This window comes from Sulfuricystis multivorans, assembly GCF_003966565.1.
GTDB classification, from domain to species: Bacteria; Pseudomonadota; Gammaproteobacteria; order Burkholderiales; family Rhodocyclaceae; genus Sulfuricystis; species Sulfuricystis multivorans.
The window spans coordinates 507718-562567 of record NZ_AP018718.1; the positions used below are offsets into that span (position 1 = coordinate 507718).

64 protein-coding genes and 4 tRNA genes (1 of these 68 cut by a window edge) are annotated in these 54850 nt (G+C 58.1%); 60 read left to right on the top strand and 8 right to left on the bottom strand.

All coding sequences use genetic code 11. The features are described from left to right. Positions 1-479: 479 nt before the first annotated feature. A complete protein-coding gene (locus EL335_RS02420; protein WP_284155413.1) occupies positions 480-1184 on the bottom strand; it encodes a Crp/Fnr family transcriptional regulator in 705 nt (234 codons plus the stop codon). A gap of 143 nt (positions 1185-1327) precedes the next feature. Here EL335_RS02420 and EL335_RS02425 point away from each other — a divergent pair, with 143 nt between their 5' ends. The 10 genes from EL335_RS02425 to EL335_RS02470 are packed head-to-tail and all read left to right on the top strand — an operon-like array spanning position 1328 to position 11602. Continuing rightward, positions 1328-3298 (top strand): AMP-dependent synthetase/ligase, encoded by a 1971-nt coding sequence (locus EL335_RS02425; RefSeq protein ID WP_126444079.1) that lies wholly within the window; start codon positions 1328-1330, stop codon positions 3296-3298. Beyond that, positions 3298-4080: an ABC transporter ATP-binding protein gene (locus EL335_RS02430; RefSeq protein ID WP_126444080.1), complete on the top strand. Its 783-nt coding sequence runs from the start codon at positions 3298-3300 to the stop codon at positions 4078-4080. The genes EL335_RS02425 and EL335_RS02430 overlap by 1 nt, the downstream gene beginning before the upstream one ends. 13 nt (positions 4081-4093) lie before the next feature. Beyond that, on the top strand, positions 4094-5008 hold the full coding sequence (locus EL335_RS02435; RefSeq protein WP_126444081.1) for a branched-chain amino acid ABC transporter permease: 915 nt from the start codon (positions 4094-4096) through the stop codon (positions 5006-5008). 3 nt (positions 5009-5011) lie between these two features. After that, positions 5012-6088, top strand: coding sequence for a branched-chain amino acid ABC transporter permease (locus EL335_RS02440; RefSeq protein WP_126444082.1), 1077 nt, complete (start codon positions 5012-5014; stop codon positions 6086-6088). A gap of 29 nt (positions 6089-6117) precedes the next feature. Beyond that, positions 6118-7446 (top strand): ABC transporter substrate-binding protein, encoded by a 1329-nt coding sequence (locus tag EL335_RS02445; RefSeq protein ID WP_126444083.1) that lies wholly within the window; start codon positions 6118-6120, stop codon positions 7444-7446. A gap of 60 nt (positions 7447-7506) precedes the next feature. Continuing rightward, positions 7507-8310 carry an ABC transporter ATP-binding protein gene (locus EL335_RS02450; protein WP_126444084.1) on the top strand — a complete coding sequence of 268 codons (804 nt, stop codon included), beginning with the start codon at positions 7507-7509 and terminating at the stop codon, positions 8308-8310. Then, complete coding sequence (locus tag EL335_RS02455) at positions 8310-9551, top strand: phenylacetate--CoA ligase family protein (RefSeq protein WP_284155414.1); 1242 nt, start codon at positions 8310-8312, stop codon at positions 9549-9551. Before EL335_RS02450 ends, EL335_RS02455 begins: the two co-directional genes overlap by 1 nt. A gap of 40 nt (positions 9552-9591) precedes the next feature. Next, on the top strand, positions 9592-10170 hold the full coding sequence (locus EL335_RS02460) for a Tll0287-like domain-containing protein (protein WP_126444085.1): 579 nt from the start codon (positions 9592-9594) through the stop codon (positions 10168-10170). A 45-nt stretch (positions 10171-10215) separates the two neighbouring features. Next, positions 10216-10692: a CoA transferase gene (locus EL335_RS02465; protein ID WP_126444086.1), complete on the top strand. Its 477-nt coding sequence runs from the start codon at positions 10216-10218 to the stop codon at positions 10690-10692. A gap of 4 nt (positions 10693-10696) precedes the next feature. Then, the gene (locus EL335_RS02470; protein ID WP_126444087.1) at positions 10697-11602 is read left to right on the top strand and encodes an AEC family transporter; all 906 of its coding nucleotides are present in this window, start codon (positions 10697-10699) and stop codon (positions 11600-11602) included. Here EL335_RS02470 and EL335_RS02475 read toward each other — a convergent pair. After that, positions 11564-12019, bottom strand: coding sequence for a PhaM family polyhydroxyalkanoate granule multifunctional regulatory protein (locus EL335_RS02475; RefSeq protein ID WP_126444088.1), 456 nt, complete (start codon positions 12017-12019; stop codon positions 11564-11566). The two genes, EL335_RS02470 and EL335_RS02475, sit on opposite strands and share 39 nt — an antisense overlap. A 62-nt stretch (positions 12020-12081) precedes the next feature. Between EL335_RS02475 and EL335_RS02480 the strand changes: the two genes are divergently transcribed. After that, positions 12082-12717, top strand: a complete 636-nt coding sequence (locus EL335_RS02480; protein WP_284155415.1) for a response regulator transcription factor — start codon at positions 12082-12084, stop codon at positions 12715-12717. A gap of 153 nt (positions 12718-12870) precedes the next feature. Here EL335_RS02480 and EL335_RS02485 read toward each other — a convergent pair whose 3' ends face one another. The 4 genes from EL335_RS02485 to EL335_RS02495 all read right to left on the bottom strand — a co-directional run bounded on the left by EL335_RS02485 (position 12871) and on the right by EL335_RS02495 (position 16530). Beyond that, a complete protein-coding gene (locus EL335_RS02485) occupies positions 12871-13551 on the bottom strand; it encodes a hypothetical protein (protein WP_126444089.1) in 681 nt (226 codons plus the stop codon). 89 nt (positions 13552-13640) lie between these two features. Beyond that, a complete protein-coding gene (locus EL335_RS02490; protein WP_172600004.1) occupies positions 13641-14423 on the bottom strand; it encodes a class I SAM-dependent methyltransferase in 783 nt (260 codons plus the stop codon). Continuing rightward, a complete protein-coding gene (locus tag EL335_RS14275; RefSeq protein WP_172600005.1) occupies positions 14404-14910 on the bottom strand; it encodes a DUF6537 domain-containing protein in 507 nt (168 codons plus the stop codon). Before EL335_RS14275 ends, EL335_RS02490 begins: the two co-directional genes overlap by 20 nt. A gap of 228 nt (positions 14911-15138) precedes the next feature. Beyond that, the gene (locus tag EL335_RS02495) at positions 15139-16530 is read right to left on the bottom strand and encodes an FAD-binding oxidoreductase (protein ID WP_126444091.1); all 1392 of its coding nucleotides are present in this window, start codon (positions 16528-16530) and stop codon (positions 15139-15141) included. Positions 16531-16640: 110 nt separating this feature from the next. Between EL335_RS02495 and EL335_RS02500 the strand changes: the two genes are divergently transcribed. The 46 genes from EL335_RS02500 (at position 16641) to rplQ (ending at position 48882) form a co-directional block, all read left to right on the top strand. After that, positions 16641-16726: transfer RNA gene (locus EL335_RS02500), tRNA-Tyr, on the top strand. Between the two features lie 55 nt (positions 16727-16781). After that, a tRNA-Gly gene (locus EL335_RS02505) sits at positions 16782-16855 on the top strand. An 18-nt stretch (positions 16856-16873) separates the two neighbouring features. Continuing rightward, positions 16874-16948: transfer RNA gene (locus EL335_RS02510), tRNA-Thr, on the top strand. 45 nt (positions 16949-16993) lie between these two features. After that, positions 16994-18184, top strand: coding sequence for an elongation factor Tu (gene tuf / locus EL335_RS02515; protein WP_126444092.1), 1191 nt, complete (start codon positions 16994-16996; stop codon positions 18182-18184). A 60-nt stretch (positions 18185-18244) separates the two neighbouring features. Then, a tRNA-Trp gene (locus EL335_RS02520) sits at positions 18245-18320 on the top strand. Between the two features lie 30 nt (positions 18321-18350). Further along, the gene (gene secE, locus EL335_RS02525) at positions 18351-18704 is read left to right on the top strand and encodes a preprotein translocase subunit SecE (RefSeq protein ID WP_126444093.1); all 354 of its coding nucleotides are present in this window, start codon (positions 18351-18353) and stop codon (positions 18702-18704) included. Further along, positions 18701-19234: a transcription termination/antitermination protein NusG gene (gene nusG, locus EL335_RS02530; RefSeq protein ID WP_126444094.1), complete on the top strand. Its 534-nt coding sequence runs from the start codon at positions 18701-18703 to the stop codon at positions 19232-19234. Before secE ends, nusG begins: the two co-directional genes overlap by 4 nt. Positions 19235-19325: 91 nt before the next feature. Beyond that, a complete protein-coding gene (gene rplK / locus EL335_RS02535; protein ID WP_126444095.1) occupies positions 19326-19757 on the top strand; it encodes a 50S ribosomal protein L11 in 432 nt (143 codons plus the stop codon). Between the two features lies 1 nt (position 19758). Beyond that, positions 19759-20463 (top strand): 50S ribosomal protein L1, encoded by a 705-nt coding sequence (gene rplA, locus EL335_RS02540; RefSeq protein ID WP_126444096.1) that lies wholly within the window; start codon positions 19759-19761, stop codon positions 20461-20463. 201 nt (positions 20464-20664) lie between these two features. Further along, positions 20665-21189, top strand: a complete 525-nt coding sequence (rplJ, locus tag EL335_RS02545) for a 50S ribosomal protein L10 (RefSeq protein ID WP_126444097.1) — start codon at positions 20665-20667, stop codon at positions 21187-21189. A gap of 39 nt (positions 21190-21228) precedes the next feature. Next, on the top strand, positions 21229-21612 hold the full coding sequence (gene rplL / locus EL335_RS02550; RefSeq protein ID WP_126444098.1) for a 50S ribosomal protein L7/L12: 384 nt from the start codon (positions 21229-21231) through the stop codon (positions 21610-21612). 150 nt (positions 21613-21762) lie between these two features. After that, positions 21763-25866 (top strand): DNA-directed RNA polymerase subunit beta, encoded by a 4104-nt coding sequence (gene rpoB, locus EL335_RS02555; RefSeq protein WP_126444099.1) that lies wholly within the window; start codon positions 21763-21765, stop codon positions 25864-25866. 30 nt (positions 25867-25896) lie between these two features. Further along, positions 25897-30117 carry a DNA-directed RNA polymerase subunit beta' gene (rpoC, locus tag EL335_RS02560; protein ID WP_126444100.1) on the top strand — a complete coding sequence of 1407 codons (4221 nt, stop codon included), beginning with the start codon at positions 25897-25899 and terminating at the stop codon, positions 30115-30117. A 93-nt stretch (positions 30118-30210) separates the two neighbouring features. Then, positions 30211-30588 carry a 30S ribosomal protein S12 gene (gene rpsL, locus EL335_RS02565; protein ID WP_126444101.1) on the top strand — a complete coding sequence of 126 codons (378 nt, stop codon included), beginning with the start codon at positions 30211-30213 and terminating at the stop codon, positions 30586-30588. Between the two features lie 32 nt (positions 30589-30620). Then, entirely contained in the window at positions 30621-31091 is a 471-nt protein-coding gene (rpsG, locus tag EL335_RS02570; protein WP_126444102.1) for a 30S ribosomal protein S7, read from the top strand. A 120-nt stretch (positions 31092-31211) separates the two neighbouring features. Then, complete coding sequence (gene fusA / locus EL335_RS02575) at positions 31212-33305, top strand: elongation factor G (protein WP_126444103.1); 2094 nt, start codon at positions 31212-31214, stop codon at positions 33303-33305. Positions 33306-33329: 24 nt separating this feature from the next. Further along, positions 33330-34520 (top strand): elongation factor Tu, encoded by a 1191-nt coding sequence (tuf, locus tag EL335_RS02580; RefSeq protein ID WP_126444092.1) that lies wholly within the window; start codon positions 33330-33332, stop codon positions 34518-34520. A gap of 85 nt (positions 34521-34605) precedes the next feature. Further along, the gene (gene rpsJ, locus EL335_RS02585) at positions 34606-34917 is read left to right on the top strand and encodes a 30S ribosomal protein S10 (RefSeq protein ID WP_126444104.1); all 312 of its coding nucleotides are present in this window, start codon (positions 34606-34608) and stop codon (positions 34915-34917) included. Positions 34918-34996: 79 nt separating this feature from the next. Next, complete coding sequence (gene rplC, locus EL335_RS02590) at positions 34997-35650, top strand: 50S ribosomal protein L3 (protein WP_126444105.1); 654 nt, start codon at positions 34997-34999, stop codon at positions 35648-35650. A gap of 9 nt (positions 35651-35659) precedes the next feature. Next, positions 35660-36280, top strand: a complete 621-nt coding sequence (rplD, locus tag EL335_RS02595) for a 50S ribosomal protein L4 (protein ID WP_126444106.1) — start codon at positions 35660-35662, stop codon at positions 36278-36280. Next, positions 36277-36591: a 50S ribosomal protein L23 gene (rplW, locus tag EL335_RS02600; protein WP_126444107.1), complete on the top strand. Its 315-nt coding sequence runs from the start codon at positions 36277-36279 to the stop codon at positions 36589-36591. The genes rplD and rplW overlap by 4 nt, the downstream gene beginning before the upstream one ends. After that, positions 36591-37418, top strand: coding sequence for a 50S ribosomal protein L2 (rplB, locus tag EL335_RS02605; RefSeq protein ID WP_126444108.1), 828 nt, complete (start codon positions 36591-36593; stop codon positions 37416-37418). Before rplW ends, rplB begins: the two co-directional genes overlap by 1 nt. Before the next feature lie 13 nt (positions 37419-37431). After that, the gene (rpsS, locus tag EL335_RS02610) at positions 37432-37710 is read left to right on the top strand and encodes a 30S ribosomal protein S19 (RefSeq protein ID WP_126444109.1); all 279 of its coding nucleotides are present in this window, start codon (positions 37432-37434) and stop codon (positions 37708-37710) included. Between the two features lie 12 nt (positions 37711-37722). Next, positions 37723-38052, top strand: coding sequence for a 50S ribosomal protein L22 (rplV, locus tag EL335_RS02615; RefSeq protein ID WP_126444110.1), 330 nt, complete (start codon positions 37723-37725; stop codon positions 38050-38052). Between the two features lie 9 nt (positions 38053-38061). Next, on the top strand, positions 38062-38943 hold the full coding sequence (gene rpsC, locus EL335_RS02620; protein WP_126444111.1) for a 30S ribosomal protein S3: 882 nt from the start codon (positions 38062-38064) through the stop codon (positions 38941-38943). Between the two features lie 5 nt (positions 38944-38948). Continuing rightward, the gene (gene rplP / locus EL335_RS02625; RefSeq protein WP_126444112.1) at positions 38949-39362 is read left to right on the top strand and encodes a 50S ribosomal protein L16; all 414 of its coding nucleotides are present in this window, start codon (positions 38949-38951) and stop codon (positions 39360-39362) included. 3 nt (positions 39363-39365) lie between these two features. Continuing rightward, positions 39366-39560, top strand: a complete 195-nt coding sequence (rpmC, locus tag EL335_RS02630) for a 50S ribosomal protein L29 (RefSeq protein ID WP_126444113.1) — start codon at positions 39366-39368, stop codon at positions 39558-39560. Next, positions 39557-39826, top strand: coding sequence for a 30S ribosomal protein S17 (gene rpsQ, locus EL335_RS02635; protein WP_126444114.1), 270 nt, complete (start codon positions 39557-39559; stop codon positions 39824-39826). Before rpmC ends, rpsQ begins: the two co-directional genes overlap by 4 nt. A gap of 149 nt (positions 39827-39975) precedes the next feature. Next, positions 39976-40344: a 50S ribosomal protein L14 gene (rplN, locus tag EL335_RS02640; RefSeq protein WP_126444115.1), complete on the top strand. Its 369-nt coding sequence runs from the start codon at positions 39976-39978 to the stop codon at positions 40342-40344. A gap of 29 nt (positions 40345-40373) precedes the next feature. Next, a complete protein-coding gene (gene rplX, locus EL335_RS02645) occupies positions 40374-40691 on the top strand; it encodes a 50S ribosomal protein L24 (RefSeq protein WP_126444116.1) in 318 nt (105 codons plus the stop codon). A 10-nt stretch (positions 40692-40701) separates the two neighbouring features. After that, entirely contained in the window at positions 40702-41244 is a 543-nt protein-coding gene (gene rplE, locus EL335_RS02650; protein WP_126444117.1) for a 50S ribosomal protein L5, read from the top strand. A gap of 7 nt (positions 41245-41251) precedes the next feature. Next, complete coding sequence (gene rpsN / locus EL335_RS02655; protein WP_126444118.1) at positions 41252-41557, top strand: 30S ribosomal protein S14; 306 nt, start codon at positions 41252-41254, stop codon at positions 41555-41557. A 10-nt stretch (positions 41558-41567) separates the two neighbouring features. After that, positions 41568-41963: a 30S ribosomal protein S8 gene (gene rpsH, locus EL335_RS02660; protein ID WP_126444119.1), complete on the top strand. Its 396-nt coding sequence runs from the start codon at positions 41568-41570 to the stop codon at positions 41961-41963. A 10-nt stretch (positions 41964-41973) separates the two neighbouring features. Next, entirely contained in the window at positions 41974-42507 is a 534-nt protein-coding gene (gene rplF, locus EL335_RS02665) for a 50S ribosomal protein L6 (RefSeq protein ID WP_126444120.1), read from the top strand. A gap of 31 nt (positions 42508-42538) precedes the next feature. Continuing rightward, positions 42539-42892, top strand: a complete 354-nt coding sequence (rplR, locus tag EL335_RS02670) for a 50S ribosomal protein L18 (RefSeq protein WP_126444121.1) — start codon at positions 42539-42541, stop codon at positions 42890-42892. 21 nt (positions 42893-42913) lie between these two features. Next, on the top strand, positions 42914-43444 hold the full coding sequence (rpsE, locus tag EL335_RS02675) for a 30S ribosomal protein S5 (protein ID WP_126444122.1): 531 nt from the start codon (positions 42914-42916) through the stop codon (positions 43442-43444). Between the two features lie 2 nt (positions 43445-43446). Next, positions 43447-43629 (top strand): 50S ribosomal protein L30, encoded by a 183-nt coding sequence (gene rpmD / locus EL335_RS02680; protein ID WP_126444123.1) that lies wholly within the window; start codon positions 43447-43449, stop codon positions 43627-43629. 4 nt (positions 43630-43633) lie between these two features. After that, positions 43634-44080, top strand: a complete 447-nt coding sequence (gene rplO, locus EL335_RS02685; RefSeq protein WP_126444124.1) for a 50S ribosomal protein L15 — start codon at positions 43634-43636, stop codon at positions 44078-44080. A 31-nt stretch (positions 44081-44111) separates the two neighbouring features. Continuing rightward, entirely contained in the window at positions 44112-45449 is a 1338-nt protein-coding gene (secY, locus tag EL335_RS02690) for a preprotein translocase subunit SecY (protein WP_172600006.1), read from the top strand. Between the two features lie 22 nt (positions 45450-45471). Then, positions 45472-45690 carry a translation initiation factor IF-1 gene (infA, locus tag EL335_RS02695; RefSeq protein ID WP_126444125.1) on the top strand — a complete coding sequence of 73 codons (219 nt, stop codon included), beginning with the start codon at positions 45472-45474 and terminating at the stop codon, positions 45688-45690. Between the two features lie 25 nt (positions 45691-45715). Beyond that, positions 45716-45829 (top strand): 50S ribosomal protein L36, encoded by a 114-nt coding sequence (gene rpmJ / locus EL335_RS02700; RefSeq protein WP_126444126.1) that lies wholly within the window; start codon positions 45716-45718, stop codon positions 45827-45829. Positions 45830-45915: 86 nt separating this feature from the next. Then, on the top strand, positions 45916-46281 hold the full coding sequence (gene rpsM, locus EL335_RS02705) for a 30S ribosomal protein S13 (RefSeq protein WP_126444127.1): 366 nt from the start codon (positions 45916-45918) through the stop codon (positions 46279-46281). A gap of 19 nt (positions 46282-46300) precedes the next feature. After that, entirely contained in the window at positions 46301-46690 is a 390-nt protein-coding gene (gene rpsK, locus EL335_RS02710; RefSeq protein WP_126444128.1) for a 30S ribosomal protein S11, read from the top strand. Between the two features lie 33 nt (positions 46691-46723). Further along, on the top strand, positions 46724-47353 hold the full coding sequence (gene rpsD / locus EL335_RS02715) for a 30S ribosomal protein S4 (protein ID WP_126444129.1): 630 nt from the start codon (positions 46724-46726) through the stop codon (positions 47351-47353). 63 nt (positions 47354-47416) lie between these two features. Continuing rightward, the gene (locus EL335_RS02720; RefSeq protein WP_126444130.1) at positions 47417-48406 is read left to right on the top strand and encodes a DNA-directed RNA polymerase subunit alpha; all 990 of its coding nucleotides are present in this window, start codon (positions 47417-47419) and stop codon (positions 48404-48406) included. 80 nt (positions 48407-48486) lie between these two features. Further along, entirely contained in the window at positions 48487-48882 is a 396-nt protein-coding gene (rplQ, locus tag EL335_RS02725; RefSeq protein WP_126444131.1) for a 50S ribosomal protein L17, read from the top strand. A 105-nt stretch (positions 48883-48987) separates the two neighbouring features. Here rplQ and EL335_RS02730 read toward each other — a convergent pair whose 3' ends face one another. After that, positions 48988-49581: a Smr/MutS family protein gene (locus tag EL335_RS02730; RefSeq protein ID WP_126444132.1), complete on the bottom strand. Its 594-nt coding sequence runs from the start codon at positions 49579-49581 to the stop codon at positions 48988-48990. Then, positions 49550-50500, bottom strand: coding sequence for a thioredoxin-disulfide reductase (gene trxB / locus EL335_RS02735; protein WP_126444133.1), 951 nt, complete (start codon positions 50498-50500; stop codon positions 49550-49552). Before trxB ends, EL335_RS02730 begins: the two co-directional genes overlap by 32 nt. A 215-nt stretch (positions 50501-50715) precedes the next feature. Between trxB and EL335_RS02740 the strand changes: the two genes are divergently transcribed. The 3 genes from EL335_RS02740 to EL335_RS02750 all read left to right on the top strand — a co-directional run. Continuing rightward, a complete protein-coding gene (locus tag EL335_RS02740) occupies positions 50716-52965 on the top strand; it encodes a DNA translocase FtsK (RefSeq protein ID WP_284155482.1) in 2250 nt (749 codons plus the stop codon). Between the two features lie 172 nt (positions 52966-53137). Then, complete coding sequence (gene lolA, locus EL335_RS02745; RefSeq protein ID WP_284155416.1) at positions 53138-53743, top strand: outer membrane lipoprotein periplasmic chaperone LolA; 606 nt, start codon at positions 53138-53140, stop codon at positions 53741-53743. Continuing rightward, positions 53740-54850: the 5' portion of a replication-associated recombination protein A gene (locus EL335_RS02750; protein WP_126444136.1), read on the top strand. 212 nt of this gene lie beyond the right edge of the window; only the first 1111 of its 1323 coding nucleotides appear in the window; the start codon lies at positions 53740-53742; its stop codon lies beyond the right edge, outside the window. Before lolA ends, EL335_RS02750 begins: the two co-directional genes overlap by 4 nt.

Sequence of the window (54850 nt, forward strand, 5' to 3'; positions counted from 1 at the left end):
GACGTGCATTTCGCAGGCGCGGCAGTCAAAGGTGAGCGTCAGGCGCTCGCTGTCATGGATCAGGGTCATTGGGTCGGCGTGCACCTGCCCTTGTACCCCAGTCACTCCCTTGGCCTGCTACGGGCAAAGGCTGAAGGCATGGCGCAGGCAGTGCTTGGTGATCATCAACGCAACCTCGCCGGTTTCCTCGATGGCTTCGTAAGTGGGCTTGATCGGTTTGTGACGTCATGCTTTTCGTAGAAGCACCGCGCTGCGCCGTGCGAATTCGACCGACGCGGCGATGTCGGCGATCGGGTTGCCAGCCTTCTCGCGCGCAGCGAAAGCCGGCCAGCCGATAAACGGCATCGGCGCCGTGCAGGATCGCCTGGCGACCGAACTCGGCGGTGCGGGCGGCGGGGAGCGGTTCGATGCGGCGGGCGGTCATGAAAGTCGGCTCTGGCGGGACGGCACGGAGGGGGAATGCGGCGGGATGGTGCCGCTCAGCCGCCGAATCTTCTCAGCCCGTCGAGGTCGAGGATCGTGATGCCGCCGTATTCGACACGCAGGAAACCGGCATCCTCGAGCAGTTTGAGTGAGCGATTGACGCGCTGGCGGGAGACGCCGGCGAGATGGCCGAGTTCCTCCTGCGAGATGGTCAGCGTCGCGTTCTGACCGGGATAGAGCACCGGGTTGAACATGATCGAGATGCTACGTGCGACGCGCGTGTCGGTGTCGTGCAGACGCTCGGATTCGAGGAGACCGATGAACTGGCCGAGGCGCTCGTTGATCTGCTCGATGATCGCGTGGTTGAAGGCGATGCTGTGATCGAGCAGCCAGTGGAAGGTGTCGCGCTTCATGCACGCGATGCGTGTGTCGCGCAGCGCGATCACATCATAGCGGCGCGGCTCGGGTTTCAGGAGCGAGCCTTCGCCGAACCAGCCGCCGGTCGGAATGCCGGCGTAGGAGGCGGTCTTGCCGGTCACCCAGTCGGAGGACATCTTCGCCAGCCCGTCGATGATGCCGATCCAGCAGTTCGGCATCTCACCCTGACGGCAGATGAAACCGCCGGCGGGAATGCGCTTCTCGACCATGCCCTGGCGGGCACGCGTAAGCTCATCGGGCGACAGATTGCGCGCCCAGCGGGAGAGTGCGATTGCATCGTCGAGGGTCGGCGAGGCGTTGAATTTGCTGGAATTGTCAGGCACGCGACAATTATAGGCGGCCAGCCAAGTTAAGGTTCGAGCAGATTCGGAACGATCGACCTTGCCAGAGGAATGCTTGGCGGGATAAAACGAGCATAGCCGCCCCCTGGCGGCACGAAGATGCGTGATCGGATGGAGGAGTTGGCATGACCGTTGGCGTATCGGGAGGCGAACCCGATCGGCTCGATACCTTCCCGCGCCTCATGTTGGCGCATGCGCGCGAGCGTGGCGACCGGCCGGCGATCCGCGAGAAGGATCTCGGCATCTGGCAGACCTGGACCTGGGCGCAGGTCGCGCGTGAGGTGCGCGGCATGGCTTGCGGACTGGCCGAGCTGGGTTTCAGGCGTGGCGACCGGCTGGCCATCATCGGCGACAATCGGCCGCGACTGTACTGGGCGATGTGCGCCGCGCAGATGCTCGGCGGCATTCCGGTGCCGCTCTACCAGGATGCCGTCGCGCAGGAAATGACTTTCGTGCTGCAGGATGCCGGCGTGCACATCGCGATCGTCGAAGATCAGGAGCAGGTCGATAAGCTGCTGGAAATCAAGGAGCAATGTCCGGCACTCGAGCACATCGTCTATGACGATCCGCGCGGCATGCGCCATTACACGCAAGCCTTCCTGCACGGCCTCGACGAGATCGTCGCGGCCGGCAAGATCCATGACGGGAATCAGCCCGACTTCATCGAACGGGAAATCGTCTTGGGGCGCCCCGAGGATGTGTCGATCATCCTCTATACCTCCGGCACGACCGGCAAGCCCAAAGGGGTCTGCCAAACCCATGCCTCATTCATCGCCGCCGCACGCGGCGGATGCGGCTTCGATGGCCTCACCGAAACCGACGAGGTGCTCTCCTACCTGCCAATGGCCTGGGTCGGCGACCACCTGTTTTCCTACGCCCAGGCGTTGGTCGCGGGCTTCACGGTGAATTGCCCGGAATCGGGGGATACGGTGATGAACGACATGCGCGAGATCGGTCCGACCTTCTATTTCGCGCCGCCGCGTGTGTTCGAGAACCTGCTCACTCAGGTGATGATCCGCATGGAGGATGCCGGTCGCATCAAGCGCGCGATGTTCGATTATTTCATGGCCGTGGCCAAGCGCTGCGGCGCCGACATCCTCGATGGCAAGCCCGTCGCGCTGGCGGATCGCATCTGGTATGCGCTCGGTGAAGTGCTCGTCTATGGGCCGCTCAGGAATGTGTTGGGCATGAGCCGGATTCGCGTCGCCTATACCGCTGGTGCGGCGATCGGGCCGGATCTGTTCCGCTTCTACCGTTCGATTGGCATCAATCTGAAGCAGCTCTATGGGCAAACCGAGACCTGCGCCTATGTCTGCTTGCAGCCGGATCGCCAGATCAAGCTCGATTCGGTCGGCCCGCCGGCGCCTGGCGTCGAGATCAAGATCGCCGCCAACGGCGAGATCCTCGTCAAAGGACCGATGCTGCTCAAGGAGTATTACCAGCGGCCGGATGCCACCGCCGAATCGATCAATGCCGAGGGCTATTTCATGACTGGCGATGCCGGTTTCCTCGACGAAGATGGGCACTTGAAGATCATCGACCGCGCCAAGGATGTCGGCAAGCTCAACAATGGCGCGGTGTTCGCGCCCAACTACATCGAGAACAAGCTCAAGTTCTTCTCCTACATCAAGGAGGCCGTCGCCTTTGGTAATGGCCGCGAGATGGTGTGCGCCTTCATCAACATCGACATGGGCGCGGTCGGCAACTGGGCGGAACGACGCGGCATTCCCTACGCCGGTTATACCGATCTGGCCGGCAAGCCCGAGGTCTATCAGCTGATTCAGGACTGCGTCGAACAGGTGAATGCGGAGCTCGCGCGCGACGCGATGGTCGCCGATACGCAGATCCACCGCTTCCTGATCCTGCACAAGGAACTCGATCCGGATGACGACGAGCTGACCCGCACGCGCAAGGTGCGGCGCGGCTTCATTGCCGAAAAATATGCGATCCTGATCGACGCGCTCTATGGCGGCAAGTCCAACCAGTACATCGAGACCGAGGTGAAATTCGAGGATGGCCGCCGCGGCAAGGTCGCCGCCGATCTCGCCATCCGCGACGTCAAGGTGTTTCCCGCCATTCACGGGAGGGCGGCCTGATGGCGAGGCAGATCGGCGACGTCATCCTCGATTTGCGCAATATCTCGCTGTCGTTCGGCGGGGTCAAGGCGCTGACCGACATTTCCTTCGACGTGCGCGAGCACGAAATCCGCGCCATCATCGGCCCGAACGGCGCCGGCAAGAGCTCGATGCTCAATGTCATCAACGGCGTCTATCATCCGCAGCAGGGTGAAATCATCTTCCACGGCGAGCATCGCAAGGACATGGATACCCACGCCGCGGCCGCCGCCGGCATCGCGCGTACCTTCCAGAACATCGCGCTGTTCAAGGGCATGAGCGTGCTCGACAATCTGATGGCGGGGCGCAGCCTGAAGATGAAATGCAATTTCCTGCAGCATGCGCTGTGGTGGGGGGCGGCCAGGCGCGAGGAATTGGAGCACCGTCGCAAAGTCGAGGAGATCATCGACTTCCTCGAAATCGAACACATCCGCAAGGTGCCGGTCGGCCGGCTGCCCTACGGTCTGCAAAAGCGCGTCGAACTTGGCCGGGCGCTCGCCGCCGAGCCGAAGATGCTGCTGTTGGATGAGCCGATGGCCGGCATGAACGTCGAGGAAAAGCAGGACATGTGCCGCTTCATCCTTGATGTGAATGACCAGATGGGCACCACCATCGTGCTGATCGAGCACGACATGGGCGTGGTGATGGACATCTCGGACCGCGTCGTCGTGCTCGACTATGGCAAGAAGATCGCCGACGGCATGCCCGACGAAGTGAAGAACGATCCCGAGGTGATCGCAGCCTACCTCGGCACGCAGCATTGAGGAGACGCAAAAGATGCAATTCTTCCTCGAAGTCCTGATCGGCGGCCTGCTCTCCGGCATCATGTATTCGCTGGTGGCGTTGGGCTTCGTGCTGATCTTCAAGGCCTCGGGCGTGCTCAATTTCGCTCAGGGGGCGATGGTGTTCTTCGCCGCGCTGTCATTGGTCGGCTGCATGGAAAAAGGAGCGCCGTTCTGGCTGGCCTTCATTCTCGCCTTCCTGATCATGACGCTGCTCGGCATCGCCACCGAAAAGTTCGTGTTGCGCAAGATGGTCAATCAGCCGCCGATCGCGCTGTTCATGGCGACCATCGGCCTGTCCTTCTTCATCGAGGGCCTGGCGCCCATGCTATGGGGCAACGCGGTGCGGCCGCTCGACATCGGTATCGTCGATGAGCCGATTCCCTGGATCCTCGACCACTGGAACATGGTGATCAGCAAGTTCGATCTGTTCGCTTCCGGCCTCGCGCTGGCCTTGGTGACCCTGCTGGCGCTGTTCTTCCAATACACCCGCGTCGGTCGGGCGCTGCGGGCAGTGGCCGACGATCATCAGGCCGCCCTGTCGATCGGCATCCCGCTGCAACACATCTGGGCGCTGGTCTGGGCGGTGGCCGGCTTCGTCGCGCTGGTGGCGGGCATGCTGTGGGGGGCGAGGAATGGCGTGCAGTTCGCACTCACCTTCACGGCACTGAAAGCTCTGCCGGTGCTGATCCTCGGCGGCTTCACCTCGGTGCCCGGCGCGATCGTAGGTGGGCTGATCATCGGCGCGACCGAGAAGCTCGCCGAGATCTACATTCCGCCGCTGATGGCCGACATCTTCGGCGGCAACTTCGGCGGCATCGAAGGTTGGTTCCCGTATGTGATGGCGCTGCTATTCCTCCTCGTACGTCCCGAAGGCCTCTTCGGCGAGAAACACATCGACCGGGTATGAGCGATGATTTACCGAGAAACCGGACAGTTCAAGACCGATTATGCCGCCGACCAGCAGATCTTTCCGATCCGCCAGGATCGCGTCGGCATCGGCATCCTGCTCCTCTTGGCTTTCATCGTGGTGCCGCTCGCTGCCGGCAACTACTGGTTCAACGCGATTCTGATTCCGTTTTTGATCTTCGCGCTGGCGGCGCTGGGGCTCAACATTTTGACCGGTTACGCCGGCCAACTCTCCCTCGGCTCGGCAGCCTTCATGGCGGTGGGGGCCTATGCGGCCTACAACTTCCAGGTGCGCATCGAGGGCATGCCGGTGCTCGTCTCCTTCATCCTCGCCGGCCTCACCGCGGCAGGGGTGGGCATCCTGTTCGGCCTGCCCTCCTTGCGCATCAAGGGTTTCTACCTTGCGGTGGCGACGCTGGCGGCACAGTTCTTCATCGTCTGGTGTCTGACCAAGTTTCCCTATCTGTCGAACAACTCGGCCTCGGGGGTAATCTCGGTGCCGAACGTCGAGATTCTCGGTTTCACCTTCGACACGCCGCAAAGCCGCTATCTGTTGGTGCTGACGATCGTCTCACTGCTGGCGCTGGCCGCGAAGAATATGGTGCGCTCGACCACCGGCCGCGCCTGGATGGCGGTGCGCGACATGGATGTGGCCGCCGAGGTGATCGGCATCCGGCTGATGCACACGAAGCTCTTGGCGTTCGCGGTGAGCTCCTTCTATTGCGGGGTGGCCGGCGCGCTCTACGCGTTCTGTTACCTCGGTTCGGTGGAACCCGACGGCTTCTCGCTCGATCTGTCGTTCAAGATCCTGTTCATGATCATCGTCGGTGGGGTGGGCAGCATCCTCGGCAGCTTCCTCGGCGCGGCCTTCATCCTGCTCGTGCCGATCTTCCTCGATATCGCGCTGCCTTGGTTATCAGCCCTTTTCCACCTGCCCTTCGACAATGCCACGGTTTCGCACATCCAGCTGATGGTGTTTGGCGCGCTGATCATGTTCTTCCTGATCGTCGAGCCGCATGGCCTGGCGCGGCTGTGGCAGATCGGCAAGGAGAAACTGCGGCTGTGGCCGTTCCCGCATTGATTCATGACAACCACGAAGAGGAGACCCAAATGATTAAACGTTGCAAGCAACTCACCCTCGCCACTTCCGTTGCCCTCGCTTGCTTTACGGCGACACTGCCTGCCGCGCAAGCGGCTGAAGAGCAGTTTTTCCCCATTCTGTCCTATCGCGTCGGCCCCTATGGCGCCAACGGTGCTTCGTTGTTCGGTGGTTTCATCGATTACCTGAACTACGTCAACATGAAAGGGGGCGTCAATGGTGTGATGATGACCTGGGAAGAATGTGAAACCGAATACAACAACGCCAAGGGCGTGGAGTGCTACGAACGCCTGAAATCGAAAGCACAAAAGGCGCCCGGCCCGCTCCATCCGCTGTCGACTGGCATCTCCTATGCACTCGTCGACAAGACGGCCGCCGACAAGCTGCCGCTGGTGATGATGGGCTATGGGCTGACCGCCGCGGTCGATGGCTCGGTGTTTCCCTGGGCCTTTCCGCTGGTGACCACCTACCAGATGCAGGCCTCGGCGATCATCAAGTTCCTGAAGGACAAGAATGGGGGGAGCCTCGCCGGCAAGAAAATCGTCTATCTCTATCACGACTCCGCCTATGGCAAGGAGCCGATCGTCGCGCTGGAGGCCGAATCGAAGCTCGGCAAGTTCGAGCTGATCGAGATCCCGGTGCCACATCCCGGCAACGAGCAGGGCGCGCAATGGCAGCGCATCCGCCAGGAAAAACCTGACTACGTGATCATGTGGGGCTGGGGCGTGATGAACATGACTGCCATCAAGACCGCGCAGAAGATGGGTTTCCCGCGCGAGCGGATGATCGGTTCCTGGTGGGCCGGCTCAGAGGAGGACGTGATCCCCGCGGGTGATGCCGCCAAGGGTTACATGTCGGCGACGATGAACGTTGCCGGCAAGAACGTGCCGCTGATCGCCGACATCGAGAAGACCGTCTATGGCGCTGGCAAGGGCAACCTGAAGGACACCGCGAAGCTTGGCTCCGTGCTCTACAACCGTGGTGTCGCCACCGCGATCGTTTCGGTCGAGGCGATCCGTACTGCTCAGGCGAAATTCGGCAAGGGTAAGGCGATGACCGGCGAGCAGGTACGCTGGGGGCTGGAAAACCTCAATCTCACCGAGGCGCGCCTGAAAGAGTTGGGGGCCACGGGCCTGCTGCCAGATGTGAAGACCACCTGCAGCAACCATGAAGGCTCGGGCAAGGTGAAGCTGCAGCAGTGGGACGGCAGCAAGTGGGTGGTGCTGACCGACTGGATCGAGGGCAACAAGGCGCTGATCCACCCGCTGTTCCAGGCCGAGGCGGCGAAGTATGCCAAGGAGAAGGGCATCACGCCGCGCGATTGCAGCAAGGAAAAATAAACGGTGCCGCGACGGCGCTGGCGGATGCCGTACCACCAGCGCCGATTTTGGAAAGCGAACATGGGCTCTTACCTCAGCGTCAACAACATCGAGGTCATCTACGACCACGTCATCCTCGTGCTCAAGGGTGTATCGCTCGAGGTGCCGGAAGGCGGCATCGTTGCATTGCTCGGCGCCAACGGCGCCGGCAAGACGACGACGCTCAAAGCCATCTCGAACCTGCTTTCCGCCGAGCGCGGCGAGGTCACCAAGGGCGACATCCAGTTCAAGGGCAGGCGCGTCGATCGGCTGACTCCAAACGAGCTGGTCAAGGGCGGTGTGATCCAGGTGATGGAAGGCCGCCATTGCTTTGCGCACCTCACCGTCGAGGAGAATCTGCTCACCGGTGCCTATACCCGCTCGATCTCGCGCGCCGAGCTGAAATGCAGCCTCGAAAAGGTTTATGAATACTTCCCGCGCTTGAAGCAGCGCAGAACCTCGCAGGCAGGGTATACCTCCGGCGGCGAGCAGCAGATGACCGCGATCGGCCGCGCGCTGATGGCCGACCCGGAGATGATCCTGCTCGACGAGCCGTCGATGGGGCTCGCGCCGCAGATCGTCGAGGAGATCTTCGAGATCGTGCGCGATCTCAACCAGCGCGAGAAAGTGGGCTTCCTGCTCGCCGAGCAGAATACGATGGTCGCGCTGCGCTATGCCGACTTCGGCTACATCCTCGAAAACGGCCGGGTCGTGATGGAAGGCAAGGCCGCCGAATTACGCGACAACGAAGACGTCAAGGAGTTCTACCTGGGCTTATCCAGCCAGGGCCGCAAGAGCTTCCGCGAGGTCAAGCACTATCGCCGCCGCAAGCGCTGGCTGGCCTGATGATCATGAACGAACATTTCGACGCGCTGGAGAGGCGCGAGCCGGAGCAGCGTGAACGCGACCTGATGGCGCGGCTGCCGGCGCAGATCGCGCACGCCAAGACCCATGCGCCGTGGTTTGCGACGAGCCTGCGCGATGTCGATCCGGCCGAGATCACCTCGCGTGCCGCGCTCGCGCGGCTGCCTGTGCTGCGCAAGCACGACCTGATCGAGCTGCAGAGGAGACGACCGCCATTCGGCGATCTGGTCGCACAGCGCTTTGGACGAATCGGCCGGGTGTTTTCTTCACCAGGACCGATCTACGAACCCGAGGGACGCGAGGCCGATTACTGGCGTAGCGCGCGTGCGCTGTTCGCCGCCGGTTTTCGTGCCGGCGATCTGGTGCATAACAGCTTTTCCTACCACATGACACCGGGCGGCTGGATCCTCGAAGCCGGCGCGCAGGCCCTCGGCTGCACAGTGTTTCCGGCTGGCGTCGGCCAGACCGAGCAGCAGGTGAAGGCGATGGCCGACCTGCAGCCGCAAGGCTATGTCGGCACGCCGAGCTTCCTGCGCATCTTGCTCGACAAGGCCGACGAGCTGGGGGTGCGCATTCATTCGCTGACCAAGGCCCTGGTTTCAGGCGAGGCCTTCCTGCCCGCGCAGCGCGAGGCCTTGGCCACACGCGGCATCCAGGGCTTCCAGGCTTATGCTACGGCCGATCTCGGCGTGATCGCCTACGAGACGGCGGCGCGCGAGGGACTGGTCGTCGATGAGGGCGTGATCCTCGAAATCGTCCGGCCGGGCACCAATGATCCGGTGCCAGCGGGCGAGGTCGGCGAGGTGGTCGTCACCACCTTCAACCGCACCTATCCGCTGATCCGTTTTGGCACGGGTGACCTGTCGGCCGTGCTGCCTGAATCGCTGACCCGGGCGTCTTCCTGCGGCCGCACCAACATGCGCATCAAGGGCTGGCTCGGCCGCGCCGACCAGACCACCAAGATCAAAGGCATGTTCGTCCATCCCGAGCAGCTGGACGCCCTGTGCAAACGTCACCCTGGTATCGTCCGCGCTCGGCTAATCGTCACCAATCCAGACGGCATCGACACGATGACCTTGCTGTGCGAAGGTGCTGGCGAGGCCTCCACGATCGCCGACAGTCTGCGCGAACTCACCAAGCTGCGCGGCGCAGTGCGCTTCGTCGCGCCCGGCAGCCTGCCCAACGACGGCAAAGTGATCAGCGACGAGCGTAGATTTGAGTAAACTCGGTCGTTCCGCAACCCGACCGGAGGAGACCAAGACCATGAGGCAAAAATGCCTGATTTCGATGTTGCTGGCCGCTGGCTTGACCGCTGGCGGGAATGTTCTGGCAGCAGATGAGGCGCAGCTGCTACAGGAAGCGCGCGGCATTCCGGCCAAGATGGTGCCGAAGCTGCTCGAAGTGTTGCAGGTCGAGATCGACAAGAGCGGCCATGCCGGCGCGATTTCGGTCTGCCGCGAGAAGGCACCGGTGATGGCGAAAAATCTCTCAGCGCAAACTGGCTGGCAGATCCGGCGTGTGAGCCTGAAGAACCGCAATCCGAAGGCCGTGCCGGATGCCTGGGAACGCGCGACACTGGAGGATTTCGAGCGCCGTCTCGATGCCGGCGAGAATCCGACCGGCATCGACAAGGGTGAAATCGTCGAGGAAAACGGCCAGAAGTTCTACCGCTACATGAAGGCGCTGCCGACCCAGGATCTCTGCCTGAATTGTCATGGCACGCCGGAGCGCCTGGCGCCTGGGGTCGCCGAGAAACTGAAAGAGCTTTATCCCGACGACAAGGCCGTCGGTTATAGCTCGGCCCAGATTCGCGGTGCGATCACCGCAAAGAAACCTTTGTAAGCCGAGGCGCGTCGTTTCACATTGCCGGCGGGTGCGAAACGGGCCATGACGGCATTCCCCGCACCCGCCGCTGGGTCGGCCACCGCCTCGCTGGCCGGCCTGAAGGTTCTCGATCTCATCCGCCTGCTGCCAGGACTGGTGTGCCCGCTGCATCTGACCGACGTCCGCGCCGAGGTGATCGAGATCGATGGGTTCGCAGAGAACGGTGCCGGAGACTACGCGCGCACGATGGGGCTGGGCGCCGCGCCGGGTGAGGACAGCTTCTTCTTCCGCATCGTTAATCGCAACAAGCGCAGCTTGCGGCTGGACCTGAAGCAGCCGGCCGGCGTCGAGGTGTTCCTGCGCCTCGCCCGCAAGGCCGACGGCCTGAAGCAGTTCGCTCCGCCGCTGAGAATGAGCAGTTTCGAATTCGCCGTACGCTCCCCAGTGCCGAAACTCGGCGCTGATGGAACGGCACTGCTGTGCGGAGCCGGTTATTTGGACAGCGAAATCGCCGAGCTGCGCAAACAGGGCGTGATCTGACCGCGTGAACGCCGTCCTGACGCTGCTCCCCGATTTCGCGCTGATCCTGCTCGGGCTTGCGCTGCGCCGCTGGATGGCGCTGGGCGACCATTTCTGGACGGGGGTGGAAAAGCTCGTCTACTTCGTGCTGTTTCCGGCGCTGCTGTTCAACGCGATGACCAAGACGCCACTGACGTTCTCTGCCGTGCCGTTGCTCGCCACCGGTGCGGCGGCGATGGCGGGTGCGATGCTGCTGGCCATGTTGGTGCGGCCGCTTTTCTCTCTCACGCCGGTGTCCTTCGCTTCGCAGTTCCAGTGCGCCTTCCGCTTCAATTCCTACATCGGTCTGGCGGTGGCGGCCAAGCTGCACGGCGCTGCCGGCATCGCGGCGATGGGCCTTTTGGTCGGCAGCATGGTGCCGTTGGCGAATCTCGCGGCGGTCGGCATGCTGGCGCGTCATGGCGAAACCACGGTGTGGCGCGAGCTGGCGAAGAATCCGCTGTTTCTGGCGACACTGGTGTCGCTGGCCTGGAATCTCGGCGGGCTGCCGGTACCGGCGCCGTTCGGCCAGTTCCTCGGCCGGCTTGCCGAGGCGGCGATCGCCCTGGGGCTGTTGGCGGTCGGCGCGGCGCTCAAGCTGCGCGGCGCGATCGGCCGGGAGGGGCGCGTCGCGGCCGGTTATTTCCTGGCGGTGAAACTGCTGGCGATGCCGCTGATCGCCTGGCTGGTGGCGCGCCAGGCCGGGCTTGGCGGCGTGCATTTCGATGTCGCGCTAGTGTTCGCGGCGCTGCCGACGGCCTCTTCGGCCTACATTCTCGCGCAGCGCATGGGCGGCGATGGCGCGCGGGTGGCCTGGCTCATCTCGGCCAGCACCCTCATGGGCATGGTGACGTTACCGCTGTGGCTCGCCACCCGGGCTTTTCTTGCGTGAGCGCTTCGGCTTGGCGGCGGTGGCGTCTTGCGCCGGGGCTTTGGTCACCGCCGGCTCTGGGGCGAGGGCGCTTTTCATGAACTCCCAAGGCGCCTGCCAGGCGGCCGGATCGAGGAAGGGATTGCTCGGTGGAGACTTTTCCGCTTCCTTGGCGGCTTCCTGCGCGGCCTGACCCATCTGCTGAAAAGCCAACAGGGTCGCGCGCTGCATTTCGAGCCCCTGGATGGTCATCTGCAGCAGGTTCAGGTTGGATTTCAGCCAGCCCTCGACGGCCTTCAGATCGGCGATGCGCTTGGCCAACTCGTCGGTATCGACGGTCGGCGCGACCATGCCCGGCAGCGCAAACCCCATGTTGCTCCACATGTTTTTGACGAATTCCAGCGGGTCGCCGGGATTCGGATCGGACGCGTTCGTCATGATGAGCCTTGCTCGGGTTATGATTCGCATCCAATGATAACGATCGTAACGAGGAGAGCAAGTTGCGTATCCTGGTCATCGAAGACCACGCGCTGGTGCGCGAAGGTCTGCTCTTGGCGTTGAAGGCGCTGGAAGATTCGGCCGATACGAGCCCGCTTGAGATTCTCGGCGCGCGCGATGCCGACGAGGCGACGCGGCTCATCGAGCAGAACGATGATTTCGACCTTTGTCTGCTCGATCTGATGCTGCCGGGTACCGGCGGGCTTGCGTTTTTGGGTGTGCTGCGCAAGCGTTATCCGCACATTCCGGTGGTCGTCCTTTCGGCGCTCGACGATGCCGACACGGTGACGAAGGTGATGAAGGGCGGCGCGGCGGGCTTCGTCTCCAAGGCGAGCCCCACCGACGTTCTGCTCGGCGCCCTGCGTGAAGTGCTGGCCGGCGAGATCTGGCTGCCACCCGAATACCGGGGCATGTCCGGCAAAAGGAAGCGTGCGCGCACCGTCGCCGAACGTTACGGCCTGACGAAGAGTCAGGCCTGCGTGCTCGAGTTGCTCGCCGAGGGCAAGACCAACCGCGAGATCGCTGAGCTGCTCGGCGTCACCGAAGGCACGGTGAAGATCCACGTCTCGGCGATCTTCAAGGCGCTGGGCGTCAGCAACCGCTCGCAGGCCCTCTTGGTGGCGCAGGGAAAAAATTGAACCCAGATTGTTCATTAGGGCGCGAGGCGATTCCGAGGCGAGGGCGCGAAGGGCCCGCCCGCAGACCGGAAGCACCCGCGCAGTCCAGGATGACAAGGCTTGCTCACACACATCCGATGACAGGACGGTCTAATGGACAATCTGGGTTGAACCTCAAGCCGCGGCGGCCGCAGGGCGTGGCGTATTCGCCGCATTGCGCGCGATGCCCTGCACGGGGGAGGCGTCTTCCACCGGGAGTTGCAGCAGGTCGATGACCTGGTGGGCGACGGCACGGCAGGCATTCGCCAGCGGTGTCGGCAGGCTGGCGGGAATCTGCTTCTGCAGCAGCAACTTGCTCGCCGAGAGGCTGAAGACCGGATCGAGGATGCGGTCGCGATACGGCGCCAGCAATTCGGTGACGGTTTTCTCGGCAGCCTCGCGCTGCCAGGCATTGGTCGGCCATTGGGTCGGCACGGCGTAGGCGCGCGGGAACATTTCGAGGTCGCGGATCACGGTGCGGATGTCTTCGTGCGAATCGCGGAACGGCAACAGAACCAGATCGGCTAGCCCATAGAGACGGCGATCCATCTCCGTGCGGTTGCCACCGCCATCGATCACGCCGAGCCAGGCCTTCAGCGAACGGATCTTCTCCGTCACCTTGGCGAGCGCTTCGCGCGAACGGGCATCGGCGATCAGATAACGCCGGTCGGCCGGATCGAGAGGTTCACGGTAGCTGTCGGTCAGCACGCATACCGAGCGCTGGCCGAGCAGGCCCAGGCCTTGACAGAGCATGTGCGACAGCGTGGTCTTGCCGGTGCCGCCCTTGTTGCCGATGATGCAGATGATGTCCGCCATGTCCGTGCGATTCCGTTTCAGGGTGCGGGAAGGATTATTCTCGATCAAGCCCGCGGGGGATGACCGGAAATACAGCGAAATCGCCGGTCTTATCCGTCCGGGACGGGGTGATAGAGAAACAGCCGCGTATTCCGGCGATCGGCGACTTCGATCGTGGCGTCCGCCGGCTGTTCGGGCACTGCAAAACTGTTGCTGACCAGCAAGGCGCCCGGTGACATCTCCCGCTGCGCCTTGACCCAGAGCCGTGGCATCGGCGCCGGCGACAGGAAGGCGTACACCACGGCATGGCCGCCGAACGATACGGTCCAGAAATCGCGCCTCAGGATCGTCACGTTGGGCAGGCCGGCGCAGCGTAGCCGCGCGACGAGCCAGGTAAGCGGCGCATGCTCGATGCCGGTGAACAGACAGTCGGGCCGGGCCAGCGCCAGTCGGCGCAGCAGGCCGCCGTCGCCGCAGCCCAGATCGAGGATGTGGCAGGGCACGGCGGGCAGCAGCTCGAGCAGGGCATCCGCCGTCGCGCGATTGGTCAGGTAAAGTGGCACGCGGCTTGCGTCCGTGCGCCAGAAGACGAGTAGCAACAGAACGAAAGCGGCGAGGAACCAGCCGGGCGCGATATCGAGGCCGTGCACCAGGACCACCAGCGGCATGAAGACGAGGTGGATCGGAATCCACCAGCGCGGGGCCTTGAGTTTGAGCGCGATCATCGCCGCCAGCCCGCCTTGCAGCAGCGCGATCAGCAGCGGGATGCGCAAGAAATCGGCCGAAGACAGACGACTCAATCCGGCGACGAACAGGAAAGTCGCCGCCGCGCCGCCGAGTTGGGCAAGGAGCGCGCCTTTTAGCGGCGAGTGCTCAAGCGACGAATTCCGCACGGGCGTTTTCCCTTCGCTGCCTTGCCGGAAGCAGAGACTTTTCGCGCACGGGACCGAAGCCGCGCACCCTCTCTGGCCAAGCGGCAAGCTCGTGCGTGGCGGGCAACTCGTCGGCATCGAGCCGTTCGAGGATCAGTTCGAGATCCTCTTCGTACTCCGCGAGCAATTGCCGGGCGAGCCGGCGCTCCGGTGTGTGCGCGACGATGTCCCAACGCGTGTTACGCAGCCGGGGCAGCCTGGCCAGTCGGCTCAGCAGCGCCATCATCCAAGGGCCATAGCGGCGTTTGGCAATCACGCCGGTGTTCGGATCGGGGCGCGCCAAAAGCGGCGACGCGAGATGGAAGTGGATGTGGTCATCTCCCTCGAAGCGTGCGGCGATACGCTCGAAAAAATCGGTCTTGGCGAATAGTCGAGCGCGGCGTGCCGCCGCGAAATTTGGCTGCGTCGAGGAAACTGAGGTTGGCGCACTTATTGCTTTGTATTTCACGCTAACAAGCCGGTCTGCTGCGTGCCCCACAGCGCCGTCGCAGCGAGCTCTTCATTGACACCGGGCTGAAAGACGATGTGATGGCGATCGAGATGGCGCTTCGCCTGCCAGAGCGCGAGATCATAGCCGCCCAGCGGCGAGCCGCGGTAGCCGGAGATGAAACCGGCCCATTGAGCCCTGCCGCCCGCTCTGGAGCGTGTATTTGTCGTCGAGCGTCACTGAATGCATTCAGTCGGGCAGGATCTTGCCGGGGTTCATCAGATTGTCCGGGTCGATGCACTGCTTGATCGCGCGCATCACGGCGAGCGCGTCTGCGCCATGTTCGAGCGCCATGAACTTCTTCTTGCCGAGGCCAATGCCATGCTCGCCGGTGCAAGTGCCGTCCATCGCGATCGCACGTTCGGCGAGCCGTTGCGCGAAGGCTTGCGCTTTGGCGAGCCCGGGGGCGTCCTGCGGATGCACGAGGATCAGCATATGGAAGTTGCCGTCGCCGACATGTCCCAGAAGGGGCGCCGTGAGCCCGGTGGCTTCGAGGTCGGCGCGCGTGGCCGCGATGCACTCGGCAAGTTGCGAGATCGGCACACAGACATCGGTGGTGAGCGAATGCGCCCCTGGCTGAAGGGCGAGGCAGGCGTAATAGGCATCGTGACGCGCCTGCCAGAGGCGCGAACGGTCTTCGGGCTTGTTGGCCCATTCGAAATCCATGCTGCCATGCTCGGCGGCGATGGCCCGCAGGGCCGCGGTCTGCTCGGCCACGCCGGCCGGCGAGCCATGCAGCTCGAAAAACAGCGTCGGCGCCTCGCGCAGGCGAGTTTTGCTGTAGCGATTGATGGCGTGGATCGAAAGCTTGTCCAGCAGTTCGATGCGCGCGACGGGAATGCCGATCTGGATGGTCTGGATCACGGTATCCACCGCAGTCGGGATGTCGGGAAATGCACAAACGGCGCTGGCGATCGCTTCCGGCTGCGGATGCAGACGTACGGTCAGCTCGGTAATGATGCCCAGGGTGCCTTCGGAACCGACGAACAGACGGGTGAGGTCATAGCCGGCAGCGGATTTCTTCGCGCGTGTGCCAGTCTTGATGATGCGGCCATCGGGGAGCACGACCGTGGCGGCGAGCACGTTTTCACGCATTGTGCCATAGCGCACCGCATTGGTGCCCGAGGCGCGCGTTGCCGCCATGCCGCCGAGGCTGGCATCCGCCCCTGGATCGATCGGGAAGAACAGCCCGGAATCGTGCAGCGCGGCGTTCAGCGCTTTGCGTGTGACACCGGCTTCGACCGTGGCATCCAGATCTTCGGGGCGGATCGCCAGGATGCGGTTCATTTGCGACAGGTCGATGCAGACGCCGCCATGCACCGCGAGCAGATGACCTTCGAGCGATGTGCCGGTGCCATAGGCGATGACCGGCACTTTGTGCGCATGGCAAAGGGCGACGGCCGCAGCGACCTCCGCGGTGGATTGGGCGAAAACAACTGCATCCGGCGGCATGGGAGCATGCGAGGATTCGTCCTTGCCATGATGTGCGCAGACGGCGGCGCTGGTCGTGAAGCGGCTGCCGAAGCGGCTTGTCAGAGCGTCCCGTAGGGCGGCTGGGAGCGGTGTTGTGAGCGTCTTCATGACGCGTCATTCTACGTCCGACGCTTGCCGCTTCCGGCTATCCGACGAATCGAAAGCCAAACCGCCATTGACAGCACCGACGAATTTCGTGCAGAATGCAGCGTTTCGCTGGAGGGGTTCCCGAGCGGTCAAAGGGAGCAGACTGTAAATCTGCCGGCTTAAGCCTTCGAAGGTTCGAATCCTTCCCCCTCCACCAGTTCAATGTCTGTAGCAGGCAGCAGGTCGGTTCGTGGTTGCAGTAGTGCAGGCGGGCGGGTGTAGTTCAATGGCAGAACCTCAGCCTTCCAAGCTGATGACGCGGGTTCGATTCCCGCTACCCGCTCCAGGCAGGCTCAGGGTTTTTGCCCATGTAGCTCAGTGGTAGAGCACTCCCTTGGTAAGGGAGAGGTCGGCAGTTCGATCCTGCCCATGGGCACCAGTATCCGGCAGTTCGTTTCGACATTTAGATTTAGGGTGATCAATCATGGCAAAAGGAAAGTTTGAGCGTACGAAGCCGCACGTGAATGTGGGGACGATTGGGCACGTGGATCATGGCAAGACCACGTTGACGGCGGCGATTACGACGATATTGGCGTCGAAGTTTGGTGGAGAGGCGAAGAAATATGATGAGATTGATGCGGCGCCGGAAGAGAAGGCGCGGGGCATCACCATCAACACGGCGCACGTTGAGTACGAGACGGCGAACCGACACTACGCACACGTTGACTGTCCGGGCCATGCGGACTACGTGAAGAACATGATCACTGGGGCGGCGCAGATGGACGGTGCGATTTTGGTGGTATCGGCGGCGGACGGTCCGATGCCGCAGACCCGCGAGCACATCCTGCTGGCGCGTCAAGTGGGCGTGCCGTACATCATTGTGTTTCTGAACAAATGCGACATGGTGGATGATCCTGAGCTGCTTGAGCTGGTTGAAATGGAAGTGCGCGAGCTGCTCAGCAAGTACGATTTTCCGGGCGACGAAGTGCCGATCATCAAAGGTTCGGCGCTGAAAGCGATGGAAGGCGACAAAGGCGAGCTGGGGGAGCAGGCGATCCTGAAGCTGGCGGAAGCGCTGGACAGCTACATTCCGACGCCGGAGCGTGCCATTGACAAGCCGTTTTTGATGCCGATCGAAGACGTCTTCTCGATCTCTGGGCGAGGCACGGTCGTCACGGGTCGGGTCGAGCGTGGTGTCATCAAAGTGGGTGATGAAATCGAAATCGTCGGCATTCGGCCGACCATCAAGACCACCTGCACGGGAGTGGAAATGTTCCGCAAGCTGCTCGACCAAGGGCAAGCGGGGGACAACGTTGGCGTGCTGCTGCGCGGCACCAAGCGGGAAGAAGTCGAGCGGGGCCAAGTGTTGGCCAAGCCGGGCACGATCACCCCGCACACGCACTTCACGGCGGAAGTGTATGTGCTGTCGAAGGACGAAGGTGGGCGGCACACGCCGTTCTTCAATGGCTATCGTCCGCAGTTTTACTTCCGCACGACGGACGTGACGGGGGCGGTGGAACTGCCGGCGGGGGTTGAGATGGTGATGCCGGGGGACAACGTGCAGATGACGGTGAAGCTGATTGCGCCGATCGCGATGGAAGAAGGTCTGCGCTTCGCGATCCGCGAAGGCGGCCGCACCGTCGGCGCCGGCGTCGTCGCGAAAATCATCGAGTAAGGTTTATTTTATGTTTTGGGCGGTGCCTTTCAGGGTGCCGCCCTTTGTAGTCTTTATTGCAGGGGTATAGCTCAATTGGCAGAGCGGCGGTCTCCAAAACCGCAGGTTGGGGGTTCGATTCCCTCTGCCCCTGCCACCAGCTCGATGGTTATGTTGATGGACGGAAATGGCCGATAAACTGAAGATTGCCTTGGCGCTGTTACTGCTCGTGGCGGGAATCGCAGGCTTTTATCTTCTTGCCGAGCAGGCGCTCGTGGTGCGTGTGCTTTCGGTTCTCCTCGGTGTCGTCGCGGGTATCGCAGTTGTCTGGTTTACTGAGCCGGGGCAGCGCTTCGTGGTGTTTGGCCGGGAAGCAATCGTCGAGGCCAAGAAAGTCGTCTGGCCGACGCGCAAGGAAACCGTGCAGACCACGTTGGTCGTCTTCGGCTTCGTGGTCGTGATGGCCGTGGTTCTCTTCCTGACGGACAAGACACTGGAATGGGTTCTCTACGACCTGGTGCTGGGCTGGAAAAAATCATGACGAAACGCTGGTACGTGGTGCACGCCTATTCGGGCTTTGAAAAATCGGTGCAGCGCGCCCTGACGGAACGGATCGCGCGCGCCGGGATGCAGGACAAGTTTGGCCAGATTCTCGTGCCGGTCGAAGAGGTGGTCGAGATGAAGAGCGGCCAAAAAAGTATTTCCGAACGCAAGTTCTTTCCCGGCTATGTGTTGGTCGAGATGGAAATGAACGACGATACCTGGCATCTGGTGAAGAGCACGCCCAAGGTGACGGGTTTCGTCGGTGGAACTGCGACCAAGCCAACGCCGATCACCGAAAAGGAAGTCGAGAAAATCATGCAGCAGATGCAGGAGGGGGTGGAAAAACCCCGTCCCAAGGTGCTGTTCGAAGTCGGCGAGATGGTACGCATCAAGGATGGGCCCTTCACCGATTTCAATGGCACGGTAGAGGAAGTGAATTATGAAAAGAACCGCTTGCGTGTTTCAGTGAGCATTTTCGGGCGTGCCACCCCAGTCGAACTCGAGTTTGCGCAGGTCGAGAAAGCATAGAGTATTACCGGCGCTGCAGCGGTTCATCTGCGGCAGGAGGAGCGTTGCCAACAGGCGATGCGTTATCACTCACTCACAGGAGTAAGCAAACATGGCGAAGAAAATCGTCGGCTACATCAAGCTGCAAGTGCCGGCCGGCAAGGCGAACCCCTCGCCGCCAATCGGTCCCGCGCTCGGCCAGCGCGGTCTCAACATCATGGAATTCTGCAAGGCCTTCAATGCCCAGACCCAAGGGCTGGAGCCTGGCCTGCCAATCCCCGTGGTGATTACCGCTTATGCGGACAAGTCCTTTACCTTCGTAATGAAGACGCCGCCGGCAACGGTTTTGATCAAGAAGGCGGCTGGTGTCCAGAAGGGTTCTGCGAAGCCGCACACTGACAAGGTCGGCAAGATCACTCGTGCGCAAGCCGAGGAAATCGCGAAAACAAAAATGAAGGATCTGACTGCCGCCGACATGGAGGCGGCAGTACGTACCATCGCGGGTTCCGCCCGCAGTATGGGTATTACCGTGGAGGGCGTGTGACATGGCAAGGCATTCCAAGCGTGTACGGGCATTGCGTGCCAAAATCGATCGCAGCAAGAGCTATCCCTTGACGGAAGCGTTGTCGCTGGTCAAAGAAAATGCCACGGCAAAGTTCAACGAGTCGATCGACGTCGCAGTGAATCTGGGTGTGGATGCGAAGAAATCCGACCAGGTCGTGCGCGGCTCCGTCGTCCTACCTGCCGGGACGGGAAAAACGGTGCGTGTTGCGGTATTCGCGCAGGGCGCCAAGGCAGAGGAGGCCCGTGCCGCGGGTGCGGACATCGTCGGCTTCGACGACTTGGCCGCCACTGTAAAGTCCGGCACGATCGATTTCGATGTCTGCATCGCCACCCCGGATGCAATGAAAGTGGTTGGCCAACTAGGCCAGATTCTCGGTCCGCGCGGCTTGATGCCGAACCCTAAGGTGGGCACCGTGACCATGGATGTCGCAACGGCCGTCAAGAATGCCAAGGCGGGCCAGGTGCAGTATCGCACCGACAAGGCCGGCATCGTGATGTGCACCATCGGTCGGGCATCGTTCACAGTCGAACAATTACAGCAGAACATGGCTGCACTGATCGAAGCTCTCAACAAAGCCAAGCCGGCTGCCGCCAAGGGGCAATATTTGAAGAAGGTTTCCGTGTCCTCGACCATGGGGCCTGGTGTGCGAGTCGATCAGGCGTCTTTGGCGGGGGTTCAGACATAAAGACTTTGGGCCGTTGCCCGTCGGTTTGAGGGCAACGGGTTATCAAAGACCGCAGGTGTTCGCAAGAATTTAATCGCCGGCAGTTTTGCCGGCGGCCTGCGCAGATGGCGTAACCCGAAGGCAGGAATGCAGATTCCTGAATGAAGGTCGCCGTATCGCCGCCAACGGTATCCGCTGGCGGAGTTAGCAAAGGAGTTGACCATGGGTCTCAATCTTGAAGACAAGAAGGCGGTCGTTGCCGAAGTGTCTGCCGTAGTGGCAGGCGCCCAGTCGATCATCGTCGCCGAGTACCGTGGTCTCGAGGTGGGGGATATCACCGCCCTGCGTGCCGATGCACGTAAGGCGGGTGTGTATCTGCGTGTGCTGAAAAACACCCTGGTGCGCCGTGCCGTCGCTGGTACGCCGTTCGAGGGGCTTGCCGAAAAAATGGTCGGCCCGCTGATCTATGGGATTTCCAAAGATCCGGTTGCTGCGGCCAAGCTATTGCATGATTTCGGCAAAAGCAACCCGAAACTCGTCGTCAAGGCGGGTGCCATGCCGAATTACGTCATGGATGCGGAAGGTGTCAAGGCGCTCGCCTCGATGCCCAGCCGCGACGAGTTGTTGGCCAAGTTGCTCGGCACCATGCAGGCACCGATCGCCCAGTTCGTCCGCACCCTCAACGAAATCCCGACGAAGTTCGTCCGGGGGCTCGCTGCGGTGCGCGACGCCAAAGAGGCTGCGTAATCGTTTCATTGAACCAATTTTCATTCAGGAGTCATTATCATGGCTGTTAGCAAAGCTGAAATCCTCGATGCCATCGCTGGCATGACCGTTCTGGAACTTTCCGAACTGATCAAGGAAATGGAAGAAAAATTCGGTGTTTCTGCCGCTGCGACCGCCGTCGCCGTGGCGGCTCCGGCCGCCGGCGGTGCTGCTGCTCCGGCTGCCGAAGAAAAGACCGAATTTACCGTCGTGCTGCAGGCCGCAGGCGAAAAGAAGGTCGAAGTCATCAAGGTCGTGCGTGCCGCGACTGGTCTTGGTCTCAAGGAAGCCAAGGATCTCGTCGATGGTGCTCCGAAGCCGGTCAAAGAAGGCATTCCAAAGGCCGATGCCGAGGCGCTCAAGAAGCAGCTGGAAGACGCTGGCGCGAAGGTCGAAATCAAGTAATTGTCTTTGCGTCATGGGCTGGCCACCAACTGGGCGGCCAGCCCTTTCGCATTGGATTTTCAGAACACAACGAATGTCAGCGATAGGTTTCAGCGAACAGCCATCCTGCCGCGGTTGGCTGCCCCCTGAATCCTGACAGACGGAGCGAACATGGCCTACTCGTACACCGAGAAAAAGCGTATCCGCAAAAGCTTCGCAAAGCGTGCGAACGTACTGAACGTTCCATTCTTGCTGGCGACCCAACTGGAATCGTATACAGAGTTTCTGCAGGCGGATGTCCCGCCTGCGAAACGCAAGGATCAAGGGCTGCAGGCCGCCTTCAGTTCGATCTTCCCGATCGTCGCACATTCCGGGGGCGCGCGTCTGGAGTTCGTCGAATATCGTCTTGGAGAGCCGCCATTCGACGTCAAGGAATGTCAACAGCGCGGTCTGACGTTCGCTTCTCCACTGCGTGCCAAGGTGCGCCTCGTGATTCTCGATCGCGAGAGCAGTACCGAGAAGGTCAAGGAGGTCAAGGAGCAAGAAGTGTACATGGGCGAAATCCCGCTCATGACCTCGACGGGATCCTTCGTGATCAACGGTACTGAAAGAGTCATCGTCTCTCAGTTGCACCGTTCGCCCGGTGTGTTCTTCGAGCATGACAAGGGCAAGACCCATAGTTCCGGGAAGCTGCTGTTCTCCGCTCGCATCATTCCCTATCGTGGTTCCTGGCTCGATTTCGAGTTCGATCCGAAGGATCTGCTTTACTTCCGCGTCGACCGTCGTCGCAAAATGCCGGCGACGATCCTGCTCAAGGCGATCGGCATGACCGCAGAGCAGATCTTGGCGACTTTCTTCGAAATGGATACTTTCCATCTCGGGAAAAAAGGCATCCAGTTCGAGGTGGTTCCAGAACGACTGCGCGGCGAGATTGCCAAATTCGACATTCATGACAAAAGCGGTAAAGTGCTGGTTGCCAAGGACAAGCGCATCACCGCAAAGCATATCCGCGAGTTGGCCGACGCCGGGATCAAAAAACTTGCCGTGCCGGAGGAGTTTCTGCTTGGCCGGGTGGTGGCTCAGAACATCGTCGATCCGACGACGGGAGAAATCCTGGCCAACGCCAACGACGAAATCACCGAGAGCCTGCTAGCCAAGCTGCTGGAAGCAGGCATAGAGACTCTGCAAACTCTCTATATCAACGACCTCGACCGCGGCCCGTACATTTCCCAGACGCTGCGTATCGATGAAACCGCCGATCAGTGGGCTGCGCGGGTGGCGATCTATCGCATGATGCGGCCGGGAGAACCACCCACGGAAGATGCCGTCGAGGCTCTCTTCCATGGTTTGTTTTTCTCCGAAGAGCGTTATGACCTTTCGGCCGTTGGCCGCATGAAATTCAACCGTCGCGTGGGTCGCGAAGAGGTTACTGGTTCCAGCGTGCTTTCCAATCAAGACATCATCGATGTCGTGCGCATTCTCATCGAATTGCGCAATGGCCGCGGTGAGGTCGATGACATCGATCACCTGGGCAACCGGCGTGTCCGTTCAGTTGGCGAGCTTGCCGAGAACCAGTTCCGGGCCGGTTTGGTACGGGTCGAACGCGCGGTCAAGGAAAGGTTGAACCAGGCCGAATCCGAAAACCTGATGCCGCACGATTTGATCAACGCCAAGCCGATCAGCGCGGCGATCAAGGAATTCTTCGGTTCGAGCCAGTTGTCTCAGTTCATGGATCAGACCAACCCGCTCTCCGAGATCACTCATAAGCGGCGCGTTTCCGCACTCGGGCCCGGAGGTTTGACGCGCGAGCGTGCAGGCTTCGAGGTGCGCGATGTGCATCCGACCCACTATGGTCGCGTTTGTCCGATCGAGACGCCAGAGGGACCGAACATCGGTCTGATCAATTCGCTGGCTTTGTATGCTCGCACGAATGAATATGGATTCCTGGAAACCCCTTATCGCAAGGTTGTCGACGGGCGAGTGACGAGTGAGATCGAATATCTCTCTGCGATCGAGGAAGGCAAGTTCGTCATTGCGCAGGCGAATGCGCAACTCGACAAGGATGGCCGACTCCTCGACGAGCTGGTTTCTTGCCGTTACAAGGGCGAATTCGAGCTCAAGGAAGCATCGGAGGTCCAGTACATGGACGTTGCGCCAGGGCAAATCGTCTCCGTGGCAGCGTCGCTGATCCCATTCCTCGAACACGACGATGCAAACCGGGCTTTGATGGGCGCCAACATGCAGCGGCAGGCAGTGCCTTGCCTGCGGCCGGAAAAACCTCTCGTCGGCACAGGTCTGGAACGCACCGTGGCGGTCGACTCGGGTACCGCGGTACAGGCATTGCGCGGTGGCGTGGTCGATTACGTCGATGCCAATCGGATCGTCGTTCGTGTCAATGACGAAGAAACGGTTCCCGGTGAGGTGGGGGTCGATATTTACAACCTGATCAAATACACCCGCTCCAATCAGAACACCAACATCAACCAGCGACCGATCGTCAAAGTAGGTGACGTCATTGAAAAAGGTGATGTGGTCGCAGATGGAGCTTCCACCGATCTCGGCGAACTGGCGCTCGGTCAGAACATGCTGGTGGCTTTCATGCCATGGAATGGCTACAACTTCGAGGACTCGATCTTGATTTCCGAGCGGGTGGTGGCCGAGGACCGTTTCACATCGATCCATATCGAGGAGCTCACGGTCGTTGCCCGCGATACGAAATTGGGTCCGGAGGAAATCACTCGCGACATTGCTACTTTGGGAGAGGCACAACTGTCGCGCCTGGACGATTCCGGCATCGTGTATATCGGCGCCGAAGTCGAGGCGGGTGATGTCCTGGTCGGTAAGGTGACGCCGAAGGGCGAAACGCAACTCACCCCTGAAGAGAAGCTGCTACGAGCCATCTTTGGTGAGAAGGCTTCCGATGTGAAGGACACCAGCCTGCGCGTGCCATCCGGTATGGCAGGGACCGTGATCGACGTCCAAGTCTTTACGCGCGAGGGCATTGAACGCGACAAGCGAGCCCAATCGATCATCGATGACCAGTTGAAGAGCTACAAGCTCGACCTGGCTGATCAGATGCGCATCGTCGAGCGCGATACCTTTGCACGGATCGAGCGGCTGCTGGTTGGCAAGATCGCGAACAAGGGCCCGAAAAAGTTAGCCAAGGGAACCAAGATCACCAAGGAATATCTGGCTAGTCTCGAGCATTATCATTGGTTCGACATCAGTCTAGCGGACGAAGAAGCACAGCAGCAACTCGAGAGTCTGCGCGACAGTCTGGAGCAGACACGCAAGGATTTTGACATTGCCTACGAAGCCAAGAAGAAAAAGCTGACGCAAGGTGATGAACTACCGCCAGGTGTCCAAAAAATGGTCAAGGTCTATCTGGCGGTCAAGCGCAGATTGCAGCCAGGCGACAAAATGGCCGGGCGGCATGGCAACAAGGGCGTTGTTTCCCGCATCGTGCCGGTCGAAGACATGCCTTACATGGAAGATGGCACCCCAGTTGACATCGTGCTCAATCCACTCGGTGTGCCCTCACGGATGAACATCGGGCAGATTCTCGAAGTCCATTTGGGGTGGGCTGCCAAAGGGCTTGGCGACAGGATCAATGCCATGCTGCAACGTCAGGCTACGGCAGCAGAGGTGCGCAAAATACTCAAGCAGATATATGACGTTTCTGGACACGATATGAGGATTGGTAGCTTGAGCGATGACGAGATTCTCGAACTAGCAAACAATCTGAAGAGTGGGGTGCCTTTTGCGACCCCTGTCTTCGATGGTTGTAAGGAAGAGGAAATTCGCGCCATGCTCGATCTCGCCTACCCGGACGAGGTTGCCAAGTCTCTCAGCCTGACAGAGACGAAAACACAAGCTCGCCTCTATGACGGCCGCACGGGCGAAGCTTTCGAGCGCCCAGTCACTGTCGGTTACATGCACGTCCTCAAGCTGCATCACCTGGTTGACGACAAGATGCATGCCCGTTCAACCGGCCCCTATAGCCTGGTCACCCAACAGCCGCTCGGTGGCAAGGCACAGTTCGGCGGTCAGCGCTTTGGTGAAATGGAAGTATGGGCGCTGGAGGCCTATGGCGCCGCCTATACGCTACAAGAAATGCTGACCGTGAAGTCGGATGACGTTACCGGTCGCACAAAAGTTTATGAAAATATCGTCAAGGGCGAACACAAAATTGACGCCGGCATGCCAGAATCCTTCAATGTGTTGGTGAAGGAAATTCGTTCTCTGGCAATCGACATCGACCTTGAACGTTACTGATCACCTTCGATCCGCGACAGGAGTTAACCCATGAAAGCATTGCTCGATCTGTTCAAGCAAGTCACGCCGGAGGAGGAGTTCGACGCGATCACCATCAGCCTGGCATCGCCCGAAAAAATCCGCAGCTGGTCGTATGGTGAAGTAAAAAAGCCGGAAACCATCAACTACCGGACCTTCAAGCCAGAGCGCGATGGTTTGTTCTGCGCCAAGATCTTCGGCCCTGTCAAGGACTATGAGTGCCTGTGCGGAAAATACAAGCGGCTCAAGCATCGTGGCGTGATATGTGAAAAATGTGGTGTCGAGGTTACCCAGGCTAAAGTGCGCCGCGAACGTATGGGGCACATCGAATTGGCTTCACCAGTCGCCCATATCTGGTTCTTGAAGAGTCTGCCGAGTCGGCTCGGGATGGTGCTCGACATGACGCTACGCGATATCGAGCGGGTTCTCTATTTCGAGGCTTACGTGGTCGTCGACCCAGGCATGACCCCCCTCACCCGCGGGCAATTGCTGAGCGAGGACGACTACTTGGCTAAGGTCGAGGAGTATGGCGATGAATTCACGGCCATGATGGGAGCGGAAGGCGTGCGTGAATTACTCCGCACCCTCGATCTGGCACATGAAATAGAAACCTTGCGCCGCGAGCTGGAAGCGACCGGGTCCGAAGCGAAAATCAAGAAATTCGCCAAGCGCTTGAAAATCCTCGAAGCCTTCCAGCAGTCTGGCATCAAACCGGAATGGATGATCCTCGACGTGCTGCCCGTCTTGCCGCCGGATTTACGGCCACTGGTGCCACTGGACGGTGGGCGTTTTGCGACCTCGGATCTCAATGACCTGTATCGTCGAGTCATCAATCGTAATAACCGCCTGAAGCGTCTGCTGGAATTGAAGGCGCCAGACATCATTGTGCGCAATGAAAAGCGCATGCTGCAAGAGGCTGTCGATTCACTGCTCGACAATGGCCGACGGGGTAAGGCAATGACGGGCGCTAACAAACGACCGCTCAAATCGTTAGCCGATATGATCAAAGGTAAAGGTGGTCGCTTCCGTCAAAACCTTCTGGGTAAGCGTGTGGACTATTCCGGACGCTCGGTGATCGTGGTTGGCCCACAGCTCAAGCTGCACCAGTGCGGACTGCCGAAGAAGATGGCGCTCGAACTTTTCAAACCTTTCATTTTCGAACGGCTCGAAAAGATGGGTATCGCCAGCACGATCAAGGCTGCCAAAAAAGAAGTCGAAAACGAAACGCCGGTCGTTTGGGATATTCTTGAAGAGGTCATCCGTGAACATCCTGTTCTACTCAACCGTGCGCCGACTCTGCACCGGCTGGGCATTCAGGCATTCGAACCGGTGCTGATCGAAGGTAAGGCGATCCAGCTTCACCCGCTGGTATGTACTGCCTTCAATGCCGACTTCGACGGCGACCAAATGGCTGTCCACGTACCCCTATCGCTCGAGGCGCAGGTGGAAGCACGCGTTCTGATGCTGTCTTCGAACAATATTCTGTCGCCTGCCAACGGGGCACCGATCATCGTGCCTTCACAGGATGTGGTGCTTGGTCTCTATTATGCGACGCGGGAGAATGCAGCAGCGCGTGGAACGGGAATGAGTTTTGCCGACATAGCTGAAGTGTCTAGGGCAGTAGATTTGCGCCAGGTGGATCTGCATGCACGTATCTCGGTCCGTATTCGTGAGTATGAGCGTAACGGTGACGCTTGGATCGAGAAAATGACGCGCTATTCAACAACCGCTGGGCGAGCGCTGCTTTCGGAGATTCTTCCCAAAGGCTTGCCATTCAGGATTATTGACAAGCCTCTCAAGAAAAAAGAAATCTCCAAGCTCATCGATGAGAGTTTCCGGCGTTGCGGACTGAAAGAAACCGTGATTTTTGCGGATAAATTGATGCAGATGGGTTTCCGTCTTGCCACTCGCGGAGGCATCTCCATCTCCATCGATGACATGCTGGTCCCGCCCCAGAAGCAGAGCATCATCGAGGCTGCCGAGGCCGAAGTCAAGGAAATCGAGAAACAATACACCTCGGGTCTCGTCACGGTGGGCGAACGTTACAACAAGGTAGTGGACATCTGGGGGCGTGCTGGCGATCAAGTCGCAAAAGCGATGATGGATCAACTCCAGCAAGAAAAAGTCGTCGATCCAAGCGGGAAAGAGGTCGTACAGGATTCTTTCAACTCGATCTACATGATGGCCGACTCCGGGGCGCGGGGTTCTGCTGCTCAGATTCGCCAGCTGGCCGGTATGCGTGGATTGATGGCTAAGCCAGATGGCTCGATCATTGAGACACCGATCACGACGAACTTCCGGGAAGGACTCAACGTCCTTCAGTACTTTATCTCTACCCACGGCGCGCGCAAAGGCCTTGCTGACACTGCCTTGAAAACGGCGAACTCTGGTTATTTGACACGCCGTCTGGTGGACGTGACACAAGATCTCGTCGTTACCGAGGAGGACTGTGGAACTGCACAAGGCTTCGTGATGAAGGCGCTGGTCGAAGGTGGCGAAGTCGTCGAACCTTTGCGTGAACGAATCCTCGGTCGTGTGGCTGCTGTTGATGTGGTCAATCCGGAAAATCAGGAAGTGTTGTTTGCGGCTGGAACGCTGCTTGACGAAGATGCCGTCGATACGATCGAGCAGCTGGGGATCGACGAGGTCACGGTACGCACGCCACTTACTTGCGAAACGCGCTATGGATTGTGTGCCAAGTGCTATGGCCGAGATCTTGGGCGAGGCTCTTTGGTGAATGTTGGCGAGGCCGTTGGTGTGATTGCGGCGCAGTCGATTGGTGAGCCGGGAACTCAGCTGACGATGCGTACATTCCACGTCGGTGGTGCGGCATCCCGAGCCGCAGCGCAAAGCCAGATTGAAGCAAAGAGTGCGGGAATCGTACGCTTCTCGGCAACCATGCGTTATGTGACCAACCCGAAGGGCGAGAAGATCGTCATTGCCCGCTCGGCCGAGGTCATGATCATCGATGGCAATGGTCGCGAGCGGGAACGCCACAAGGTACCGTACGGCGCCTTGCTGCTGGTCGAGGACGGCGCACAGGTCAAAGCAGGCACACAGCTGGCGACATGGGATCCTCACACCCGACCGATTGTCACTGAATACTCCGGAACCGTGCGTTTTGAAAACGTCGAGAAGGGCGTTACCGTTGCCGAGCAGATGGACGAAGTCACCGGACTATCGACGCTCGTGGTGATCGATCCGAAGCGCGGCGGCAAGGCCCAAGCGAAAGGGCTGCGCCCGCAAGTCAAACTGCTTGACGAAAATGGCCAGGAAGTCAAGATTCATGGTACCGATCATGCCGTCGCCATTACCTTCCAGATCGGCTCCATCATTACGGTCAAAGATGGTCAAACTGTAAGCGTTGGTGATGTGCTGGCGCGCATCCCTCAGGAATCCGTCAAGACACGCGACATCACCGGTGGTTTGCCCCGAGTGGCCGAGCTGTTCGAGGCGCGCTCACCCAAGGATGCCGGCATGCTGGCGGAGGTCACCGGCACCGTGTCATTCGGCAAGGATACCAAGGGCAAGCAGCGCTTGATGATCACGGAGCTGGATGGCACCACACATGAATACCTGATCCCGAAAGACAGACATGTGATGGCGCACGATGGTCAAGTTGTCAATAAGGGCGAAGTGATCGTCGATGGCCCGGTTGATCCTCATGACATTCTTCGACTGAAGGGTGTGGAGGAACTCGCCAGGTACATCATTGACGAAGTCCAGGATGTGTATCGCCTGCAAGGTGTCAAGATCAACGACAAGCACATCGAGGTCATTGTGAGGCAAATGTTGCGGCGCGTGGTGATCACCGAACCTGGGGATTCCCGTTTTATTCGAGAAGAGCAAGTCGAGCGCTCGGAGGTCTTGGAAGAAAACGACAAACTCATTGCTGCCGGCAAGAAGCCAGCCGAGTTTCAGCATATGCTGCTGGGCATCACGAAGGCCAGTTTGTCGACCGATTCGTTCATTTCTGCCGCATCTTTCCAGGAAACCACCCGTGTATTGACCGAAGCGGCCATCATGGGCAAGCGGGATGAATTGCGCGGGCTGAAAGAGAACGTGATCGTCGGTCGCCTCATCCCGGCGGGGACCGGTCTGGCATATCACCGTACTCGCCGCATGCAGAGTGCCGCGAATGCAGTAGAGGAGACAGAGCGACAAAGGATTTTTGCAGGGGCGGAGAAGCTGTCGGGATCGCTTGCCGATATCGGCGGACAGTTGACGCCGTGAAAGGGTCCTAATACAATCCCGCCTCTTTTTAGAATTGACTCCGCTGGATAGCGGCAGCCAATTTGGCCGAATCATGAATCAGGAACGATAGTTATGCCGACAATTAATCAGCTTGTGCGCAAGCCGCGGCAAGCAGAAAAAACAAAAAGCAAGGTGCCTGCCCTGGGTGGCTGTCCGGCCAAGAGGGGAGTTTGCACCCGGGTCTATACGACGACGCCGAAAAAACCTAATTCGGCACTTCGCAAAGTGGCAAAGGTGCGTCTGACGAATGGTTTTGAGGTGATTTCCTACATCGGTGGAGAGGGGCATAACCTTCAGGAGCACTCGGTCGTTTTGATACGCGGCGGCCGTGTCAAGGATCTCCCTGGCGTGCGTTACCACATCGTACGTGGCAGTTTGGATACCCAGGGAGTCAAAGACAGGAAGCAGGCTCGCTCGAAGTATGGCGCCAAGCGGCCGAAAAAAGCCTAATCAGGCAATTCGCTAGCTAGAAAGGTTCTAACATGCCTCGTCGTAGAGAAGTACCCAAGCGCGACATTCTGCCCGATCCGAAATTTGGCAATGTCGAGGTTTCCAAGTTCGTGAATGTCATCATGACGAGCGGCAAGAAGTCTGTTGCCGAAAGGATTGTATATGGTGCATTCGGTGTGATTTCGCAAAAAAGCGGCAAGGATCCGATCGAGGTGTTCACCGCGGCAATCAACAACGTCAAGCCGGTCGTCGAAGTCAAGAGCCGGCGTGTGGGCGGTGCAAACTATCAGGTTCCGGTCGAAGTCAGGCCCTCGCGTCGGCTCGCGCTCTCGATGCGTTGGATTCGAGAAGCAGCGCGCAAGCGCAGTGAAAAATCTATGGACCTTCGTCTCGCCAGTGAATTGATTGAAGCGGCTGAAGGGCGCGGCGCGGCAATGAAAAAGCGCGAAGAGGTCCATCGCATGGCAGAGGCCAACAAGGCCTTTTCTCATTTCCGTTTTTGATCAAGGAGTGAGCCGCATGCCGCCTTCGGCGGCATGCGGCTATCAAAATTTCTTGCGTCGAAAGATCATAACGCAGGCAAAGACGTTCCGTCAGTTATTAGAGAAAGACAGGTAAATCAAGTGGCCCGCAAGACACCCATTGAGCGCTATCGCAACATCGGTATTTCTGCGCACATAGATGCAGGAAAAACCACCACCACCGAGCGTATCTTGTTCTATACCGGCGTCAACCACAAGATTGGCGAGGTGCATGATGGTGCGGCGACGATGGATTGGATGGAACAGGAGCAGGAGCGCGGGATCACCATCACATCCGCTGCGACCACATGTTTTTGGAAAGGTATGGCCTCCAATTTTCCGGAGCATCGCATCAATATCATCGATACTCCTGGCCACGTCGACTTCACCATCGAGGTCGAGCGTTCGATGCGCGTGCTCGATGGTGCCTGCATGGTTTATTGTGCTGTCGGTGGTGTTCAGCCGCAGTCCGAAACCGTGTGGCGGCAGGCCAATAAGTATGGTGTGCCCCGCCTCGCCTTCGTAAACAAAATGGACCGCACCGGCGCCAATTTCTTTCGGGTTTATGAGCAGATGCGTGAGCGTCTCAAGGCAAATCCTGTACCGATTCAGGTGCCGATCGGTGCCGAAGAGAAATTCGAAGGAGTCGTTGATCTCGTCAAGATGAAGGCTATTGTCTGGGATGAAGCCTCGTTGGGCACAAAATTTTCCTATGGGGAAATCCCGGCTGATCTTCTCGAAACCTGTAAGACATGGCGCGAAAAGATGCTCGAAGCTGCGGCCGAGGCATCAGAAGAGTTGATGAACAAGTACCTCGAAGAAGGTGACCTGCCAGAAGAGGATATCAAGAGAGCGTTGCGTCAACGCACCATTGCGGGTGAAATCGTGCCAATGCTGTGCGGTTCTGCCTTCAAGAATAAAGGCGTTCAAGCCATGCTGGATGCGGTCGTCGAATATTTGCCCGCACCGACCGACATTCCCCCGGTTCGAGGGATTCTGGAGGATGGTTCTGAAGGCGAGCGCAAAGCATCAGATGATGAGCCCTTCGCGGCTTTGGCTTTCAAGATCATGACTGACCCTTTCGTGGGCCAGCTTACTTTCTTCCGGGTTTATTCGGGCGTGATCAACTCCGGGGATACGGTCTACAACCCGGTGAAGGGGCGCAAGGAGCGCATTGGACGTATTTTGCAAATGCATGCCAATCAGCGCGAGGAGATCAAAGAAGTCCGTGCGGGAGACATTGCTGCAGCCGTAGGCCTGAAGGAGGCAACAACTGGGGAAACTTTGTGTGCTCTCGATAAAGTGATTACATTGGAGCGCATGGAGTTTCCAGAGCCCGTCATCCACATTGCTGTCGAACCGAAGACCAAGGCAGACCAGGAAAAGATGGGTATTGCTTTGAGCCGTCTTGCTCAAGAAGATCCTTCGTTCCGTGTTCGTACGGACGAGGAGTCGGGTCAGACGATCATCTCCGGTATGGGCGAGTTGCATCTCGAGATCATCGTCGATCGGATGCGGCGAGAGTTCAATGTCGAAGCCAACATTGGAGCGCCGCAGGTTGCTTACCGTGAAGCGGTGCGTAAGGCTGTCGAGCAAGAAGGAAAATTCGTCAAACAGTCTGGTGGGCGGGGTCAGTATGGCCATGTTTGGATCAAACTCGAACCCAATGAGCCAGGCAAGGGGTACGAGTTTATTGATGCCATCAAAGGCGGCGTGGTGCCCCGTGAATACATTCCTGCAGTCGATAAGGGAATTCAGGAGACTCTTCCCAATGGTGTCCTGGCTGGCTTCCCGGTCGTTGATGTGAAGGTTACCTTGTTCGATGGTTCCTATCACGACGTCGATTCGAATGAAAATGCCTTTAAGATGGCTGCATCAATGGCATTCAAAGATGCCATGCGCAAGGCCAATCCGGTGCTGCTCGAGCCCATGATGTCCGTTGAGGTCGAGACCCCTGAAGAATATATGGGCAATGTAATGGGAGATCTTTCCGGGCGGCGCGGCATGGTGCAGGGCATGGAAGATTTGCCCGGAGGCATCAAAATCATCAAAGCAGAGGTGCCGTTGGCAGAAATGTTCGGTTACTCGACACAGCTGCGTTCTCTGACACAAGGACGTGCTACTTATACAATGGAATTCAAGCATTACAGCGAGGCTCCGAAAAACGTCGCCGAAGCGATCATCAACAAAAAATAACCTTGTTCTTTAAAGGAAGAAATCATGGCAAAAGGAAAGTTTGAGCGTACGAAGCCGCACGTGAATGTGGGGACGATTGGGCACGTGGATCATGGCAAGACCACGTTGACGGCGGCGATTACGACGATATTGGCGTCGAAGTTTGGTGGAGAGGCGAAGAAATATGATGAGATTGATGCGGCGCCGGAAGAGAAGGCGCGGGGCATCACCATCAACACGGCGCACGTTGAGTACGAGACGGCGAACCGACACTACGCACACGTTGACTGTCCGGGCCATGCGGACTACGTGAAGAACATGATCACTGGGGCGGCGCAGATGGACGGTGCGATTTTGGTGGTATCGGCGGCGGACGGTCCGATGCCGCAGACCCGCGAGCACATCCTGCTGGCGCGTCAAGTGGGCGTGCCGTACATCATTGTGTTTCTGAACAAATGCGACATGGTGGATGATCCTGAGCTGCTTGAGCTGGTTGAAATGGAAGTGCGCGAGCTGCTCAGCAAGTACGATTTTCCGGGCGACGAAGTGCCGATCATCAAAGGTTCGGCGCTGAAAGCGATGGAAGGCGACAAAGGCGAGCTGGGGGAGCAGGCGATCCTGAAGCTGGCGGAAGCGCTGGACAGCTACATTCCGACGCCGGAGCGTGCCATTGACAAGCCGTTTTTGATGCCGATCGAAGACGTCTTCTCGATCTCTGGGCGAGGCACGGTCGTCACGGGTCGGGTCGAGCGTGGTGTCATCAAAGTGGGTGATGAAATCGAAATCGTCGGCATTCGGCCGACCATCAAGACCACCTGCACGGGAGTGGAAATGTTCCGCAAGCTGCTCGACCAAGGGCAAGCGGGGGACAACGTTGGCGTGCTGCTGCGCGGCACCAAGCGGGAAGAAGTCGAGCGGGGCCAAGTGTTGGCCAAGCCGGGCACGATCACCCCGCACACGCACTTCACGGCGGAAGTGTATGTGCTGTCGAAGGACGAAGGTGGGCGGCACACGCCGTTCTTCAATGGCTATCGTCCGCAGTTTTACTTCCGCACGACGGACGTGACGGGGGCGGTGGAACTGCCGGCGGGGGTTGAGATGGTGATGCCGGGGGACAACGTGCAGATGACGGTGAAGCTGATTGCGCCGATCGCGATGGAAGAAGGTCTGCGCTTCGCGATCCGCGAAGGCGGCCGCACCGTCGGCGCCGGCGTCGTCGCGAAAATCATCGAGTAAGTATTGCTTTTTGAGCGAAAGGGCGGGATAATCCCGCCCTTCGTTTTGAGTCTCAAGAGACTCATTGTTCTTTAAGGATTGCTACATGCAAAACCAAAAAATTCGTATCCGCTTGAAGGCTTTTGATTATCGTTTGATCGATCAGTCTGCGCTGGAAATCGTGGATACTGCTAAACGTACGGGTGCGGTAGTTCGTGGCCCTGTTCCGCTCCCGACGCGGATCGAGCGCTTCAATATTCTGCGCTCTCCTCATGTCAATAAGACATCTCGCGACCAATTCGAAATCCGTACGCATTTGCGCCTGATGGACATCATTGATCCGACGGACAAAACCGTTGATGCTTTGATGAAGCTGGATCTTCCGGCGGGTGTTGATGTGGAAATCAAGTTGCAATAAGCGGTGTGTATGGCCCTCAATGTCGAGGGCTGATGTGTTGTAGTTGCCGGCCAATCGTAGTCGGATATAGGAGAATAAAATGAGCTTAGGCCTTGTTGGACGCAAGGTCGGTATGACGCGCCTCTTTACAGAGGATGGCTCTACCGTTCCAGTAACGGTGCTCGACGTATCGAGCAATCGGATCGCACAGATCAAAAAACCAGAATCTGACGGCTACTTGGCCGTTCAGATCGCATTTGGCAAGCGTAGGGCTTCCCGTGTCAAGAAGCCGGCGATCGGTCACTTTGCCAAAGCGGGTATTGAGGCGGCGGCATCGCTCACCGAGTTTCGCATCGACGCTACGCAAGAGACCGAGTTCAAGCTTGGCGATCCGGTAGATGTTTCCATCTTTTCGGTTGGTCAGCGGGTGGATGTTTCCGGTGTTTCCATCGGTAAGGGATTCTCGGGTTCAATCAAACGCCACAACTTCAGTTCGAATCGTGCGTCTCATGGCAACTCGGTGTCGCATAACTCTCCAGGTTCGATTTCTATGGCGCAGGATCCAGGACGTGTATTCCCTGGGAAGCGTATGGCTGGTCATTTGGGCAATACTCGCAGAACCGTACAGAATCTCGAGGTGGTTCGTGTCGATGCGAATCGTCAACTGTTGATGCTCAAGGGTGCAGTCCCGGGGGCTCGAGGTAGCCAGGTCGTTGTTCGTCCCGCAGTCAAGGCGCAATCGTCTTCAAAGTAAGAGGTCCCTATGGAACTTAAGGTCATTAACGAAGAGGGGCAAGCCAGCGCTAGGATGAACGCCTCGGACGGGCTTTTTGCCCGTGATTACAATGAGCCATTGGTGCATCAGCTAGTCGTGGCTTATCAGGCCAATGCGCGTTCCGGCAATCGGGCACAATTGAATCGTGCCGAGGTTAGGCATAGCACGAAGAAACCATGGCGGCAAAAAGGGACCGGTCGTGCCCGCGCAGGGATGACTTCCAGCCCGCTGTGGCGTGGTGGCGGCAGAATATTTCCGAATAGCCCGGAAGAAAACTTTACACAGAAAATCAATCGGAAAATGTACCGGGCTGGGCTAGCCACAATCCTATCGCAACTAGTGCGTGAGGACCGTCTCGCCATCATTGAGGAGTTTCATGTAGGCGCCCCGAAAACAAGGTTGGTCGCTGAAAAGCTCAAAAAAATGGGTCTCGATTCGGTCCTCCTCGTGACGGATGATCTCAACGAAAATTTGATGCTTGCCACTCGTAATTTGCCCAATGTGCTGGTTCTGGAACCCAGGCAGGCAGACCTATTGTCGCTGATCCGTTTCCCGAAGGTCCTGATGACAAAGGGTGCAGTATCTAAACTTGAGGAGATGTTCGGATGAGCAAGCCAGGATTTAGCCAAGAGCGATTGATGCAGGTGTTATTGGCGCCTCAGATCTCGGAAAAGGCGACCATGCTCGCGGACAAAGCAAATCAAGTCGTTTTCGTCGTTGCTCCTGATGCGACCAAACCTGAAATCAAGGCTGCGGTCGAGATGTTGTTCAAGGTCAAGGTTGATGGTGTGCAGGTGGCCAATGCCAAGGGGAAAGTAAAGCGCTTTGGACGGCTGATCGGACGACGTGGCAACGTCCGGAAGGCGTTCGTCTCGCTTATGCCCGGTCAGGAAATCAATTTTGCGGAGGGAATTGCGTAATGGCCATCGTCAAAGTCAAACCGACATCTGCCGGACGACGGGCTCTCGTCAAAATTGTCAACCCCGAACTTTACAAAGGCTCTTCTCACCCAGGCTTGACCGAAAAGAAGACGAGTAAGGCGGGGCGAAATAATCACGGCCATATTACGACGCGCCATCAAGGTGGTGGTCACAAGCAGCATTACCGAGTCATTGATTTCAAACGCAATAAGGATGGAGTCATTGCGAAGGTTGAACGCTTGGAATATGACCCCAATCGCTCAGCAAATATTGCATTGCTTTGTTATGCGGATGGCGAAAGGCGCTACATCATCGCTCCGAGAGGTTTATCGGTTGGCCAAGAAGTGGTGAGCGGTCCTGAGGCTACGATCAAGCCCGGAAATGCGCTGCCGATTCGCAATATCCCTGTCGGCAGCACGATACACTGTATAGAGTTGATGCCTGGCAAGGGCGCGCAGATGGCACGTGCTGCGGGTTCCTCGGCTCAATTGTTGGCTAGAGAGGGTGCCTACGCGCAAGTACGATTACGTTCCGGCGAGATCCGGCGCGTACATATCGATTGCCGAGCCACCATTGGCGAAGTCGGCAATGAGGAGCACAACCTGCGCAAGCTCGGCAAAGCTGGTGCAAGTCGTTGGCGCGGTATTCGGCCGACTGTAAGGGGTGTTGCCATGAACCCGATAGATCATCCCCATGGTGGTGGCGAGGGGCGAACCGGCGAAGGGCGAGTTCCGGTCAGCCCATGGGGCCAGCCCACGAAGGGCTATCGAACACGAACGAACAAGCGCACAGACAACATGATTGTCCAGCGCCGTTACAAGCGATAAGAGGTGTAAATAAATGGCACGTTCCATCAAAAAAGGGCCTTTCGTCGATGATCATCTGCTCAAGAAGGTTGAAGCCGCGCGTGCTTCGAATGACAAGCGGCCGATTAAGACGTGGTCACGGCGCTCGACGATCCTGCCAGAATTTATCGGACTGACGATCGCTGTGCATAACGGGAAGCAGCATATCCCGATATATGTTTCAGAAAATATGATCGGACATAAGCTGGGCGAGTTTGCCGTTACCCGCACTTTCAAAGGGCACGCGGCGGGTAAGAAGGCAGCCAAGAAGTAAAGGAATACGACAATGGAAACGAATGCGGTATTACGGGGGGTGCGGCTTTCCGCACAGAAGGGGCGGCTCGTTGCTGATCTCGTGCGCGGAAAAACCGTCGAACACGCGCTGAACATTCTTGCCTACACACCCAAAAAAGGTGCGGCCATTGTCAAAAAAGTGCTCGAATCTGCCATCGCCAACGCGGAACACAACGATGGAGCTGATATCGATGCATTGAAGGTGACTCGTATCCACGTTGAGCAGGGACCGGTATTGAAGCGTTTTACTGCTCGTGCCAAGGGGCGTGGAAATCGGATCAGCAAACAGACGTGTCACATTTATGTGACAGTGGGAGACTAAGGAACGCTCATGGGACAAAAAATTCATCCAACCGGGTTTCGACTCTCTGTCACGCGCGATTGGTCATCCCGCTGGTTTGCTAATTCAAAAGCATTTCCTGGGATGCTCCGTGAAGACATCGCTGTCCGTGACTATATTAGAAAAAAACTAGCACATGCATCCGTAGGGCGGGTGGTCATTGAGCGCCCGGCGAAAAATGCTCGAGTGACCGTGCATAGCGCACGCCCAGGCGTTGTCATCGGAAAGAAAGGCGAGGACATCGAGTTGCTCAAGCGCGACCTGCAGAATCGGATGGGCGTCCCTGTTCATGTAAGTATCGAAGAGATACGCAAGCCCGAGATCGATGCCCAACTGATCGCGGATTCCATTTCCCAACAGCTTGAAAAACGTATCATGTTCCGCCGGGCGATGAAGCGAGCGATGCAAAATGCCATGCGATTAGGAGCTCAGGGTATCAAGATCATGAGCTCCGGTCGATTGAACGGTGCCGAGATCGCCCGCACCGAATGGTATCGTGAAGGCCGTGTGCCGCTCCATACGTTGCGAGCACAAATCGATTATGGTTTTTCAGAAGCAAAAACCACTTATGGTGTCATCGGCATCAAGGTTTGGGTTTTCAAAGGTGAAACAACCGGACGCGAAGAAACGGTCACCCCTCCGGCTCCTCAGGAACGGCAAGATGAGCCTGCAAAGCGACCGAAGCGTTCTGTCAGAGCTTCCTCGAGCGCTGCTGATGGAGAAACGAAGCCAGCTGCATCGAAGATGCAAAAGAAATCTGAAGCCGCCCAATCGGAAGTCAAGCCTGGTCAGGATTCACCCAAGCCGACGGCCAAACGAGTCAGGAAGACCGCTGCCGGTCAGCCTGTCGCAGGCAAAGGTGCGAAGGAGTAACTCAAATGCTGCAACCAGCACGTAGAAAATACCGCAAGGAACACAAAGGCCGGAATACTGGCCTGGCTTCACGTGGCGCCAAAGTAAGTTTTGGTGAATATGGTCTGAAAGCCGTTGGCCGTGGCCGACTTACTGCGAGGCAGATCGAAGCGGCCCGCCGTGCAATGACTCGCCATATCAAGCGGGGTGGGCGGATCTGGATCAGAATCTTTCCTGACAAGCCCATTTCGAAGAAACCAGCCGAGGTGCGCATGGGTAACGGCAAGGGGAACCCTGAATATTGGGTTGCTGAAATTCAGCCTGGCAAGGTCCTTTACGAAATGGATGGAGTCGACGAGGCGTTGGCCAGAGAAGCGTTTGCCCTAGCTGCCGCAAAGCTCCCGGTATCTACCACCTTCGTAACACGACACTTGGGATAAGCAATGAAAGCCGGTGAATTGAGGATGAAGAGCGAAGAAGAACTTCGCAAGGAACTGATCGAGCTTCGGAAAGCGCAATTTTCTCTGCGCATGCAGTTGGCTACTCAGCAGTCCAACAACACCGCACAGCTCGGTAAGCTGCGTAAGGATGTTGCACGTATTAAGACGATCCTGTGTGAAAGGGCTGCAGGCAAATGATCGAAACGAACAAGCCAATGCGTCGCACGCTGGAAGGCCGGGTTGTAAGCGACAAAATGCAAAAAACCGTGACCGTGCTCATCGAACGGCGCGTTAAACATCCGGTGATAGGCAAGGTGATTACCCGTTCGAAGAAGTATCATGCCCATGTCGAGGGATTGACGGTGTCTGCTGGGGATCTGGTACAGATTGAAGAATGTGCGCCAATCTCAAAAACGAAGGCCTGGCGTGTCAGCAAGGTTATTCAAAGAGCCGCTGAGGTATAGCGATATTTGTTGACACATTGGGAAAGGTAGTTATAATTCCGCTCCTTTCTCGACTCCCGGGGCGTCTCCCGGTTCTAGTTCCCCAAACTAGCTGCGGGGTCCAAAACTGACTGCACATTGGTTTTGTGCAGGAAAAGTTGGAGTACAACATGATTCAAATGCAAACCCGGCTGGATGTGGCCGACAATACGGGCGCACGCTCGGTGATGTGTATCAAGGTGATGGGTGGATCAAAGCGCCGTTATGCCGGAATCGGTGACATCATCAAAGTCAGTGTCAAAGATGCGGCGCCGCGTGGTCGCGTAAAGAAGGGCGAAGTCTATAGTGCTGTGGTCGTCAGGACCGCCAAGGGTGTTCGGCGTCAGGATGGTTCCTTGATTAGGTTCGACAATAATGCGGCGGTGCTGCTGAATAACAAACTCGAGCCCATCGGGACGCGCATTTTTGGACCTGTCACTCGCGAACTTCGTACCGAGCGTTTCATGAAGATTGTTTCGCTTGCCCCGGAAGTCCTGTGATCTGGCTTTGGGGATGGGAGCGTAAAAATATGGAAAAGATTCGTAAAGGCGATGAGGTGATCGTCATCGCGGGACGAGATAAAGGCAAGAGAGGTACTGTTTTGCGGTGCGTCACAGAGGATCGCCTGATCGTTGGTGGCGTCAATCGTGTCAAGAAGCACTTGCGTCCAAATCCGATGAAAGGTCAGGTGGGCGGTATCGTTGAAAAAGAAATGCCCATCCATGTATCGAATGTGGCTTTGTTCAATCCGGCCACACAGAAAGCCGATCGAGTGGGTTTCAAGGTGCTGGAAGACGGTGCCAAGGTAAGGATATTCAAATCTACCGGCGAATTAGTAAAGGCGTAAGGAAGAACCTATGGCGCGCTTGCAAGAATTCTATCGAAAAGAAGTCGTTCCGCAGCTCAGGGAGCAGTTTAAATACGCCTCAATGATGGAGGTGCCACGGATAACCAAGATAACGCTGAACATGGGTGTCGGCGAGGCTGTGGCTGATAAAAAGGTTCTCGAAAACGCGGTGGCCGACATGACGAAGATCGCGGGACAAAAGCCAGTGGTAACCAAAGCGAGGAAGGCGATTGCCGGATTCAAGATTCGTGAGGGTTATCCGATCGGCTGCATGGTGACGCTGCGACGGGCCCGAATGTATGAGTTTCTCGACAGACTCATCAATATTGCCATCCCGAGAATCCGCGACTTTCGCGGAGTTCCCGGCAATAAGGGTTTCGATGGAAGAGGCAATTACAACATTGGCGTCAGAGAACAGATCATTTTCCCGGAAATCGAATATGACAAGATCGATGCGCTGCGGGGGATGAATATCAGCATTACCACGACAGCCAAATCCGATGCGGAGGCAAAGGCTTTGCTTTCGGCATTCAAATTCCCGTTCAAGAATTGAGTGACTCATGGCGAAACTTGCACTAAAAAATCGTGAAGCGAAGCGGGCCCAGCTGGTGGACAAATATGCGGCCAAGCGTGCTGAATTGAAGGCGATCATCAGTGATGCCAAGCTTAGTGACGAAGAGCGTATGCAGGCTCGGCTGAAGCTTCAGTCGTTGCCCCGTAATTCGAGTCCGGTAAGGCAGCGTAATCGCTGTGTGCTGACCGGGCGTCCCCGTGGCGTGTTTAGAAAGTTCGGTTTGTGTCGCAATAAACTCCGGGATATCGCCATGCGGGGGGAGGTGCCGGGTATGATCAAGGCGAGTTGGTGAGGAGTCGATTATGAGCATGACTGATCCGATCGCCGATATGCTGACGCGTATTCGGAATGGACAGATGGCTGAAAAACTTTCTGTCACGATGCCCTCTTCGAAAATCAAGGAAGCAATTGCCAGGGTGCTTCTCGATGAGGGTTATATCGAAGAATTTGCCGTCCGAAAGGATGGCGTCAAATCAGAGTTGGACATCAAGTTGAAGTACTACGCTGGCCGACCTGTTATCGAGCGATTGGAACGTGTCTCACGCCCGGGCCTGCGCGTGTATCGTGGCAAACAGGATCTGCCCAAGGTGATGAATGGATTGGGAATTGCCATCGTCTCTACACCCAAGGGCGTGATGACAGATCGCAAAGCGCGCAGCGTCAATGTCGGCGGCGAAGTGCTTTGCATCGTGGCGTAAGGAGTAGTGTATGTCTCGTGTCGCCAAAAATCCGGTAACTCTCCCCAAGGGCGTAGAAGTGCTTTTGTCGGGAGATCAGATTACAGTCAAAGGACCGCTGGGCTCGCTATCCCATTTTGTATTGCCTTCCGTCGAGGTGAAGTTGGAAGATGGCAGTCTCAAGTGTTCTGCGCTGAAAGACAAACCCGATGCATCTGCGATGTCGGGAACGATGCGTGCTCTATTGAACAATATGGTGATTGGTGTCACCAAGGGGTTCGAGAAGAAGCTGACCATGGTCGGTGTGGGTTACAAGGCACAAGCGCAAGGTAACAAGCTCAATCTTTCTTTGGGCTTCTCCCATCCAGTTCTGCATGAGATGCCGAATGGTATCAAGGTCGAAACGCCGACCCAAACCGAAATCATCATAAAAGGAATCGACAAGCAGTTGGTTGGACAAGTGGCTGCTGAATTGCGCGCCTACCGCTCACCCGAACCTTACAAGGGTAAGGGCATCCGTTATGCGGATGAGGTTGTGACCATCAAGGAGACCAAGAAGAAGTGATTCTTCTGGTCGCAGATATTAAGGACTTTTCATGAACAAGAAAGAATCTCGCCTGCGCAGGGCGCGCAAAACCCGCGCCAAGATTGCGGAGTTGAAGATTGCGCGTTTATGCGTCCACCGCTCCAATTGCCATATTTATGCCCAGGTTTATTCTGGGAGCGGCAATCAGGTTCTCGCTGCGGCATCGTCCTTGGAGCCCGAAATGCGTGCGGCAATACCCAATGGCGGTAATGTCGAAGCGGCAAAAGCAGTGGGCAAACTGATTGCCGAGCGCGCCTTGGCCAAGGGTGTCCAAGAGGTGGCATTTGATCGTTCTGGATTCAAATATCATGGGCGCGTCAAGGCACTGGCTGAGGCTGCGCGTGAAAGCGGACTCAAGTTCTAATGTCGGTTGAAAGAGCGAAAAATGGCAAAACCGCAGAGTAAAAAACAGCAGCAGGCTAGCGAAGAGAGAGATGATGGCTTGCGCGAGAAAATGGTATCGATCAATCGTGTCACGAAAGTCGTCAAAGGTGGACGAATTCTTGGCTTCGCTGCACTGACGGTGGTTGGCGATGGTGATGGCGGGATTGGGATGGGGAAAGGTAAAGCACGTGAGGTCCCCGTCGCCGTACAAAAGGCAATGGATGAGGCCCGTCGTAAGCTAGCCAAGATCAGTCTCAATCGGGGAACACTTCATCACCCAGTGATAGGCAAGCACGGCGCAACTACTGTGCTGATGTCACCCGCTGCTCCTGGCACGGGCGTTATTGCTGGCGGGCCGATGCGCGCAGTGTTTGAGGTAATGGGTGTGACGGATGTCGTGGCAAAGGCGATTGGATCGACCAATCCGTATAACCTCGTGCGCGCCACGATCAAGGGGCTGGTGGCTATGAATTCTCCCGCAGAGATTGCCGCAAAGCGCGGTAAATCGGTTCAGGAAATCCTGGAGGCCTGACCATGAGCGAAAAGACGATCAGGGTCAAGCTGATTAGAAGCTTGATCGGAACAAAGCAAGATCACCGTGCAACGGTGCGCGGGCTTGGTCTCAGTCGCCTCAATCAAATCAGGGAGCTTCAAAACACCCCCGCAATTCGAGGGATGCTCAAGAAAGTCGCCTATTTGGTCAAGTGTGAAGGATAATCGGATGCGTCTCAACAACCTGAAACCGGCCGAAGGGGCCAAGCATACGGGCAAACGGGTTGGCCGTGGAATCGGTAGCGGTCTTGGTAAAACTGCAGGTCGCGGACACAAAGGCCAGAAATCTCGTGCAGGCGGATTTCACAAAGTTGGCTTCGAAGGCGGTCAAATGCCGCTCCAGCGACGTTTGCCGAAGCGTGGTTTTAAATCCCTCACTGCGGGAAAACATGCCGAGATTCGTTTGTCCGAGCTTGAGCGGCTTCCGGTAGAGGAAGTCGATTTGTTGACACTGATGCAAGCTGGGATCATTCCTTACGGCAGTCTTTCAGCGAAAGTGATTCTTTCCGGGGAACTGACTCGCAAGGTAAATCTGAAAGGTGTTGGAGCTACCAGGGGCGCGCGTGCGGCAATTGAGGCGGTTGGTGGAAGTGTTATAGACATCGCAGCTGCCTGAAAGTTCGAACAAAAAGGCGAGGATTTAGTTAGTGGCCACATCCAGCAGCAATCAAGCCGTCGTGCTCGGCAAATCCGGGAAATACGGCGACCTGTGGCGCAGGCTGTGGTTTTTGCTGGGCGCACTCGTCGTGTATAGGATCGGTGCGCATATCCCGGTTCCTGGAATAGATCCGGTTAGGTTGGCGGATCTGTTCAATTCCCAGCAAGGCGGGATTCTCGGCGTTTTCAACCTTTTTTCAGGTGGGGCTCTTTCCAGGTTCACGATTTTCGCGCTGGGGATCATGCCTTATATTTCGTCATCCATCATCATGCAGCTGATGACGATCGCCATTCCTTCACTCGAACAATTGAAGAAGGAAGGCGAGGCGGGCCGCCGTAAGATCACCCAATACACCCGTTATGGTACGGTAGCACTCGCGCTGTTCCAAGGCATCGGCATTGCGATTGCTTTGGAGTCGCAACAAGGTCTGGTGCTTGAGCCAGGTCTGATGTTTCGTCTGACTACGGTTATGACCCTGGTCACTGGTACCATGTTCCTTATGTGGCTTGGAGAGCAGATCACCGAACGTGGCTTGGGGAACGGCATCTCGATCATCATTTTCGCCGGTATCGCTGCCGGTCTGCCAAATGCGCTGGGTGGATTGTTCGAGCTGGTACGTACGGGTGCCATGCATCCCCTTACAGCCATCGTCATCTGCATTCTGGTGGTGGTAGTTACTGGTTTTGTCGTCTTCGTCGAGCGCGGTCAGCGTAAGATCCTGGTCAATTATGCAAAACGCCAGGTGGGCAACAAGATCTATGGCGGACAAAGTTCTCACTTGCCTCTCAAACTGAACATGTCAGGCGTCATCCCGCCTATCTTTGCTTCCTCGATCATCTTGTTTCCTGCTACGGCCGCGGGTTGGTTTGGTACCAGCGAAGGCATGACCTGGTTGAAAGACATTGCTGCGACACTGTCGCCTGGGCAGCCGATCTATGTTCTTCTCTATGCAGCGGCCATCGTGTTTTTCTGCTTTTTCTATACCGCCTTGGTATTCAACTCGAAGGAAACTGCTGAAAACCTCAAGAAGAGTGGTGCGTTCGTACCGGGGTATCGACCCGGAGAGCAGACAGCCAGATACATCGACAAGATCCTGGTGCGTTTGACCCTTATTGGGTCGGCTTATGTGACCTTAGTCTGTTTGTTGCCGGAATTCCTGATTCTCAAGTGGAACGTGCCGTTCTATTTCGGCGGGACCTCATTGTTGATCATCGTTGTAGTGACGATGGATTTCATGGCTCAAGTTCAGGCCTATCTGATGTCCCATCAGTACGAAAGTTTGTTAAAGAAAGCCAACTTCAAGGGAACGGGTTTGCCGGTACGTTGAGTAAGGTGAGATTTCTGGAGCAATGGCAAAGGAAGACGTTATCGAAATGCAGGGTGAGGTTCTTGAGAACCTGCCGAACGCGACGTTTCGCGTCAAGCTGGAGAATGGGCATATTGTCCTGGGGCACATCTCCGGAAAGATGCGCATGCATTACATCCGCATTCTTCCGGGTGATAAGGTGACGGTGCAGTTGACCCCTTACGATTTCAACAAGGCGCGTATCGTATTCAGGGCTAAGTGAAATTTTAGAATTTCTGGAGAATGAAATGAGAGTTCAAGCATCCGTCAAGCGTATCTGTCGTAAGTGCAAAATCATTCGCCGTCATAACGTGGTGCGCGTCATTTGTACTGATCCGCGCCACAAGCAGCGCCAAGGTTGAACAGCTGTTGCGATCTCCGTATAATTACCGGTTCCCATTCAGTTCCGGTATTAGTCAATCTGAGACTCTGACAAGGTAATAAGCGTATGGCCCGTATTGCAGGCGTAAATATTCCAAACCACCAGCACACCGAGATTGCGTTGACCGCGATCTATGGCATCGGGCGTGCTCGGGCACAAAAGATTTGCGATGCGGCCGGGGTGGCCCGGAGCACGAAGATCAAGGATCTGACCGAAACCGAGATGGACCGGCTGCGCGAACAGGTTGCTAAATTCACCGTCGAAGGCGACCTGCGGCGTGAAGTGACGATGAACATCAAGCGGTTGATGGATCTCGGTTGTTATCGAGGGATTCGTCATCGGCGTGGATTGCCTGTGCGCGGCCAACGGACGCGCACCAATGCGCGTACGCGCAAAGGCCCGCGCAAATCGGTTGCTGGTAGCAAGAAATAAATAAAGCAGGATAATCCTCATGGCCAAACCTACGATCAAAGCACGCAAGAAGGTAAAGAAAAACGTCGCCGATGGAATCGCGCACGTTCATGCTTCCTTCAACAATACGATCATCACTATTACTGACCGTCAGGGCAATGCATTGTCCTGGGCGACTTCCGGTGGGGCGGGATTCAAGGGTTCGCGTAAATCGACACCATTTGCTGCTCAGGTTGCTGCCGAAGCGGCTGGAAAGGCGGCGCAGGAATGTGGTATCAAGAATCTCGAAGTTCGCATCAAAGGCCCTGGTCCCGGTCGCGAGTCTGCAGTACGTGCTTTGAATGCTCTCGGCATCAAAATCAATAGCATTACAGATATCACGCCGATTCCGCACAATGGTTGTCGGCCGCCCAAGCGGCGCCGCATCTAAGCCTGGAAGACGCAATCAAGGAGATACAGCGAAGTGGCCCGCAATCTTGATCCAAAATGCCGTCAATGCCGTCGAGAAGGAGAAAAACTCTTCCTCAAGGGCGAAAAGTGTTTCACTGACAAATGCTCGATCGAGCGGCGTTCCTACGCGCCCGGTCAGCATGGTCAAAAGTCTGGACAGCGTCTCTCTGGCTATGGCCAGCAGCTGCGCGAAAAGCAAAAGATTCGTCGCATCTATGGAGTGCTCGAGCGGCAGTTCCGCAAGACCTTTGCCGAGGCCGATCGTCGCAAGGGGCAGACGGGCGAAAACCTGCTGCAGCTACTCGAAGGGCGTCTCGACTCGGTGGCCTATCGGATGGGGTTTGGTATTTCCCGTGCCGAAGCGAGACAGATCGTGCGTCATAATGGCATTCTGGTCAATGGCAAACGGGTCAATATCCCTTCTTACAATCTGAGGCCCGGTGACGTGGTCCAGCTGACCGATGCCGCGCGCGCACATCTGCGTATCAAGGCCGCGCTTGAAGCGGCGGAGTCGCGAGGCTTTCCCCAGTGGGTCGAAGTCGATGTCAAGGCTGGAAAAGGCGTGTTCAAGGCATATCCTGCACGCGAAGACCTTTCGCCTTCGCTCAAGGAAGGTCTTGTCGTCGAACTGTACTCGCGCTAAACCTATCCCCGCATGCGCCCGAGGTCCTGCCTTGGGCGCATTGATTTCTTTTGAGGAACGAAGATGCAATTTCAAGCGCTATTGAAGCCCCGCATCATCGATGTTCAGGCCTTGTCCCCCGTTCATGCTCGTGTCGTTATGGAGCCTTTCGAGCGGGGCTTCGGTCATACCTTGGGAAATGCCTTGCGCCGCATCCTGCTTTCATCGATGCCAGGGGCAGCGCCTACCGAAATCTCTATCGATGGCGTGTTGCACGAATATTCGACTCTGGAGGGCGTGCGCGAGGATGTCGTCGATATCATGCTCAACCTGAAGGGCGTGGTGATGCGTCTGCACAATCGCGGTGAGGCCATGCTGACCCTCGCCAAGCAAAGCGATGGCAATGAGACAGTCGTCACAGCTGCGGACATCGAGGCTCATCACGATATAGAAATCATCAATCCAGATCACGTGATCGCCCATCTTGCTCCTGGCGGCAAGTTGAACATGCAGATCAAGGTCGAAGCCGGCCGCGGTTATGTTCCCGCAAACGCGCGTGTCGCCAGCAAGGAGAACAAGACGATCGGCCGTATCCTCATGGATGCCTCGTTTAGCCCCGTACGCCGCGTCAGCTACCAAGTCGAAGCAGCACGTGTCGAACAGCGTACCGACTTGGACAAGCTGGTGATCGATATCGAGACCAATGGCGCGATCGATCCCGAGGAAGCGATTCGTCATGCCGCTGGAATCCTGCTGGATCAACTTTCGGTATTCGCAGACCTGGAAGGGACCCCGGTTTCCATCGAGGCGCCGAAGCAATCCGCCGTCGATCCGATCCTGCTGCAACCCGTAGACGATCTGGAATTGACGGTACGATCGGCAAACTGCCTGAAGGCGGAAAATATTTACTACATCGGCGACCTGATCCAGCGTACCGAAACGGAGCTTCTGAAGACCCCCAATCTGGGTCGCAAATCACTCAACGAAATCAAGGAGGTTCTCGCTTCGCGTGGCCTGTCTTTGGGCATGAAGCTCGAAAATTGGCCGCCCCCCGGACTAGCGAAGATGGGTTGATTTACTCGCGACAACAAGCAACCGGCCGCTAGCCGATTCAATGACCAGCGGCGGCCGCATAAAAGTGAAAGGAAAAAAATATGCGTCACGGCAATGGCTTGCGGAAACTGAACCGCACCTCTTCGCATCGACAGGCGATGCTGCGCAACATGGCGGTGGCTTTGTTGCAACACGAGGCGATCAAGACCACTCTTCCCAAAGCGAAGGAATTGCGTCGCGTGGTCGAACCGCTCATTACGCTTGGCAAAAAGCCATCGCTCGCCAACCGTCGGCTGGCCTTCGATCGCTTGCGCGATCGTCAGATCGTCGTCAAACTTTTCGATGAACTCGGCCCTCGTTATGCGAATCGCAATGGTGGCTATCTACGCATCTTGAAGATGGGTTTTCGTGTCGGCGACAATGCGCCGATGGCCTATGTCGAACTGCTCGATCGCCCTGAACAGCCTGGCGAAGAAGTGCAAACCGTCGAGGAATGAGGTCGTCATAGCGCTCGTACTTCAAGCGCGGCAGATCGTCCAGACTATGCTGAATGAAGCCCCCTGCCGGGGGCTTCGCTTTGTCTGCAGCGCGCTCTCGTTTTCTCAGGCGGTCAGCAACACGATCAGGGCGCCAGCGCCGCCGTCGCTGCTGCGCGCCTGGCAATAGGCGAGCACTTCCTTCCGCTGTGCCAACCAGCCGAGCACGAGACGTTTGAGCACGGGTACCCGCCCAGGTGAGCCGAGTCCCTTGCCATGCACGATGCGCACACAGCGATGGCGGTAAGTTCGGCATTCAGCAAGAAACAGGGCTATGTGGTGACGTGCCTCGTCCCGATTCATGCCATGCAGGTCGAGCTCCGCTTGTATTACCCATCGACCCCGACGCAAATCTTTGAGCACCTTCGGCGACATTCCTGACTTGAGATAGACCGGCTCGTCACCGCCTTCGAGAGCCAACGCCATCTGATCATGCGCGGTGAGAGATTCGGCCAAGGCAGCACGTTCGTCGCGAAAGTGCTGCCGGGGGATGGGAAGGGGCGGGTTGGGTTCATGGTGGATGCGGTCGAACGCCAAGGGGACCACATCGGCGACTGCAGCCTGAAACAGCGCGCGGGCCGATTCGTCGAGCGTAACGGCGGTACTGCGCCGTTTGCGAGCGCCGGATTCAGGCGATGGCGTCGAGATATTTCTCGGCATCGAGCGCGGCCTGACATCCCGAAGCCGCACTGGTGACGGCTTGTTTGTAGATCATGTCCTGCACGTCGCCGGCAGCGAATACGCCGGGCACTGAGGTGGCCGTGGCATTGCCATCGCGCCCCGCACGGGTGACGATGTAGCCGTTCTGCATTTCGAGCTGTCCGGCGAAGATTGCGGTGTTCGGCTTGTGCCCAATGGCAATGAAAATTCCCATCAGCTGGATTTCTTCGGTCGCTCCGCTTTTGACATTCTTGATGCGCATGCCGGTCACGCCGGATTTGTCGCCCAATACTTCGTCGAGAACCGAATCCCACTTGATCGTGACCTTGCCGGCTTTCTCTTTTTCGAAGAGTTTGTCCTGCATGATCTTCTCGGCGCGCAATTTGTCGCGACGATGCACCAAGGTTACATGGCTAGCGATGTTGGCGAGGTAGAGTGCCTCCTCGACGGCAGTGTTGCCACCACCGATGACGGCCACGGGCTGATCGCGATAGAAGAAACCGTCGCAGGTCGCACAGGCGGATACCCCTTTACCCATGAAGGCCTGCTCAGAGGGTAGGCCGAGATATTGCGCTGAAGCGCCGGTGGCGATGATCAGCGCATCACAGGTGTATTCGCCAGCATCACCGATGAGTCGAAAAGGCTTCTCGGTCAGCCTGGCGGTGTGAATGTGGTCGAAGATGATTTCGGTACCAAAACGGCGCGCATGCTTTTCGAAGCGGGCCATCAGGTCCGGACCCATGACACCATCGGCGTCGGCCGGCCAGTTATCGACTTCGGTAGTGGTCATCAGTTGCCCGCCCTGCGCCATTCCGGTGATCAAAACCGGCTGCAGATTGGCGCGTGCGGCATACACCGCTGCGGTATATCCAGCTGGGCCGGAGCCCAAAATCAACAACTTGGAGTGGCGGGTGGTCATAGTCTGTTCTCCACTGAACGGGATCGAGAAATTATAAGCGGTGGCAAAGGCAAAAAATATGCCCTTTTCGGACGTTTCCGGCCATGCCGCCAGTCGAAAATGGGCAGGATCGGCGTAGTGTCTCAATCAGATCGGAAAACGTCATGTCTTTTGCCACCTTTTCCTACCGTCATCGCGCGAGGGCTTCCTCTCAAGCGCTCCCGGAACGCATCGCCATGCTGCTTCACGAAGCGCGCTGGTTGCTCCTCGCAACGACCGGTCTTTACTTGGCGTTGATCCTTTTCGGGTATCACAACACCGATCCGGGCTGGTCACAGGCCGCGGATGTCGAGCACATCGCCAACCCCGGGGGGCGTTTCGGTGCTTGGCTGGCTGACTTATTACTTTATTTGTTTGGCTTGTCAGCCTGGTGGTGGGTGGCGCTGCTGCTCATGCTGGTCGCGATGGGCTATCGCCGAGTGAATCGCTTGTTCGGTCCCGATCGCCGCCCGCTGGCGATTTGCCTGCTTGGCTTCGTTTTCTTCCTCGCGGCCAGTTGCGGATTGGAGGCCTTGCGTTTCTGGAGCTTGCAAGTTGAACTGCCGCTCGCGCCAGGCGGCCTGTTCGGTATCGAGATTGCCCGCTTGACAGCCGTCTATCTCGGCTTTACTGGAGGAACCTTGCTGTTGATGGCGGCGATGGCGGCGAGTTTCAGCTTGGTAACAGGATTGTCCTGGCCGGGATTTTTCGAGAGGCTGGGCGTGCTGCTGGAAGCCGGCTGGGGTGGACTGAACCGACTGTGGGAGGCATGGCAGGACCGCCGCTATGGTCGCGTCGTCGCCGACAAGCGCGAGGCGAAGGTCGAAAAAGTCTTGAAGAAACTCGAAGAAGCGCCGCCGGTGAAAATCGAGCCAGTCGCACTCGAGATTCCCTTGGCAAAAAAAGCGGAGGCCAGAATCGAGAAAGAACGACAGACGCCGCTATTCCCGGATTTGCCCGGCGAAGGGTTACCCCCATTACACCTGCTCGACGAAGCGAATCATGCCAAGGACGAGTTGCCGAGTGCCGAGACGCTCGAATTCACCTCGCGGCTGATCGAAAGGAAGCTTGCAGACTTCGGCGTTTCTGTGCAGGTGGTTTCCGCTCATCCCGGCCCGGTGGTGACGCGCTACGAGATCGAGCCCGCGACCGGCGTCAAGGGCGCGACCATCGTCAATCTGGCCAAGGATCTGGCGCGCGCACTCTCGCTGATCAGCATCCGCGTCGTCGAGACCGTGCCGGGCAAGAGCTGCATGGCACTTGAACTGCCCAATCCGCGCAGGCAGACCGTGCGACTGTCGGAAATCCTCGGCGCCAAGGTCTATCACGACATGCACTCGCATCTGACGCTGGCGCTTGGCAAGGACATCTCGGGCCAGCCGGTGGTCGCCGATCTGGCCAAGATGCCGCATCTGCTGGTGGCCGGCACTACCGGCTCCGGCAAGTCGGTGGGCATCAACGCGATGATCCTGTCGCTGCTTTACAAATCCGAGCCCAAAGACGTGCGTCTGATCCTCGTCGACCCGAAGATGCTGGAATTGTCCGTGTATGAAGGCATTCCGCATCTTATGGCGCCTGTCGTCACCGATATGAACAAGGCCGCCAACGCACTGCACTGGTGCGTCGGCGAGATGGAGCGGCGCTACAAGCTGATGAGTGCGGTCGGCGTGCGCAATCTCGCCGGCTTCAATGCCAAGATCAAGGAAGCCGAGAAGGCCGGTACATTCATACCCGATCCTCTCGCTTTGCCAGGCGACCCCGAAACCGGCTCACCGCCACTCGAGAGTTTGCCCTACATCGTCGTCGTCATCGATGAGCTTGCCGACTTGATGATGGTGGTCGGCAAGAAGATCGAGGAACTCATCGCGCGACTGGCGCAAAAGGCGCGCGCTGCCGGCATCCATCTGATCCTGGCGACGCAGCGGCCGAGTGTCGATGTCATCACCGGGCTCATCAAGGCGAATATCCCGACACGTATCGCCTTCCAAGTGTCGTCGAAGATCGATTCGCGCACCATCCTCGACCAGATGGGCGCCGAGGCACTCCTGGGGCAGGGTGACATGCTGTACCTGGCGCCCGGCACCGGTCTGCCGGTGCGCGTGCATGGCGCCTTCGTCTCGGACGACGAGGTGCATCGTGTCGTCGAATATCTGCGCAAGATCGGCAAGCCCGAATTCGCAGCCGACATTCTTTCCGCCCCGGCGGGAGAGGCCGCCGAAGCGGGTGGCGAGGAAGGCGGTGATGTCGAGGCCGACCCGATGTACGACCAGGCCGTGGAAGTCGTGCTCAAGACGCGCCGGCCGTCGATCTCGCTGGTGCAGCGGCATTTACGCATCGGCTACAACCGCGCCGCGCGGATGATCGAGGCGATGGAGCGCGCCGGCCTCGTCTCGCCGATGAATGCCGCGGGGCAGCGCGAGGTACTGGCGCCGGAAACGCAGGATTGAACCCAGATTGTCCATTAGGGCGCGAAGGGCTCGCCCGCAGACCGAAAACCGCCGCGTAGGGCAAAAATGATCGTATCGAATGCTCATGGCGCATCAGCCCGGTCTAATGGATAATCTGGGTTGAAAGTCGGCGAGGCAGAGACGGCTCCCGCGAATGGGCGATAATGCGCGCATGCGCACATTCGTCCTGCTTTGCGGCCTGATCTTCTCCGGCGCGGTCGCCGCCGGTGGCCTCGATCAGCTGCGGACCTTCTGGGCCAATACCCACGCGGCACAAGGGACGTTTGCCCAGAGCGTCGTCGCCAGGTCCGGCCGCAAGCCGCAGAACTCCGTCGGCAGCTTCGTGCTGGCACGTCCCGGCAGGCTGCGCTGGAGTTACGAGAAGCCCTACAAGCTGCTGCTGGTCTCCGACGGCGAAAAGCTGTGGACCTATGACGCCGACCTCAACCAAGTGACCGTCGGCAAGATCGATCAAGCGCTGGGTGCTACCCCCGCTGCGCTCTTGACCGGCGAGGCGCTCGATCGGCATTTCACGCTTACCGAGACCGGCACGGCCGACGGACTGGAGATCGTCGATGCCGTGCCGAAATCGGCCGATAGCAGCTTCGCGCGCGTGCGCATCGGGCTTTCCGGCAACCTGCCACGCTTGATGGAAGTGCAGGACAACTTTGGCCAGACGACGACGCTGCTGTTTACCGAGTTTCAGCCGAACCCGATGCTACCGAAGGATGTCTTTCGCTTCGTTCCGCCCAAAGGGGCGGATGTCATCGGCCAATGAACGAATTGTTCGAGGCAAAACCCCTTGCCCCTCTGGCCGAGGCCATGCGGCCGAAAACCCTCGACGAGGTGATCGGCCAGCAGCATCTGCTCGGGCCGGGCAAGCCGCTTAAGCTGGCGTTCGAATCGAAGACGCCGCATTCGATGATCCTCTGGGGCCCGCCGGGGGTGGGCAAGACCACGCTGGCGCGGTTGATGGCCGATGCCTTCGATGCCGAATTCATCGCGATCTCCGCGGTGTTCTCCGGCGTCAGGGACATCCGCGCCGCGGTCGATCAGGCGCAGCTGACGCTGGCGCAGACGGGCCGGCGCACGCTGTTGTTCGTCGATGAGGTGCATCGCTTCAACAAGGCCCAGCAGGACGCATTTCTGCCCTACGTCGAGCAGGGGCTGCTGACCTTCATCGGTGCGACCACGGAGAACCCATCGTTCGAGGTCAATTCGGCGCTGCTCTCGCGCGCCACGGTGTATGTGTTGAAACCCCTCTCGAGCGATGAACTGCGCCAGCTCTGCGAGCGTGCGCGATCGCGCGTCTTTCCCGAGCTCGAGTTCGCACCGGAGGCGATCGAGCGCATCATCGGTTATGCCGATGGTGATGCGCGGCGGCTCCTCAACGTGCTGGAAACCCTACACACCGCCGCGCAGGCGAGCGGGTGCCGTCTCATCAGCGCCGAGTTTCTGGAGCAAACGCTCGCTTCCGATCTGCGCCGCTTCGACAAAGGTGGCGATGCGTTCTATGACCAGATCTCGGCGCTGCACAAATCGGTGCGCGGCTCGAGCCCTGATGCCGCGCTCTATTGGTTCTGCCGCATGCTCGATGGCGGCGCCGATCCGCTCTACCTCGCGCGCCGCATCATCCGCATGGCATCGGAAGACATTGGCCTGGCCGACCCGCGTGCGCTCTCGATCGCGCTCGAGGCGACACAGGCCTATGAGCGGCTCGGTTCGCCCGAAGGTGAACTCGCTCTCGCCAATGCGGTGATTTACATGGCGGTGGCGCCGAAGTCGAACGCCGGCTATGTCGCCTATGGTGCGGCGCGGAAGTTCGTCGCCAAGGATCAGAGCCGGCCGGTGCCGGAACACCTGCGCAACGCACCGACGAAGCTGA

What these genes read in the sequence shown, in the direction of transcription:
- EL335_RS02425 (WP_126444079.1), top strand. Translation starts at nt 1,328, where the DNA reads ATGACCGTTGGCGTATCGGGAGGCGAACCCGATCGGCTCGATACCTTC.
- EL335_RS02430 (WP_126444080.1), top strand. Translation starts at nt 3,298, where the DNA reads ATGGCGAGGCAGATCGGCGACGTCATCCTCGATTTGCGCAATATCTCG.
- EL335_RS02435 (WP_126444081.1), top strand. Translation starts at nt 4,094, where the DNA reads ATGCAATTCTTCCTCGAAGTCCTGATCGGCGGCCTGCTCTCCGGCATC.
- EL335_RS02440 (WP_126444082.1), top strand. Translation starts at nt 5,012, where the DNA reads ATGATTTACCGAGAAACCGGACAGTTCAAGACCGATTATGCCGCCGAC.
- EL335_RS02445 (WP_126444083.1), top strand. Translation starts at nt 6,118, where the DNA reads ATGATTAAACGTTGCAAGCAACTCACCCTCGCCACTTCCGTTGCCCTC.
- EL335_RS02450 (WP_126444084.1), top strand. Translation starts at nt 7,507, where the DNA reads ATGGGCTCTTACCTCAGCGTCAACAACATCGAGGTCATCTACGACCAC.
- EL335_RS02455 (WP_284155414.1), top strand. Translation starts at nt 8,310, where the DNA reads ATGATCATGAACGAACATTTCGACGCGCTGGAGAGGCGCGAGCCGGAG.
- EL335_RS02460 (WP_126444085.1), top strand. Translation starts at nt 9,592, where the DNA reads ATGAGGCAAAAATGCCTGATTTCGATGTTGCTGGCCGCTGGCTTGACC.
- EL335_RS02465 (WP_126444086.1), top strand. Translation starts at nt 10,216, where the DNA reads ATGACGGCATTCCCCGCACCCGCCGCTGGGTCGGCCACCGCCTCGCTG.
- EL335_RS02475 (WP_126444088.1), bottom strand. Translation starts at nt 12,019, where the DNA reads ATGACGAACGCGTCCGATCCGAATCCCGGCGACCCGCTGGAATTCGTC.
- EL335_RS02485 (WP_126444089.1), bottom strand. Translation starts at nt 13,551, where the DNA reads ATGGCGGACATCATCTGCATCATCGGCAACAAGGGCGGCACCGGCAAG.
- EL335_RS02495 (WP_126444091.1), bottom strand. Translation starts at nt 16,530, where the DNA reads ATGAAGACGCTCACAACACCGCTCCCAGCCGCCCTACGGGACGCTCTG.
- tuf (WP_126444092.1), top strand. Translation starts at nt 16,994, where the DNA reads ATGGCAAAAGGAAAGTTTGAGCGTACGAAGCCGCACGTGAATGTGGGG.
- secE (WP_126444093.1), top strand. Translation starts at nt 18,351, where the DNA reads ATGGCCGATAAACTGAAGATTGCCTTGGCGCTGTTACTGCTCGTGGCG.
- nusG (WP_126444094.1), top strand. Translation starts at nt 18,701, where the DNA reads ATGACGAAACGCTGGTACGTGGTGCACGCCTATTCGGGCTTTGAAAAA.
- rplK (WP_126444095.1), top strand. Translation starts at nt 19,326, where the DNA reads ATGGCGAAGAAAATCGTCGGCTACATCAAGCTGCAAGTGCCGGCCGGC.
- rplA (WP_126444096.1), top strand. Translation starts at nt 19,759, where the DNA reads ATGGCAAGGCATTCCAAGCGTGTACGGGCATTGCGTGCCAAAATCGAT.
- rplJ (WP_126444097.1), top strand. Translation starts at nt 20,665, where the DNA reads ATGGGTCTCAATCTTGAAGACAAGAAGGCGGTCGTTGCCGAAGTGTCT.
- rplL (WP_126444098.1), top strand. Translation starts at nt 21,229, where the DNA reads ATGGCTGTTAGCAAAGCTGAAATCCTCGATGCCATCGCTGGCATGACC.
- rpoB (WP_126444099.1), top strand. Translation starts at nt 21,763, where the DNA reads ATGGCCTACTCGTACACCGAGAAAAAGCGTATCCGCAAAAGCTTCGCA.
- rpoC (WP_126444100.1), top strand. Translation starts at nt 25,897, where the DNA reads ATGAAAGCATTGCTCGATCTGTTCAAGCAAGTCACGCCGGAGGAGGAG.
- rpsL (WP_126444101.1), top strand. Translation starts at nt 30,211, where the DNA reads ATGCCGACAATTAATCAGCTTGTGCGCAAGCCGCGGCAAGCAGAAAAA.
- rpsG (WP_126444102.1), top strand. Translation starts at nt 30,621, where the DNA reads ATGCCTCGTCGTAGAGAAGTACCCAAGCGCGACATTCTGCCCGATCCG.
- tuf (WP_126444092.1), top strand. Translation starts at nt 33,330, where the DNA reads ATGGCAAAAGGAAAGTTTGAGCGTACGAAGCCGCACGTGAATGTGGGG.
- rpsJ (WP_126444104.1), top strand. Translation starts at nt 34,606, where the DNA reads ATGCAAAACCAAAAAATTCGTATCCGCTTGAAGGCTTTTGATTATCGT.
- rplC (WP_126444105.1), top strand. Translation starts at nt 34,997, where the DNA reads ATGAGCTTAGGCCTTGTTGGACGCAAGGTCGGTATGACGCGCCTCTTT.
- rplD (WP_126444106.1), top strand. Translation starts at nt 35,660, where the DNA reads ATGGAACTTAAGGTCATTAACGAAGAGGGGCAAGCCAGCGCTAGGATG.
- rplW (WP_126444107.1), top strand. Translation starts at nt 36,277, where the DNA reads ATGAGCAAGCCAGGATTTAGCCAAGAGCGATTGATGCAGGTGTTATTG.
- rplB (WP_126444108.1), top strand. Translation starts at nt 36,591, where the DNA reads ATGGCCATCGTCAAAGTCAAACCGACATCTGCCGGACGACGGGCTCTC.
- rpsS (WP_126444109.1), top strand. Translation starts at nt 37,432, where the DNA reads ATGGCACGTTCCATCAAAAAAGGGCCTTTCGTCGATGATCATCTGCTC.
- rplV (WP_126444110.1), top strand. Translation starts at nt 37,723, where the DNA reads ATGGAAACGAATGCGGTATTACGGGGGGTGCGGCTTTCCGCACAGAAG.
- rpsC (WP_126444111.1), top strand. Translation starts at nt 38,062, where the DNA reads ATGGGACAAAAAATTCATCCAACCGGGTTTCGACTCTCTGTCACGCGC.
- rplP (WP_126444112.1), top strand. Translation starts at nt 38,949, where the DNA reads ATGCTGCAACCAGCACGTAGAAAATACCGCAAGGAACACAAAGGCCGG.
- rpmC (WP_126444113.1), top strand. Translation starts at nt 39,366, where the DNA reads ATGAAAGCCGGTGAATTGAGGATGAAGAGCGAAGAAGAACTTCGCAAG.
- rpsQ (WP_126444114.1), top strand. Translation starts at nt 39,557, where the DNA reads ATGATCGAAACGAACAAGCCAATGCGTCGCACGCTGGAAGGCCGGGTT.
- rplN (WP_126444115.1), top strand. Translation starts at nt 39,976, where the DNA reads ATGATTCAAATGCAAACCCGGCTGGATGTGGCCGACAATACGGGCGCA.
- rplX (WP_126444116.1), top strand. Translation starts at nt 40,374, where the DNA reads ATGGAAAAGATTCGTAAAGGCGATGAGGTGATCGTCATCGCGGGACGA.
- rplE (WP_126444117.1), top strand. Translation starts at nt 40,702, where the DNA reads ATGGCGCGCTTGCAAGAATTCTATCGAAAAGAAGTCGTTCCGCAGCTC.
- rpsN (WP_126444118.1), top strand. Translation starts at nt 41,252, where the DNA reads ATGGCGAAACTTGCACTAAAAAATCGTGAAGCGAAGCGGGCCCAGCTG.
- rpsH (WP_126444119.1), top strand. Translation starts at nt 41,568, where the DNA reads ATGAGCATGACTGATCCGATCGCCGATATGCTGACGCGTATTCGGAAT.
- rplF (WP_126444120.1), top strand. Translation starts at nt 41,974, where the DNA reads ATGTCTCGTGTCGCCAAAAATCCGGTAACTCTCCCCAAGGGCGTAGAA.
- rplR (WP_126444121.1), top strand. Translation starts at nt 42,539, where the DNA reads ATGAACAAGAAAGAATCTCGCCTGCGCAGGGCGCGCAAAACCCGCGCC.
- rpsE (WP_126444122.1), top strand. Translation starts at nt 42,914, where the DNA reads ATGGCAAAACCGCAGAGTAAAAAACAGCAGCAGGCTAGCGAAGAGAGA.
- rpmD (WP_126444123.1), top strand. Translation starts at nt 43,447, where the DNA reads ATGAGCGAAAAGACGATCAGGGTCAAGCTGATTAGAAGCTTGATCGGA.
- rplO (WP_126444124.1), top strand. Translation starts at nt 43,634, where the DNA reads ATGCGTCTCAACAACCTGAAACCGGCCGAAGGGGCCAAGCATACGGGC.
- infA (WP_126444125.1), top strand. Translation starts at nt 45,472, where the DNA reads ATGGCAAAGGAAGACGTTATCGAAATGCAGGGTGAGGTTCTTGAGAAC.
- rpmJ (WP_126444126.1), top strand. Translation starts at nt 45,716, where the DNA reads ATGAGAGTTCAAGCATCCGTCAAGCGTATCTGTCGTAAGTGCAAAATC.
- rpsM (WP_126444127.1), top strand. Translation starts at nt 45,916, where the DNA reads ATGGCCCGTATTGCAGGCGTAAATATTCCAAACCACCAGCACACCGAG.
- rpsK (WP_126444128.1), top strand. Translation starts at nt 46,301, where the DNA reads ATGGCCAAACCTACGATCAAAGCACGCAAGAAGGTAAAGAAAAACGTC.
- EL335_RS02720 (WP_126444130.1), top strand. Translation starts at nt 47,417, where the DNA reads ATGCAATTTCAAGCGCTATTGAAGCCCCGCATCATCGATGTTCAGGCC.
- rplQ (WP_126444131.1), top strand. Translation starts at nt 48,487, where the DNA reads ATGCGTCACGGCAATGGCTTGCGGAAACTGAACCGCACCTCTTCGCAT.
- EL335_RS02730 (WP_126444132.1), bottom strand. Translation starts at nt 49,581, where the DNA reads ATGCCGAGAAATATCTCGACGCCATCGCCTGAATCCGGCGCTCGCAAA.
- trxB (WP_126444133.1), bottom strand. Translation starts at nt 50,500, where the DNA reads ATGACCACCCGCCACTCCAAGTTGTTGATTTTGGGCTCCGGCCCAGCT.
- EL335_RS02740 (WP_284155482.1), top strand. Translation starts at nt 50,716, where the DNA reads ATGCTGCTTCACGAAGCGCGCTGGTTGCTCCTCGCAACGACCGGTCTT.
- lolA (WP_284155416.1), top strand. Translation starts at nt 53,138, where the DNA reads ATGCGCACATTCGTCCTGCTTTGCGGCCTGATCTTCTCCGGCGCGGTC.